The organism is Micromonospora sp. NPDC005203, assembly GCF_042872705.1.
Taxonomy (GTDB): Bacteria; Actinomycetota; Actinomycetes; order Mycobacteriales; family Micromonosporaceae; genus Micromonospora.
Map to the genome: position 1 here is coordinate 99413 of NZ_JBIAKV010000013.1, position 55845 is coordinate 155257.

The following is a 55845-nucleotide window of genomic DNA, read 5'->3' on the forward strand; positions in this document are numbered from 1 at the left end:
TGCCGCCCGCCGACGAGCGCCCGCGCGGCGTGCGGGGCGACCAGGCCGACGAAGCCGATGACCCCGACGGCCGAGACCGCGGTGGAGGTGAGTAGCGCCGCCGCGCCGAGCGCGACCAGCCGGGTGCGTTCCAGCCGGACCCCCAGCACCCGGGGGGTGTCGTCGTCCAGCGCCAGCAGGTCGAGTTCGCGACGAGCAGCGACCACGGCCGGGGTGAGTACCAGCAGGGCGATCAGCACCGGCAGCACCTGGGTGGGCATCCGGCCGTAGGTGGAGCCGGACAGCCAGGTCAACGCCTTGCCGGTGTTCCACGGGTCGAAGGCGACGACCAGATAGGTGATGACCGCCATCCCGCCCTGCCAGGCGCCGAACCCGATCAGCACCAGCCGGTCGGAGCTCAGCCCGCCGCGCCAGGCCAGGCCGTAGACCAGGGCGAACGCCAGCATCGCGCCGAGCCCGGCGACGCCGGAGACGGCCCACACCCCGGCCAGCGGCGCGAAGGTGAGCAGGGAGATGGCCCCCAGGCCGGCGCCGGCGGTGATGCCGAGGATGCCCGGTTCGGCCAGCGGGTTGCGGCAGACCGCCTGCACGGTGGTGCCGGCCACCGCGAGCGCCGCGCCGGCCAGGACCGCCGCGGCGACGCGCGGCCACCGCTGGTCCAGCACGAAGGTGTACGCCGGCCCGGTGCTGTCGTTGACCCAGTTGACGACGTCACCCAGCAGTACCCAGGTGTCACCGGCCAGCATGCCGACCGCCACGGCGGAGCCGGTCACCACGACGGCGACGGCGACGACGCCGCGGTGGAAGGCGGCGGAGCGGACGGCCGCATGCCCGCCGGGTGGGCGGCGGGTGGGGCCCGCGTCGCGGTGCCGGCGGGCCAGCCAGATGAGGATCGCCGCGCCGAACAGGGTGGTGACGACACCGGTGGGGATGTCCACTCCGGCCTGCCCGCCCATGACGGCGCGCAGCACTACGTCGGAGCCGAGCACGATGATGACGCCGGCAATGCCGGACAGCGGCAGCAGGATGCGGTGCCGGTGCACCCCCGGCACCACGGGAGCGAGCAGCCGGACGATCACCGGGGCGCACAGGCCGACGAAGCCGACCGGACCGGTGAGGGTGACGGCCGCGGCGGACAGCAGCACAGCGAAGACCATGACGGTGAGCCGGGTACGCCGCACGTCGAGCCCGAGCACGGTGGCGGTGTCGTCGCCGAGGGCGAGGATGTCGAGGCGGTGCCCGAGCAGCATCAGCACGACGATGGCGCCGACGATCACCGGCGCCAGTTGGGTCAGCGCGGTCAGGTCGCTCTGCACCAGCGAGCCGTTGCCCCACGCGAACAGGCCGATGGTGGCCTGCTCGAACAGCAGCAGCAGCAGGGTGGTCACCGACCCGAGCGCCAGGGCGGTCGCCGAGCCGGCGAGGATCAGCCGGGTGGTGCCGGCCTGCCCGCCGGAGGACATCGCCATCACCAGGCCGGCGGCGGCCAACCCTCCGCAGAAGGCGAGGCCGCCGGCGGGCAGCGCGGGCAGCGAGACGCCAAACGCGGCCACCGACACGATCGCCAGGTGTGCGCCCGCGTTGACCGCGAGGGTGTCGGGCGAGGCGAGTGGATTGCGGGCGATCGACTGCAACGCGGCACCGGCGAAGCCGAGCGCGACGCCGATGGCCAGCCCCGCGAGCAGTCGGGGCAGCCGGGCGGCGATCAGGACGCGGGCCGTCTCGTCGTCGGCGCCGGTCGCGAGCCGCAGCAGATCCAGGGCGCCGACGTTCGAGGTGCCCTGGGTGAGGTGCACCGCGCCGACCACGAGCAGCAGCAGGGTCGCGGCGACGAAGACGACGGCGACGCGGGGCGCGGCCGGGCGGCCGTCCGGAGCCGGCCGGGTGGCCGGCTCCGGACGTGGAGGTGCGCTGAGCACGCTCACACCGCGTACGTCTTGACGAGTTCGTCGATGTACTGCTTGCCGGACAGCGGTCCGCCGAAGGTCCAGATGCCGTTGGGCATCTTGTGCAGGTTGCCCTGCCGGACGAAGGGCAGCGCCTTCCAGATGGCGTTACCGGCGAGACCGTTGGCGAACACGTCGTCGCCGTCGGATGCGCTGTAGAAGAAGCGCAGGTTGGGGTCCTTGAGCACCGTCATGCCCTCGACGTCGGTCTGGCCGAGGCCCCACACCTCGTCGGTCTTGCCGGTCCACGCGTTGGTGAGACCGAGCTGGATGCCGATCTGGGAGACGAGCGCGCCCTTGCCGAACATCCGGATGCTGACGGTGCTGCCCTCCTTCCAGCCGTCGGCGATGGCGAACGGCCGGCCGGCGGCGCCCGCGTCGGCGATCTTCTTCTTGCCGTCGGCGATGGCCGCGTCGAAGTCGGTGAGCAGCTTCTCCGCCGCGGTGGTCCTGCCGACGGCCTTGGCGATCATGGTGAGGTCGGTGCGCATCCGGCCGAGGTTGTCGGCGGCGTCACTGCCCTTGGCGACCACGACGGGGGCGTACTTCTCCAGCTGACTGATCAGGTTGGCGCCCCGGTCGTCCTCCATCACGATGAGGTCGGGTTGGAGGGCGACGATCGAGTCGACGCTGGGCTCACCGCGAGTGCCGACGTCCTTGACGCTCGGGTCGAGCTTCGCGGCGGTGACCCAGGTGCCGTACCCCTTCGGGTCGGCGACGCCGACGGGCATGACGCCGAGGCTGACCAGCATCTCGACCTCGCCCCACTCCAGCCCGACGACCTTGGTCGCCGGGGCCTTGAGGGTGATCTCCTTGCCGCGGCTGTCGGTGAGGGTGACCGGGCCGCCGGCCGCCGATGAGGAGGTCTCGGGGGCCGCAGCCTTCTCGGTGGTGCCGCAGGCGCCGAGCGTCAGCGCGGTCACGACGGCGAGGAGGGCGGTGAAACGGGTACGGGTCATGACGGTCTTTCTCTGCTGGGGATGAGGGGTGTTCAGACCAGGGCGCGGATCGGGTGCCGCCCGACCGGGCGGGTGGTGACCAGTCCGCTGACCGGATCGGTGCTCACCTCGATGCGGATCCCGTAGGTCTCGGTGAGGGCGTCCTCGGTGAAGACCGTGGCCGGGGTGCCGGTGGCGCGCACCCGGCCCTGGTGCAACAGGACGATCTCGTCCGCCACGGCGGCTGCCTGGTTGAGGTCGTGCAGCACGACGCCGACTGCGACGTCGTGGTCGTTCGCGAGGTCCCGGACCAGGTCGAGGATCTCCACCTGGTAACGCAGGTCGAGGAACGTGGTGGGCTCGTCGAGAAGCAGCACCGGGGTGTCCTGGGCCAGGCAGGTGGCCAGCCACACGCGCTGCAACTCGCCTCCGGAGAGTTCGTCCACCGGGCGATCGGCCATCGTCGCGACGCCGGTGACGTCCATGGCGCGGGCGATCGCGGCGGGACCGAGCGGGTCCTCCGCCCGCCAGCGCCCCCGGTAGGGGTGGCGGCCGTAGCCAACGACGTCGCGGACGGTGACACCGCTGGGCACCGGCCTGCTCTGGGCCAGCAGGGTGACCCGACGAGCGAACTCGCGGGCCGGGAGGCTGACGGCCGTGACGCCGTCGGCGAGGTGCACGACTCCGGCCTCGATCGGGTGCAGCCGGGCCAGCGCCCGAAGCAGCGTGGACTTGCCGCTGCCGTTGGGCCCCACCAGTGCGGTCACGGCGCCCGCGCGAAGGTTGATCACGGCACCGTGCACCACCGGCACACCGTGGTAGCCCAGCCGGAGGTCGACGCCGGACAGGCTGCGATCCCCGTTGGCCGACGCCAACTCGTTCTGCATGAGGTTAGGCTAACCTAACCTCATGGTGGCCTGTCAAGCCGGTCGCGCTCGCGTCGACAGCCGGGCGGACCGGTGGTCGTCGGTCCCGTGGGCGCGTGAGGGATGCTGGATCCGTGCACATCGCGACCCTCGGCCCACTCGCCGTCGACGGCCGACCCGTTCGGGGTGAACGGCTCGTGGCGGTGCTTCGCGCGCTCGTCGACGCGCGTGGGCGGGCGGTCTCCGTGAACCTGCTCGTGGACGCCGTCTGGGACGGCACGCCACCCGACGACGCGACAGGCGCCGTCCAGGCGCTCGTGTCCCGGGTTCGTCGTCTCGGGCTGCCCGTGGTCGCGGTGCCGGGCGGATACCGGCTGCCCGCCGAGGAGATCAGCGTCGACGCGGTCGAGGCCCGCGCGCTCGTCGACCGGGCGCGGACCGTGTTCCACTGTGGCGACGCCCGGTCCGCCCGCGGCCTGGCCGATCAGGCGCGTGCCCTGTTCCCCGAGGTCCCGGAGCTGGTCACCAGCGAGGACACGCGCCTGTTCGCGGATGTCACGGCGCTGCGCGCGCAGGCGGCACTCGCCGGTGTGGGTTCGTTCGACGAGGTCGACCTGGGCCGGCTCGTCGCGCGTACGCCCCCGGACGAGCCGTCGGCAGCCCTGCTCGTCCGGGTGCTCGCCGCCCAGGGGCGGGAGGCGGAGGCGCTAAAGGTGGTCGAGCGGCTGCGCGCCGAGCTGGCCGACCGGTACGGCACCGACCCGTCGCCCGTGATCACGAGCGTCCACCTGGCGTTGTTGCGCGGTGAACTCACCGCAGCGCCCGTCGCGGCGCCGCCCCGGCAACCGGCGCGGATCACGCTGCCCACCGCGTGGCGCCGTCCCATGGCCGCCCTGGTCGGGCGGGAGCGGGACCTGAAGGCTGTCACCGACGCGCTCGCCGAGACACCTGTCGTGACGATCGTGGCGACCGGCGGGGCGGGCAAGACCCGGCTCGCCGCCGAGGTGGCGAGACGCGCCGCCGCGGCCGGGCGCTCGGTGCGCGTCATTGAACTCGCTGGCCTGCGCTCACCCGACGAGGTGCTGCCCACGGTGCTCGCCGCGCTCGGCGGTGCGGACACCACGGCGACCGGCGGCAATCTGGGTCTGGAGCGGCGGGTCCTCAGCCCCGAGGAGCGGCTGCGCGCGGTGGCGCCGGACCTGGACGGGCTGGTGGTGCTGGACAACTGCGAGCACGTGCTCGACGCGGTCGCTGTCGCCGTCGCGGACCTGGTCGCGGCGGCCTCACCGGAGGTCGCGGTGCTCGCGACGAGCCGCGCCCCACTGGGCCTGGTCGGCGAGGTGGTGCACCGGCTGACCGCGTTGCCGGACAGCGACGCGCTCGCGCTTGTCGAGTCCCGGGCCCGGGCCGGTGGCGCCGTGCCGACCTGGGACACCGAGCGGGTGCTGGCCCTGTGCCACCGCCTCGACAACCTGCCGCTGGCACTCGAGTTGGCCGCCGCGCGACTGCGGCACATGCCGATCGACGACGTGCTCGCCGGCCTGACCGACCGGTTCGCGCTGCTCGACGACGCCCTGCGCGGCCTGCCCGAGCGGCACGCGAGCCTGTGGGCCCTGGTCGACTGGAGCAGGGAACTGCTCGCCGCGGACGACCGCCACCTGCTCCAACGGGTCGCGGTCATCCCCGCGCCGTTCACCGCAGACCTCGCCGCCGCCGTCGCGCAGACCCCGGACGTCCGGCGCGGCCTGGCGACCCTCGTCGAACAGTCCCTGCTGACCCTGGTCGAGGGGGACGGTCCGCCGCGCTACCGGATGCTCGAAACGGTCCGTGAGTACGGCGAGGCCCGACTGGACGCGGCCGGTGACCGGGACCAGGCCATGGCCGGCCTGATCAGCTGGGCACGGGAGCAGGCCGTCGCACTGGCCGGCCACTTCATCGGCCCCGGCCAGGTCGAGGCGCTGCACCGGTGCGCCGCCGAGCAGGACAACCTGGTCGCGGGCCTGCGGTGGGCACTGGGAGCGGACGACGAGCCCGCCGCCGTCGACGTCGCCACCGCGCTGTTTCACCTCTGGTCGGTGCGGGGCCTGCACCTGGAGGTGCTGTCCTGGGCGCGCGGGCTGCTGCACATCGACGACCCACAGCGACGGCTGCGGTCGGCGATCCTGCGCGGCGCGGCCAGCGGCCGACCACTGCCCAACGCCGATCGGCTGGCCTGGACGTGCGTGGTCATCAGCGTGAACGCCGGCGTCAGCGCCGACCTGCGACCCGCCGTCCTTGCCCGGCGGGCGCTGCGGACGTTGCTGGCCGAACGTCCCGCCGAGGTGTCGTCCCGGCTGACCGCTCTCGCGTCGGCGCTGCCCGGCTTCGACGCGTCCGATCTGGAGCAGAGCCTGAAGAGCGCGACCGAGATGGTCGCGCACCCGGACCCGTACGTGCAGGGGCTCGGGTTGTTCGCGCGTGCGGCGGTACGGGAGAACGGCGGACTGCCGGAGGCGTCGATCGGCGACGCCGAGCAGGCGTACCACCGCTTCGAGGCCGCCGGCGACCACTGGGGCATGGCGATGGCGGCGGGTGCCGTCGGGCAGTTCCTGGTCCCCGGCGGGGACGCCCGATCGGCCGAGTGGCTGACCCGCAGCGTGCAGCACATGGAGTTGGTCGGCGCCGCGCAGGACGCGCGGTCGATCCGGGTCCGGCTGGACGCGCAACTCGCCCTCGCCGGCGACGCGGAGGCGGAGCGGCGACTGGGCGAAACGGCCACACTGGGCCAGTCCGAGCAGATCGACGCCGCGCAGGCGTTGCTCGGCCTGGCCCGCCTCGCCTGGCAGCGCGAGCGGTACGAGGACGTGCTCGCCCACGCTGACGAGGTGTCCCGCATCCTCGCCGGCTGGACCGGGCCGCTGCCCCAGCCGCGCGTGATGCTGCGGACCACGGCGGCGGTCCTCTACCTGCGGGTCGCCGAGGCTCGGCGGGTGTCGGGGAACGACGCCGCCGCCCAGGCGACCGCGATGCTGGCGCTTGTCCGCGACGACGCGCTGACCTCACGGGACCTGCCGGTGATCGGGGCGTGGGCGTCGGGCGGCGCGGAACTCGCGGCGTACCGGGATGACATCGACACCGCCCGCGAACTGTCCGCACTCGCGAAGCGGATCGGCAGCCAGATCGAGATGTTCTTCCCGTCCGAGAACGGCGAACGGCTCAACGCCATCCTCGGGAACGAGGAGCAGCGTGAGCCGTTGCTGGCCGCGTGGCGCGAGCGGCCACCCGCCGCGGTCGTCAGCCGGATCCGCGAGCTGATGGACGACCTGCTCGCGTAGGTCAGATCTTCTTGCGGTACGCGCGCAGCGCCAGCGGCATGAACACCGCCACGAAGCCGGCGCACCAGGCGAGCGTCCACCAGACGTGGTTGCCGAGTGGGGTGCCGAGGAACAAGCCGCGCACCGACGCCACCAGGTGGGTCATCGGGTTGACGTCCACGAACGCCCGCATCCAGCCGGGCAGGGTGTCGGCGCCGACGAACACGTTCGACGCGAAGCTCAGCGGCATGATCAGCGCGAACATCACGCCCTGCACGGCACCCGCGGTCCGTACCTTCATCGACACCAGCACCGGCAACCAGCTCAGGCAGAGCGCGAACAGCACCGCGAGCAGACACCCGGCGATCGCCCGAAACAGGTCGGTCTCGATCCGGAAACCCATCACGTAGCCGATCGCGAGGGTCGACACCGTGACGATGACGTACCGGACGACGTCGCCGAGAACCGCTCCGACAAGTGGTGCGGAGCGGGGGATCGGCAGCGACCGGAACCTGTCGAAGATGCCCTTGGCGATGTCGGTGTTCAGATTGACGCCGATCGCGATGGCACCGGTGGCGATGGTCTGCGCCAGGATGCCGGGCAGCAGGAACTGCAGGTAGTCGTGGGTCGATCCGGCGACCGCGCCACCGAAGACGTACACGAAGATGATGAGGAACAGCACCGGTTGCAGCGTGACGTCGATGAGCGCCTCGGGCGTACGCCAGGTCTTGATCAGGCTGCGCTTGGCGAGCGCCAACGAGTGCCGGACCAGCCGGAACGGCCGCGGGTTCGGGGCCGTCGTCGACAGTGCGCGGCTCTTCGTGGGTGCCGTGTCGATCAGAGTGCTCATGCCGCGACCTCCGTGGGGCGGGTGGTGTCGTCGTCGGATGCCGTACGCCCGGTGAGGGTGAAGAACACCTCGTCGAGGCTCGGCAGGTGCAGGGAGAGTTCGGTGACCGCGATGCCGGCGGCGGCGAACCGCGCGACGCTCTCGGTCAGCGCCGCGTCGTCGGTGACCGGCACCGCGAGCACGCCCTTGCGGACCTCGTCGGCAGTCGCGCCGGAGCCGACCTGGGTCAGGATCTCCGCGGTACGGAGCAGGTGCGCCGCGTCGGTCGGCCGGACCTCGAGGGTCTGCCCGCCGACCACCCGCTTGAGCCCGTCCGGCGTGTCGTGGGCGATGACCCGGCCGTGGTCGATGACCGTGATCGCGTCGGCGAGCGCGTCGGCCTCCTCCAGGTACTGGGTGGTGAGCAGCACCGTCGAGCCGTTGCTGACAAGCGAGCGGACCACGTTCCACATGTCCTCGCGCTTGGCCGGGTCGAGTCCGGTAGTCGGCTCGTCCAGGAAGATCACGTCGGGGGAGCCGACGAGGCTGGCGGCCAGGTCCAGCCGCCGCCGCATGCCGCCGGAGTAGGTCTTGGCCGGGCGGTTCGCGGCGTCGGTCAGGTCGAACCAGTCGAGCAGTTCGGCGGCCCGTCGCCGGGCACCGGTGCGCCCCAGTTCCAGCAGGGTGCCGAACAGCTCCAGGTTCTGCCGCCCGGTCAGGTCCTCGTCGACCGAGGCGTACTGGCCGGTGAGGCCGATGCTCTGCCGAACGCGCTCGGCGTCCCGTACCACGTCGAAACCGCCGATCCGGGCGGTTCCGCCGTCCGGGGCCAGCAGGGTGGAGAGGATGCGTACGGCGGTGGTCTTACCGGCGCCGTTGGGGCCGAGCACCCCGAGCACCGTCCCGCGGGGAACCGCGAGGTCCACGCCCTGAAGCGCCCTCGTCTTCCCGAACGTCTTCACGAGGCCCTCGGCCTCGATCACCAGGTCAACTGTCATGCGCCCAGCCTGCACGGTTCGGCTGACACCGCCCCGACACGCCACCGACACCGGCTGACACGCACCGCGACACCGCGACACCGCGACACCGCGACACCAAGAAAACCGAGTCGATCAAGGCGCGTACGCACGGACCAGGTCAGGTCGCCGGACCGTCCGTGTTCCGGATCATCTGGCGGAGCACCTTCAGGGCCGTCACGTAGTCGGCGTCGTCGATCCCCTGGTGGATGCGAGCACGGATCGCCGGAGCGTGCTGCTTGATGGTGAGGCGAGCCGCCTCGCCCGCCTCGGTGATCCAGAGTCGCTGCTGGTCGTCGCGCGAGAGCCAACCCCGAACCAGCAGAACGCCGGCCTCGGCCTCCAGATCGTCCTCGGACCTCAGGTAGGTGCCCATCGCCATCGCGAGCTCCGGAATGGTCATGCCGTGACCGTCCGGTGAGATGTCGTTGCCCGACAGGTTGCGGAGCAACCAGAACTGGGGCTGGGTAAAGCCGAAATCGGCGTACCGGGCCCGCGTGAAGGCGATGAGTGCCTCATAGGCCACGCCGGTCCAGTACGCGGCGGGCTGGGTCGCGAGTTCGACATCGGACAGGCGCTGGGTTGCCACGGGTGCCTCCTGGGAGTGCTCGACTGAGCGCGACCCTAAAACCTCAAGTCAAGGTGAGGTCAATGAGGTGACCAGGCTGTCCCCACGAGCCGCGACGGCGTAGGTTGCGCGAGTGAGGAGAAGCGAGCGAATCGCGGACCAGTTGGACCGGCACTGGCAGAAGAACCTGCGGCCCCGGCTGGACGGTCTTGCTGATGGGGAGTACTTCTGGGAGCCGGTGCGCGGTTGCTGGAGCATTCGTCCACGTGGCACGTCGGCCGCACCGATGTCGGCCGGTCGGGGGGAATGGACGATGGACTCCGCGTCCCCCGATCCGGTGCCCGCGCCGGTGACCACGATCGCCTGGCGGCTGGCGCACATCATCGTCTCCTGCCTGGGCTATCGGGTCGAATGGCACTTCGGCGGCCAGGAGGCCGACTCTCTCGCCTACGCGGGGACCGCCGAGGAGGCGCTGAAACAGCTCGACGAGATGTACGGGAGATGGAACGCGGGGGTCCGCGAGCTCTCGGACGTTGACCTGGAGAACCCGCCCGCTGTGGGTCCCGAACGGTTTCCCATGCAGGGCATCGTCCTGCACGTCAACAGGGAACTGATCCATCACGGCGCCGAGATTTCCCTGCTACGCGACCTCTACCGCTGGCAGGACGTGTAAAGGAGGCCCGATGGGCCGCACGGTGTTGAGCATGAGCGTGTCGTTGGACGGCTTCGCCGCCGGCCCGGACGTCACCCGCGAACAACCGATGGGCAGGGGCGGCGAGCGGCTGCACGAATGGCTGTTCCAGGCTGACGGGGATCGCGGTGTGGCGGCAGACGGCGTCACCCCGGTCGGGGTCGACGCCGCGCAGGTACGAGAGCGTCAGGACACGACCGGCGCCGTGGTGATCGGCAAACGGACGTTCGACGTCGGCGTGGACCTGTGGCAGGACACCCCGTTCCCGGTGCCGTCCTTCGTGGTCACTCGCGAGCCGCGCGACCCGTTGCGGATGAGGAGCGACGTCTTCACGTTCGTCGACGACGGACTCCACAGCACGCTGCGCCAGGCGCGACAGGCAGCGGGCGACCGGAACGTCCTCATCATGGGTGGACCCACCACCGGACGAGAGTTCGTCAAGGCCGGGCTGGTGGACGAGATCCACCTCCAACTCGTACCGGTGTTCCTCGGCACCGGCACGCGCCTGTTCGACCACCTCGGCACCGACCACATCGACCTCGAACGCACCGCGGTGATCGAATCACCACACGTCACGCACCTGCGCTTCCGCGTCCCGAGGTGACCGCTCGGCGTCGGCCGGCCGCAGTGCGGACTCGACGTCCGCCGTGCAGACCGGCCGGCGCCTGCACGGCAGCGCCGATTGTCGAAGTCGCGATATGCTGGCGGCGGCAGAGCGCCTGCCCGTGCCCGATGTGGTGGCCCACGCCCGACCGCATGCTGGGGGCCAAGAGTCTCCGACTCCGCGCCGCTGTGTCGACTCCCGGCGTGCCAGCCACGCCGCCTGCTCGGTGGAGTGCGTGGGGCTGCACCGGAGGCGTCATGTCTGATCAGCAACCACGGCGGACCCCAACCCCGGGCCGTGCCCGCAAGCGCGCCATCCGGGAACACGCCGCCCAGGCCGGTGTCGCCTACTCGGTGGCTGCCCGTCACCTTGCGTCGGTGGGCCTGCGACCCGGCGAAACCCTCGCCACGTACGGGCGGACGATCTATCCGATCGGGTTCGACCCGCATCGCCAACTGCTCGTCGAACGCCGCGATCGGCGGTCGTTCGAGGAGCGGGTGTCGGATACCAGGCGGGCCGTGGTCCTGCCGCATGGTCGCGCGCGGCACCTGGCCGAGCGCTTCCCGCCCAGCCGTGGGCGTACCGGCAGTGGGGTGGGAATGCTCTACCACGGCGAGGGCCGGGTGGAACTGCTCGCCATGCTGTACGTGGTGATCGCGGCGGAATCGCCGGGGCTGCTGCCCGAGGTGGGGGACCTCGCCTGGGTCGCGGAGCTGGGCGAGGACACCGCTCTCGACACGGCCTGCGCCGAGGTGGATCGCGAGGCCCGCCGGCTGCTCGATCGCGAGTCCCTGGCGCTCTGGTCGGTCATCGAGGAGGCGGTGACCGTCGCCGAGCACACCGCGGACTGGCAGATCCGCCAGGAGGCGATCCGGCAGGGCGCGCTCCTCCGCACGATGATGACGCCGCGGGTCGGGTACGCCGGTGAGCCGTACGTGCCGGGGCTGCCCGTCGCCGGTGTCCGGCAGATCCTCGACGCGCTGCTCATCGTTGCCGACGACGGACACGCGCCGGGCACCCGGGTACGCCTGCGCAGGTCGCCGGACGACGCGGGGTTGGCCACGATCATCGGGGCCACGTGGGGGTCGTCCGGTCCGCCGGTGGGCTACCTCGTGTGGCCCGACGCGGCGTCGGCGCCACTGTCGACCCGCCCGGACGACCTGATTGTCCTGGGCGAGCAGGAGTCGCTGCCTCGGTGAGCTGGTGATCGACTCGACTTCCGCGAAACACGCGGTATCCAGATGCCTGCGACACCGCGACATCAAGGAAACCGAGTCGATCAAGCGCATCCGAGGCGGCCCGCTGCCGCGGTCTCGGCACAGGCCGGCCGGGCTCCCACTCGGGGAGCCCGGCCGGTGCGGTCGCTGCCTCCGTAGCGCTGTCCGCAGCGCGGCGGGGGGAGGTGCTGCGGCGCAACAGCGACGGATGACGCGACCGCTCTCCGCGCGGTGGTCCGCCTGCTCAGCTCGGCAGACGACCCCGCGTGGAGACGAAGTGGTACGACATGACGGCGAACCCGGGGTCACTCAGCAGCCGCCGGAAGGCGTTCAGTTGCGGGGGCGACAGCCCCGCCGCCAGCAGATCCGGCTCCAGTTGGCGGGAGTTGGTCTCGTAGAGCGACGTGCCGGTCGACCCGCCGGCCCAGCTCTGCGAGTGGGTGATGGTGTCCACGTCGGTCAGCCCGGCGAGGGCCACCTCGGTGTGCACGTCCTGCGCCCAACCCAGGTCGGCGCCGTGGTCCTCCAGGACACCCATCATGGCGTCCATCACCTGCGCGAAGAGCTTCGCGGCGTCGTCACTGGGCGCGGTCAGCACCCGTTGTGGCGCGGTGCAGTCGAACTCCTCGACCACCAGCCACCCGCCGGGCGCGAGCGCGCCGGTGAGCGTGCGCAGGACCCGTCGTCGATCGGGGAGGTGCAGCAGCACCAGCCGGGCGTGGATCAGGTCGAACGCGTCCCCGGGTGGCGGTTCGGTGCGCACGTCGTGCCGGCGTACGTGCAGGTTGCCCTCCGCCGTGAGGTGCGTGGGGTCGATGTCGGTGGCCAGCACGTGGCCCTCTTCGCCGGTCGCGCGGGCGATCCGTCGGGCCATCGAGCCGCCACCCGCCCCGACCTCCCAGCAGGTCGCGCCCGGTCGCAGCACCGGGCTGGCCAGTCGACGTGTCGTGATCGGGTCCAGGAAGGACTCCAGCGCGTGCAGCTGGGGAACGGCCTCAGGTGCGCCGTTGTCGAACGTGTACGCGCCATCGCTCGTAGCGGTTGTCATCGGTGTCCACCTCTGCGAGAAGGGTCGGGTGACTCGAGCGGGACCGGGTGACTACGGGGTGTCGGCCCAGAGCCGAGGGGCCGCTCGGTTGGGTGGGGGTGCCGGGGCGGCGGCGACGCTCAACATCGCCGCGAGCGGCGTCGGGTCGGCGCGGGCCTCGGCCGTCGGCCGGTCGTAGACCACCCGGCCGTACTCCAGCACCGCCACCCGGTCGGCGAGCTCGATCGCGTGCCGGAGTTGCTGCTCCACGACCAGCACGGTCAGGCCGTCGGCGGCGAGACCGTTGACGAGCTCGCGGACCCGCGCCGCCAGATCGGGCGAGAGACCCTCACACGGTTCGTCGAGCAGCAGCACCCGTGGTTGTCCGAGGAGAGCCCGGGCTATCGCCAGCATCTGCTGTTCGCCGCCGGAGAGTTCGCAGCCGCGGTGTCGCAGCCGCACCGCCAACCTTGGCAACAGTTCGAGGGTGCGGGCCACCGTCCAGCCCTCGCCACCGGGGGCGGCGGCCCGCCACGGCGCGGCCGCCAGGTGCAGGTGCTCGGCCACGGTCAACCGGGAGAAGACCCGTCGGCCCTGCGGGACGAGACCGACGCCGGACTGGGCGATGCGATGCGGTTGTCGGCCGGCGACGTGCACGCCGCCGATCTCGACGCGACCGCTGGAGGCGCGTACCAGCCCGGCGATGGTGTGCACGAGCGTGCTCTTGCCCGCACCGTTGCGGCCCACCACGGCCTGGATGCTGCCCGGGCGCACCCGCAGGCTGACCTCGTGCAGCACCATCCCTCCGGCGTAGCCGGCGCACAGCCGATCCACCGACAACATCAGGCCACCCCGTCGGCGTAGGCCTGCCGCACCAGCGGCGAGGTACGGATCTCGTCCGGCGTCCCGGCGGCCAACGTGCGACCGTCGCGCAGCACGGTCACCGTGTCGGACAGGGCGTACACCAGGTCGAGTCGATGTTCGACAAGTAACACGGCGACCGCGCGGGGCAGTGCCTGGAGCAGCTCGACAAGCCGGCCGACCTCGACGGCGGACAGCCCGGCCGCCGGTTCGTCCAGCAGCAGCAGGCGGGGACGACCGGCAAGGGCCATCGCGATCTCCAACTGGCGTCGTTGCCCGTGGGCGAGGTGCCCGGCAGGCACCGCCGCGACGTCGGCGAGGCCCATCTGGTCCAGCAGTGGACCGGCCCGGTGTTCTGCGTCGCGCCGGCGGCCACCCGGCCACCACCTGCGCTGTGGGATGACCCGCGGGAGCGCGGCCACCACCACGTTCTCCGTCGCGGTGAGCGTCGCGAAGACCGCGGGGCGTTGGTGGATGCGGTTGATGCCCCGCCGCGCCCGGGCCGCCGAGCCGAGCCGGCCGATGTCCCGCCCGTCGAACCGCACGGTGCCGCGCTGCGGTTTCGTGGACCCGCCGATCACGTTGAGCAGGGTCGTCTTACCGGCGCCGTTCGGGCCGATCAGCGCGTGTCGGTGCCCGTCGTGCACGCACAGGTCCACGCCGTCGAGCGCGGCGAGCGAGCCGTACCGCACACTGACCTCCTGGGCGTCGAGCAGGCCGGTCATCGGCGCAGCTCCCCGACGGTGGCCTGCTCCTGGCCGACGGACGGGTCCGGCTGTGGTGCCGGGGCGGCCCCCGGGCGCAGCCTGCCCCGGGCCCGGATGACGCCGCTGGGCAGCAGGTAGACCGTCGCCACGAACAGCACCCCCAGCACCAGCGGCGCGTGGCCGGGCAGCACCCCGAACAACCAGTCCCGGACCGCGATGACCAGCGCCGCGCCGACCAGGGCGCCACCGACCGAGGCGGTGCCACCGATGACGACACCGAGCAGCAGCAGCGCGGACGTGTCGAAGCCGAAGTCGGCGGGGGAGATGTACTGCTGGGCGACGACCAGGAGCGAGCCGGCCGCACCGGCGAGCGCCCCGGCAGCGACGTGCGCGCCGGACACGTAGAGCGGCACCCGGTGCCCGCTGGCCCGCAGCCGGGTCTCGTCGTCCCGCGCGGCGCGCAGCAGCAACCCGGCGCGGGTCCGCAGCAGCACCAGCACCGCGCCGACGAGCGTGGCCACGACGACCAGCGCGTACAGGTAACGCGCCTGGTCGCTGGCGAGCGGCGGGAGCCCCCAGAACGGGCGGACCGCCGCGATGCCGGCCAGCCCGTCCGTGCCACCGGTCACCGACCGCCACCGGCCGAGGACGGTGACGCCGAGTTCACCGATGGCGAGCGTGATCATCAGGACGATCACCCCCCGGGCGTGCACGACGAGGGGCACGGTGAGCGCGGCCAGCACCGCGCCAGCGGCCGCCGCGACGGCGACCTGCACGACACCGACGTCGGAGATCCGGCTGCCGACCACGGCGCAGGCGTAGGCGCCCGCCGCGTACGGCGCGGTCTGGCCGAGGGTGGGCATGCCGGCGACGCCGGTGAGCAGGGCCACACTCACCCCGACCAGGGCCAACGCCAGCGTCCGGGCGAGGATCGCCGTGGTGTAGTCGTCGACCACCCAGGGCGCCACGACCAGGCCGACCAGGACGAGCGCCGCGACGGCGGCGCGCGCCCGCCGAACCACCGCGTCCCTCATGCCGCCCTCCAGTTGGCGGCCAGGCCTCGGGCCCGCACGGCCAGCACCGCCGCCATGGCGGTGAACAGCAGGAACGGCGCGGCGGACGGCAGCAGCGCCACTCCCAGCGTCTGGATCTCGCCGATCGCGAGCGCCGCCAGCAGGGTGCCGCCCATCGACCCGAGACCGCCGAGGACGACGACCACCAGGGACAGCAACAGGACGGTGTCGGCGGTGTCCGTGCCGGGACCGATGATCGGCGCGCCCAGGACCCCGGCCGCGCCGGCCAGCGCGCCGGCAGCGGCGAGCACACCGGTGCGGATCCGCGCGGGACTCACGCCCAGGCAGGCGACCATCTCCGGGTCGTCGACGGCCGCGCGGACCAGCATCCCGGCCCGGGTGCGCCGGACCACCAGGTAGAGCACGGCGGCGAGCACCGCCGCGACGACGATGAAGACCAGGCGGTACGCGGCGTAGCGGTGCCCGGCGACCACCACCGACCCCTCCAGGACGGCGGGCACCCGGACCTGCGGATCGTCGGGCCCGAAGCCGGCGACGAGCAGGCTGCCGCCGGCCAGTGCCACCCCGAACGTCAACAGCGCCTGACCGAGGTGGTTGCCGGTGGCGACCGGGGTGAGCAGGCCGGCCAGGAGCGCACCGGCGGCGGCGGCGGCCAGCACGCCGACGAGCAGCGCCAACGCCAGGCTGGCCCAGCCGCCGTCGAGCACCGCCGCGGCGGTGTAGCCGCCGATCGCGTAGAGCAGGCCGTGCGCCAGGTTGAGGATGTTGGCGACGCCGAAGCAGAAGACCAGGCCCGACGCGGCGACGAACACGAGCAGCCCGTAGGCGACCCCGTCCAGCGCCGGGATCAGGTACGGGTCGATCCGGTTCAGGCCGGCCGCCACCGCGGTCACCGGCCGACGGTCGCGAGGTCACCCACGACGGTGTTGGACAGCGCCCGGCCGTCCTGGCGGACCTGTCGCAGGTACCACTTCTGCACCGGCGAGTGCGTGGCGGTGGAGAACTGCCAGGTGCCACGCGGGCTGGCGATCTGGCCGAGCTGGCCGATGGCCGTGTTGATGGCCTCCGGAGTCGGGTTGCTCCCGGCGGCGCCGATCGCCCGGTCCAGCACCGCCGCCGCGTCGTACGAGGCGAGCGCGTAGGTGGTCGGTGAGCCGTCGTGCTTGGCCTTCCACGCCGCCACGAAGGCGCGGTTCTCCGCGTTGTCCAGGTCGGGCGAGTAGTTGAGCACCGAGAAGATGTCCCGGGCGGCCTCGCCCTGCGCGTTGAGCACGCCGCCCTCGGTGAGGAACCCGGCCGCGTACAACGGGACGTCCTTGATCTCGGACTGCGCGTACTGCTTGACGAAGTCGACGGCGGCGCTGCCGGCGTAGAACGTGTAGACGGCCGCCGCGCCGGAGGCCTTGATGCGGGCGAAGTACGGGGTGAAGTTGGTGGTGGCCGGGAACGGGGTGAAGGTGGTCTTGCCGTCGTCGTTGGCGAGCTTCCCGCCGATCTTTGCGAACGCGTCGGTGAACCCGCGCAGCTCGTCCCAGCCGCCCTGGTAGTCGGGGCCGATCGCGTAAACGGAGCCCTGCACGTTGTCGCGGACGTGCTGGGCGATCGCGGCCCCGGGCTCGTCGGAGAGGTACGAGGTGTGCCAGACCCGGGAGACGTCCTTGAGTTCCGGTCGCCCGTTGGAGCCGACGAGCGGCACCTTGGTCTCGTCGAGTAGCGGGGTGACCCCGGCGACCGAGCCGCCACCGACGATGCCGGTGAGCACTGACACCCGGTCCTGCTTGAGCAGCTTGGTCGCCGCCGGCACCGCGGTCTGGGCGCCGTTGCCCTCGTCGGCGACGACGAGGTCGACCCGTCGACCGCCGAGTTTGCCGTCGTGGGCGTCCAGGTAGAGCTGGAAGCCGTCGCGGATCTCCGTACCGACCGCCTGGTACGTCCCGGACAGCGACGCGAGCAGGCCGATCTTTATCGAGCCGCTGGCGCTCGTGCCCGGCGCGTCGTCGCCGCAGGCCGTGCTGGCGGTCAGGACGACCGCGAGCAGCGTTGCGGCCAGGGCATCGCTGCGCCGAAAGGTGGTGTGAGGCATGTCTTCTCCAGGGGAAGTGGGTCTCCGGCGTGGGGGCGCCGGGGCTGTCAGCGACTGCGGGCGAGTGCCGCCCGGGCCGCGGGGGTCAGGGCGTCCCCGATCCGGTTGGCCAGCTCGGTCATCTCGTAGGAGACCTTGCCCACGTCGCACTCGGGTGCGGCGAGCACCAGCAGCGAGGCGCCGTCGTTGAAGGCCATCGAGAACATGAACCCGCCTTCGAGCTGCGTGACGTTGGAGATCACGGCGCCGGCGTCGAAGAAGGCCGCCGCCCCGCGGAGCAGGCTGACCAGTCCGCTGCCCGTCGCGGCCAACTGGTCGGCCCGGTCCGGGGGCAGGTCACGGGTGGCGGCCACCATCAGGCCGTCGCTGGAGATGGCGATCGCATGGCTGACCTCGCTCGCCCGCGCGGCGAAGCTGTCCAGCAGCCAGCCGAGATCCTGTTGGTCGCTCACGTGCTCTCCTGTCGCGTCATGAGTTGCCGAGGTTGATCGGGGTGCGCCTCCGGTTCGCCACACCCCGCGCGTACGCGGCCATCGCCGAGGCCACCTGGGCCGGATCGCGGTACTCGGATCGTTGTTGCTGCTGCGGCACGGTCACACCGCCAGGCACGAGGTGCCGTTGCGGCTCCCGTTTGGGCAGGCCGGACGTGGTGGTCGTGGCGACCTCGGGGGTGTGCGCCCGGGCGGCGGTGTGCCAGGCGTCGTCGGCGGGGCTGGACCACTCTCGGCCGTCGGTGCCGTCGGCGGCATCCGTCTGGAACCAGTTGTTGACCTGTTCGAAGATGAGCAACTCCTCGGTGGGCGCGTCACCCCGGTCCGGGCGTGGGGGAGTCGGTCGGAACACCGGCGCCGCAGGCAGGGACCGCTCGGCCGGTGGGCGTCCGGCGGTGGGCTCGGGACGCGGCTGGTACGGCGGCGGCGGGCTGGCCGTGCGCGCCGCCCGCCGCGAGAGGCGGCCGGGCGCGAGCAGGTACTCCTCCGGTGGCAGTGACCGGATGATCGCCGCGGGCAGCGTCGCCTCGGCGAGGGTGCCGCGTCGGGGGCCGCGTCGCAGTTGGACGGTGGCGCCGAGCCGGGACGCGAGCTGGCCCACGACGACCAGTCCCATCGCCCGTACGGCCGCCACGTCGATGGCCGGCGGGCTGGCCAGGAGTTCGTTGAGCTGCTGCATCCGCTGCGCGGACAATCCCATGCCCTCGTCGCTGATCTGGACGATGACGCGGTCACCCAGGCTTCGACCGCTCACCCAGGTCTCGCTGCCGGTTGGCGAGTACGTCGTGGCGTTGTCCATGAGTTCGGCGAGCAGGTGCACGACCTCGTCGACGCTCTTGGCCGCCACGGCGACGTCTGCGTCGATCATGCCGAGTCGGATCCGCGCGTAGTGCTCGATCTGGGACAGCGCCGCCTGGAGCACCTGTTGCAGCGGGATGTCGCGCTGGCGTACGCGACCGACACCGACGCCGCCGAGCACGAGCAGGCTGGCGTTGATGCGTCCCATCCGGGTCGCCAGATTGTCCAACGTGTAGAGCTGGTGGAGCCGGTCGGGATCGGTCTCGTCCCGTTCCACCAGGTCGACCTGGGCCAGTACGGCGTCGACGAGTCGCTGTTCGCGGCGGCTGAGGTGGATGAAGATGTCGGCGGTGTTGGCGCGCATGACGGCCTGCTCGGCGGCGGTCCGCACGGCGGCCTGGTGCACCGCGCTGAACGCCTGGCCCAGCTCGCCGATCTCGTCGTCGCTGGACGGTTCGAGGGCGGCGGAGGCCTGTTGGCGGGCGAGCCTGTGCGGGTCGACGGCGGCGCTGCCCGGTTGCTGGAGCTGGGCCACCACGGCGGGGAGCTGTTCGAACGCCACGGCGTTCGCCGCGTCCCGTAGTCGCCGCAGCCGCCGGGTGATCTGCCGGGCGACGGCCCAGGTCACCAGGGCGGTGAGGACCAGTGCCAGCAGGACACCGACCGCCTCGGCCACGGCCCGGCGGCGCTGGTCGCCGTGCGCGGCCCGAACGTCGGCGCCGACCGCGGCGTCGACCCGTGCGCGCAGGTCGGCCAGGCGGGCGGCACGCGCCTGGGTGGTGGACACCCAGCCGGCGGTCTCCAGTTGCAGTCGTGACCCCGGCTGCGCCCGCGACACCTCGTCCTGCATCCGTTGCAGGGCGAGCGCCTCCTTGCCGGTCCCGGCCTGCTCCCACCAGACGCTCCACTCGGGCGGGGCGAGGGCCAGGAAGGACAGGCTCGACTCGGTGTAGCTGGTCCGGGCCGCGGTGATGTCCTGCTGCATGGCGGGGGTGAGGTCGCCGCCCACCGCCGCGCGCAGCACGGCAACCTGCTGTTGACCGATCGCCTCGGCCGTCTTCGACAGGGCTGCCGAGGCGCGGATCCCGTCGGCGAGGGTGGCGTCGACCACGCCGTGCGAGATGTTCTCCCGGAAGCTGATCAGGTCGGCGATCGCGATCCGATAGCTGAAGGTCATCGCGGACACCGAGGCGTGCGCCGCGGTGCGTACCTGGGTGCGCAGCGGCGCGAGACTGTCCAGGGCCGCGTCGACGCGGCGCAGGAGGGCGCGGTTGGCGCCGACGTCGGCGGGCAGCCGGTCGCGCTGTGCGCGGTAGCGGGCGACGGCGTCGTCGGTGGCGGCCAACTCCACGCCGAAGGTGTCCTGCTGCTCCGGCGTGGGGTAGGTGAGCAGGGCGGCGGCGGCGATGCGTTCGCGTTGCAGCCGGTAGGCCAGGTCACCGGCCTCCGCGCCGACCTGTGCCAGGATCCGCAGGTCGCTGGCGCGCATGGTCTGGCGTGCGCTCTCGGTCAGCGCGAGACCGGCGAAGCCGATCACGGCGACGAGTGGTGCCGCGACGATGAGGCGCATCCGCCCGGCAATCTTCCAGCCGCGACGGCGGGTCGGGTAGGGTCTGGCCGCGTGGGACCGGGTGCTCGACGCCAAGATTGACTCCCACGACTCGTCGATGACGGTCTATCCGCACGTTGCCGAATGCAAGTCCCATTCGGCCGGAAGCCGCGCTCGTAGACCAGACCTGGCCGTGGTACAAACTGCCCGTACCAGCATCTGTACCCAACGTCAGCGGCCGATGACACCGCGAGACCGAGCCGGACGGTGCGGTCAGCGCTGGTCGTCGAGGGGGTCCACCCGCTGCTGTCGCCGCTGCGCGTCGTCCGGGTCGGGTGGGCCGTTGAGTACCTGACCGATCAGTTCACGCAGCTCGTCGATCGCGTCCACCACGGCGCCCGGGTCGCGTGCGTCGCGTCGAGCCCGCTGGCGCGGCACCGGCGGATCCCGCCGAAGTGGTTGCGGCGCGCGGGGGCCGCGGCGGCCGTCGGCCGCCAACTGCTCGGCGGCCACCTGTGGCCACAGCGCCGCGAGCCGGCCGCCGGTGCCGAGCACGTCGTCGCAGCGCAGCGCGAACTCGTGACTGCCGAACCGGCGACCCGACTCGACAGCTGCCACCGTCTCCCGGCTGAACCGCACCCGATCCGCCAGGGCCCGTTGGGTCAGGCCCCGCCGAACGCGACAGTCGCGCAGCTCCCAGCGGAACCGCTCGCTGGCCGCAGAGGGAGCAGCGCTCGACGGGGACGTGTGCTCCATGCGCTCACCTTCGTGGCTACGGGGAATCAGCAGCGGACACCAGATCGAGATTCGCCGATGAGCTGAACATTCATAGGTGGCAATTCTTAACCCAGGATGCGATGGGTGTGAAGACGTTCACCGTCCGGAATCGTCGGGCAGAGCGGAAAGGTGCGTGGCGGGGCCGGGCTGCGCCGGGTGCGGTGGGCGACGCCGCCCGGCCCGCACTCGACCGGGGCGCGGGCGAGCCTGCCGGTGCACGCCCACGTCACGCGGCGGCCGCTTCCGGGGTTGCCGCATCGCGCGTCGCCGGAACGTCGGCGGGTGCCACGACATCGATTACCGCGAGCAGCGTGTGGTGGGCGCGAAACGCGACATTGGGCTTGTACGAGCGCTGTTGCGCGGTCGCCAGGCGGAGTCCGGGAATGGCTTCGGTGAGTCTGGTGATGGCGATCTGGGCCTCCAGCCGCGCCAATCCCGCGCCAATGCAGAAATGCGGGCCGTGGCCGAACGACAGGTGATTGCCCACGTCCGTCCGGTCTGGAGCGAACTGGTCCGGGTGGGCGAAAACCGCGGGGTCACGGTTGGCCGCCCCGATCAGCAACAGGCAGCGTGCCCCGGCGGGAATCGTCACCGTCCCCAGGGTGACGTCGCGGCTTGTCACCCGCAGCCAGCCGTCGATGGCGGGCGCGAACCGCAGGGTCTCGGCCACGAACGCGGGAACACCCCCCGGGTCGGCGGTGAGGTCCGTCCAGTGCCGAGGACTCGACAGGGCCTGGTCGAGGGCGTGCGCGAGCAGGCCGGCGGTGGTCTCGTGGCCGGCGACCAGGAGGTTGAAGGCCAGGCTCGCCACCTCCGGCACGGTCAGCACGGCGTCGTCGCCGTCCCGGTAGGCCAGAGCCCGGCCGATGAAGTCGTTACCCGGGTGCCCATCGTCAACGCGCTGGCGGACCAGCTTCTCGCAGTAGTGCCAGAAGTCCAGCAGGCCCTGCGCCAGGCGTACCTGCTCGGCCGGGTCCGGTTGCCCCCAGACGAGCGCGATCTGACCGTCCGCCCAGCTCCGGATCCGTGCGACGTCCCCGTCGGGCACCCCGAGGATGTCCAGGACCACCAGCAGCGGAAGCTCGGTGGCGAGCTCCGTGATCAGGTCGACCCGCTCGCCCTGGCGGGCGGCGAGCCGGGAGACCAGCTGGTCGACCCTCCGTCGGACGATCGCGCCGTACTCGGCCTCGACCCGTTCGGCGGTGTTCGCGAAGGTCGCCCGCAGGGCCCGGCGGGTGCGGGGGTGCACCGGTGGGTCCGCGGCGGCCGTGGTGGGTGGCGCGTCGAGCTGGATGAGCACGTTCATCGCCTCGGGGCACACCTGGTAGACCGGGGCGAGGGTGCGGGCGTTGGTGAACGTCGTGGTGTCGGCGAGGGCTCGTCGGACGTCGGCGTGCCTGCTGATCAACCACAGGTCGAGGTCCTCGGCGTGGTGCACCTCGCCGGGGTCGTCGAGGATCCGCCGCCACATGCTTGCCGGATCGGTGAGATAAACGCCGGCGAACGGATTCAGCCGCATGGAACGCCTCCTGGTGAACGCGGCGATAAAACCGGCAGCGCCTCCATGTGGTGATCCGTGTCAGTCGGGCCGATAATGGCGCGCATCTGCCTCTGGCTCTTTACGGTGCGCTGAGCGACGGCGCAAGTCAAGATTGGCAGACATCTATTTATTGTCGGTCTGATTGCGTATTGCAATGGACGGCTGAGGTCGGCCGGATGCAAGTTGCGGCCCGGCCCTTGCCGCCGGTCCGCCGTTCTCCCTCATGACCGGAGAAACGACCTCCGCGACGGCAGGTGACGCTCGCGTCCGGTCGCTGCCCGCCCGGGAAGGCCCGGACCCGCCACGGCGGCCCGCGCGTCGCGGGAGTCCCTCGGCCGTACCGGAGCCTCCCGCGACGTCCTACTGCGACGTGGTGGCCGCGGGCGCGGTCAGGGTGCCCACGGGGTGGTGATGGCCCAGGTGCTGTCGGCGGCCCACCGCGTCAGTGTGTAGCGACACGCCCGTGCCGGTCAGTCCGACGCGTGCGCACCAGGTGGCGTCGGCCGGTAGGAGCGCCGAGCCGTCGTCGGCTGAGTTGTGGACCCGGGAGTTCTGGTGGCGCAGGTACTGCCCGGGGACGTTGACCGACTCGAGCGAGTAGCAACCGGTGCCGGCCAACCCGACCCGGATCGTGTACGTGGCGTCGGCCCTGAGGATGCTGGAGGTCGCGGCGTCGACCACCTCGGTGTAGGCCAGGCTGTCCCGGTGCCGCGGGTAGCGGTTGGTGAAGCCGGGCGTGGTCACCTGCAACGACCGCCGGGTGTTGCCGACATGCGCATCGACATCTGCCATTGCTTGTGTCACGTTACCGGGCCACGGCGGGTCGGCCGTCAACGCTTCCGCGCCAATATGAGATCCATAGCCTTCGTGGTACGACCCAGAGAGGATGACCCTCTAGATCCATAGTTCTCAATATGATGACCGCTATCGCGAATAGGGTGCGCTCACGAGGCGTGCCATCCTGATGCGGAGGACTGCATGGTTCGCTGGCGTACCCTCACTGGCCTCTTGGCCACCGCGCTGGCCGCGGTGACCGCGGCCAGCCTCACTCTCACCGCGCCGGCCGCGGCGGCCGACAACCCCATGACGCCGAACGTCGTCGGTGGCACCCGCGCCGCTGCGGGTGAGTTCCCCTTCATGGTGCGGCTCTCGATGGGTTGCGGCGGGGCGCTGTACAGCCCCCGGCTGGTGCTCACCGCGGCGCACTGCGTGGGGTCGACCGGCACCACCACCAGCATCACCGCGACGCTCGGGACGGTCGACCTCCAGTCGTCCAGCCGGATCACCGTCCGGTCCAACTACGTCTACCGTGCTCCCGGCTACAACGGCGCCGGCCGCGACTGGGCGCTGATCCGGCTGGCCACCCCGGTCACCGGGCTGAGCACGCTGCCGATCGCCACCACGACCGCGTACGACAGCGGCACCTTCACCGTCGCCGGGTGGGGCGCCGCGCGGGAGGGCGGTGGCCAGCAGCGGTACCTGCTGAAGGCGAACGTGCCATTTGTCAGCGACTCCACCTGCAACGCCAACTACGGCGGCGACCTCATCCCCGCCCAGGAGATCTGCGCCGGGTACGCCAGCGGCGGCACGGACACCTGCCAGGGTGACTCGGGCGGCCCGATGTTCCGCCGCGACGCCGGCAACGCCTGGATCCAGGTTGGCATCGTCAGCTGGGGCAACGGCTGTGCCCGACCCAACTACCCGGGCGTCTACACCCAGGTGAGCTACTTCGCCTCGTCGATCGCCTCCGCCGCGGCGAGCCTCGGCGGCTGACCGTACGACCGCTCGGGCGACCCGGACGACGATGTCTGGGTCGCCCGTCGTGCCGTCACCGAGGGGCCGGCGGCGAGTGGGCCACCCGACAGATTCGGCGGGCCGGGTGTGCGACACCGGCCGCGACGACGATGATGGGCCGGTGAAGATCCTGTCCATCCAGTCGTCGGTCGCCTACGGTCACGTCGGCAACTCGGCTGCGGCCTTTCCCCTGCAGCGCCTCGGGCACGAGGTCTGGCCCGTCCTGACCGTGCACTTCTCCAACCACACCGGGTACGGCGCGTGGCGTGGGCCGATGCTGCCGGCGGCCGACGTGGCCGAGGTGATCGAGGGCATCGCGGACCGTGGGGTCCTCGGCACCGCCGACGCGGTGCTGTCCGGCTACCAGGGCGACCCGGCCATGGGCGCGGTGATCCTGGACGCGGTCGAGAAGGTCAAGGCCGCCAACCCGGCCGCGGTGTACTGCTGCGACCCGGTCATGGGCGACGTCGGACGGGGGATGTTCGTCCGGCCGGGCATTCCGGAGTACCTGCGGGACACCGTCGTGCCGCGCGCGGACATCATCACCCCGAACCAGTTCGAGTTGGACTTCCTCGCCGGCCGGACGACGACCTCGCTGGCGGAGGTGCTCGACGCGGTCGACGTCGTGCGCGCGACCGGCCCCCGCCACGTCCTGGTGACCAGCGTGTTGCACAGCGACCTGCCACCGGGCTTGCTGGAGGTGGTGGCCGTCTCGGACGAGGGCGCCTGGGCGGTGACCACCCCGCTGCTGCCGATCAACCCGAACGGCGGGGGCGACGTCACCGCGGCTCTGTACCTCGCGCACCTGTGCACGACCGGCTCGCCGGCGACGGCGCTGGAACGCACCATCGCCTCCGTCTACGCCGTGCTGGAGGAGACCCTCGCGGCGGGCACCCGGGAGATCCAGCTGATCGCCGCGCAGGACGTGATCGCCGATCCGCCGGCCCGGTTCACCGCCCGCCGGCTGCGCTGAGGCGGCGGGTCGGGAGACACCAGCGGCGGCCCCGGACCGCGACGATGGTCAGCGGGCCGGGACCGCGTCCCGAGCGACGTTCAGCGGCCGTCGGGTACGGCCATCTCGCCGAGCAGCGACCAGTCCTCCTGCGCCACGGTGGCGTTGACGATGCGCGGCGTCTCGGCCAGGTGCGGCGGCAGGGTCTCCTGCGCCGCGCGGAAGTGAGCGGACTGCACGTGGGCGGCGCCGGCCTGGTCATCGCGGAACGCCTCGACCAGCACGTACTCCGCGGGGTCGTCCACGCTGCGGGACCAGTCGAACCACAGACAGCCCGGCTCGGCGCGCGTCGCCTCGGTGAAATCGGCGGCGATCTGCGGCCACCGGTCGGCGTGCTCGGCCAGGACCCGGAACTTGGCGGTAATGAAGATCATGGGCTCAGGCTACCCAGCCGGATGGGCGCGGGCGACGACCTCCTCGGGAGTCAACGGCGCCTTCGGATGGTGGGTCAGGCACAGCGGGGTACGGACCTTGACGAACGAGAATCCCTCCCCGGCGGCGTAGAACTCGCCGCTGTTCAGCAGGCCGATGTCCGGAAGCCGCCCGCCCTTGGCCTCGGCGAGCTGCCGGGCCGCGTCGATCTGCGCGGGCGCGTTGAGCAGCCCGAAGAACTGCGTCGTCGCGTTGCCGGAGATCTGGTTGTGCAAACCCTTGGGCGCCTGGGTGGCGAAGACCAACCCGAGCCCGTACTTGCGGGCCTGCGAGGCCAGCGCGATCGTGCTGGCGGTGCAGGCCGTGGTGCCGGCCGACGGGGCGAGCGTCTGCGCCTCGTCCATCACGAACAGCCCACCCAACGGTCGGTCCCCGGCGGGATGCCGTTTGATCCACGCGAAGAGCGCCATCTGCAACTGGTTGACGAAGCTCTGCCGCTCCTGGTCGGAGGTGAGGCCGACGAAGCTGATCACCGACACCCGGGCCCGCCGCCCCGGCGACGGCGTCAGCAGCAGCCCCGGATCGGCCGGTGCGCCGACCCCACCGAACAGCGGATCGGTCACCATCGCCGCCTTGAGCGCCTCGGCCAACTCCTCGGCGAGCTTTGCGGCGCGGGCCAACCGACTGACCCCCTCGGGCAGGTCGGTGAGGAACTCGGTGAAGCCGGGCAGACCCACCAACCCGCTTCGCGCGTACGCCTGGAGGGCCTCGGTGAGGACCGCCTTGCCCTGCTGGGCGAGCCTGCTCGACCGATCGACGCCGGCGCGGGGCGCGAGCGCCTCCACGGCCGAGCGGACCGCCTGGTCGAACTCGTCGGGCCAGTCCCGCAGTGAGGTGAAGTCGGGCAGTGGTTGGAAGCTCAACGGCCGACCGGCGGTGACTCGGGGCGTCCACACCACCACCTCTGTGTGTGCCAGGTAGTCGGTGGCGCGTTCGGCGTCGCCGGTGCCCCAGCCGCTCGGTGCTGCGGGCCACGCGTCACCGAGCCGGGCGAGGTCGTTGTTGGGGTCGAGCACGATCGCGGAGACCCCCTCGCGGGCGCACTCCTCGACCAGTCGACGGATGAGCACCGTCTTGCCCGAACCGGACCCGGCGAACACGACGGTGTGACGGCGCAACGATTCCAGGGCCACCATGAACGGTTGGCCGCCGTCGACCGTCCGCCCGAGCCCGATGGTCGCACCGTTGGCGTCGACCGCGAGGTCGCCGGAGTCAGCGGGTCCGGCCGCGGCGGTCGGGCCGGTCGACCGCCCGCCGGTCCCGTCGTCGACCGGCGCGCTGGTCGGGCTGGCCTCGCCGCCCGACGCAAGCACGGTGCCACCCGCCGGAGGCGCGTCGCCAGCCGTCCGAGGCTCGGCACCAACCGACGGAGGCTCGGCACCTCGCGGCGGCGGCCCGTCGTCGGGAGCTGCCGGCGGCGTGTCGTCGCGGGGCTGCTCGGGGCCGGGCAGGACCGCCCGGAACAGTTCGGTGCCGCTGGCCGGACGACGCGACACCAGCCACTCCTGCAGGGCCGTGGACGGCTCGTTCGCCAGCACCCGCAGCGCCGCGAAGACCCGCAGGTCCGCCTCCAGCACCCCGCGCCGCACGCCGCCGGCCGCGTCGAAGCCGGTCAACACCTCGGTGGTACGCCTGCCGGTCGGCCACCCGCCGTTGCGCAGCAGGATCAGTCGCCGTTGGGGCAGGTCCCGGTCCAGTCCGGCGAGCGTGCAGGCGGCCTTGACCCGGGCGGTCACCGCGATGGCGTTCGGGTGCGCGACGGCTCGGAAGCACCAGTGCGCCTCGTTCTCGGTGGCCTCGTCGAGCACCTCGATCAACCGGCCGTGCAGCGCGGGCTTGCGCCCCGGCGGCGGGTCGTACTTGTAGGTGGCACCGGTCGGCGCCTGCTCGGCGATCCAGGCGGCCAGGCCGGCGGCGAGCAGCGGCGGCATGTGCTCGTCCTCGCCGGCCGGGTCGACGGCGGCCGACACATCCGCGGCCTCGACCAGTTCGGCGAACCGTTCGTCCAACTCGCGCAGGCGGCGTTCGACGGTCGTTGGATCCGCCGTCGCACCGCGCCCGGTGCTCGCCGTCGGCGTCGAGTCGGTGCCGTCGATGAGGCGGTCGAGTTCGACCATCTCGTCGTGGTCGCGGCACCAGGCCACATGCCGGTCCACCCGGCGCAGCAGGGCGCGTGGCGTCAGGGTGGGCGCGTCGGCGAAGGCGGCGGGGGCGATCGGCCAGGTGGGATGGGGTGGCACGAAGCGCGGACCCCCGAACGCGGCGGCGAGGCGCTTCGCCACGATGGCCTGCCCGATCTCCGGGGTGGGGATCCGGTCGGGCAGGGTCGCCGTCCGGAACCGGTCACCGACCGGCGTGGGCACCGTACGTGTCATCAGCACCCAGGTGTCCGGCAGACACGAGACGACGACAAGCGTACGACGGGTGATGTCGCGGAGCTTGAGGAGGCCGTCGGCGATCGGACCGAGCACCCTGGCCTGCCCGTCCTCCAGCCCCTGATGGTGGTTGAGCAGTGAGGTGCTGGTTTGCGCGAACAGCGTGTCGAGCTGGTCCACGGCGATCACCGTGGGGTCCAGGGTCAGGGCCATCAGCCGGGAGATGTCCTGCACGATCTGCTGCGGGGGTCGGATGGCGCCGCTCAACCCCCACGCCGCCCGCGCGGCCGGGTCGCCCGGTTCGGAGATCAGGTGGGCGTACCCCACGTCCTGTGCCTCGAAGTCGATGGCACCGTGCAGGACGAGCGCCCGAGCGGTGTCCTGGGCGTCCCGCCCGACCTCCCGGTCCCGGGCGCGCAGTGCCCGGATGAAGGCGTCGAGCTGCGCGCGGGTGACCGGTCGGGCACCGGCGACCGCGTCGCGGACCTCCACCGGCAGGCCGAGCTGAGGGGTGAGTCGGCGCAGGAACGTCTTCAGCTGGGTGCCCCAGCCGACGTGGGTGCGGCCCATGCCCTCCACCAGGGCCAGGGCGACGCTTTCCCAGAACGTCTTGCCGCTGACCATGTCGACGAGGAAGAAGTAGCCGCCGTCTCGCTGGATCCGCTCGCGCACCGCCCCGAGCAGGTGCGTCTTTCCCGCGCCCGCGCGGCCCTGCATGGCCACGCCGAGCGGCATGCTCGTGTCGTCGGTGCGGGCCCGCGCCACCCCGCGCAGGATCTCCGCGGCCACCTTCTCGTGCAGCTCCGGCACGTTGTGCGGGCTGGGTCGCCAGACGTCGTCCGGGGTGACCGCCGGGTTGAGGCTCACCGCTTCCAGCGCGGCCCGCTGGTCGTCCGAGATCATGCCGGGCCGATCGCCAGGGCGTGGTTGTCCTCGTTCCCGATGCGAACGGCCGCAGCCCGGTCCCGTGCGGTCAGGGACTTGGTGTTCGCCACGGGGATGATGCGGACGTCGTCTCGGCCGACCATCGCCCGCAACGCCGCGTCCAGGGCGGCCCGGTCGGTGTCGGTGAGCCGGTCACGGACGTCGGCGAGGCCGACCCAGTCGCCCGGCGCGGTGGCGAGATCCCGGTACGCCGAACGAACCAGCGCCTCCACCTCCGCTCCTGCGGGTGCTGCCGCCGCTGCGGGTGCTGCCGCCGTCGCCGCCGTCGTTGCCGCCTTGGGTGCCGTCATCGTTGCCGCCGTCGGCGCCGGGGCCGTTGCCTCGGTGTGCTTGAAGAAGTCGCCGTGGCTGACCCGGAGCCGGTCCAGCGAGCGGTGCAGGTTGGACAGGACGACGAACAGCGACCGGGTCGTCGAACCGCCCTGCTTCGGCGGCGCGGCGGTGTGCAGCTGACGTGCCACCCGCCAGCCCTCGTCGGTCAGCTCGTGCGCGAACGGCCGGTGCGTCCGATCGGTGTCGACCAACCCCAGGTCGACGAGCTTCTTGTTGTCCTGGCCGGTCAGCGTGAAACCGGCCAGCTCCCTCAGCTCGACATTGGTGACTCGGCGCGCCTCGACCATCAGCACCACGAGGGCGTTGATCTGGTTCGGCGTCAGGTGCGGGACGTTCGCCGGGCTGGTCATGATCTCTCATCTCCATCGGTGTGCGTGCCGCCCGCGCGTCGCCGGGCCAGTAGCTGACGGATCCCGTCAACCACCGCCGGCGCGTCGGTGAGCACCTGCTCGTTGGTGAAGCGGAGCACGTCCAGCCCGAGCAGTTGCAGCTGCACGTCTCTCCGCCGATCGTTGGCGAAAGCGATTCGCCCACGATGCTCCGGGCCGTCCACCTCGACCGCAAGACCCTCGACGGGCCAAAAGAGATCCAGCCGGTACGACGCACCCAGCACGTGCCACTCGTAGGTGTGGTTCCACCGCCGGCCCCGCGCCCACTCGTGCGGTGCGAGCGCGCGTTCCAGTGCCTGCTCGGCCGCGCTGTCAGCACGCGGCACGCCCGCGATCGGCGGCCAGGCCAGCACCGTCGGGCCCGATCGTGCCGACGTGGCCGCCGGCGGGTCGGTCGAACTGGCCAGCTCGGCGAACCGTCTGGGCACCCGCATCGGCACCGACCGCACCCGGTCGGCATGGCGCAGGACCCCGCCGGCCAACCACACGGTGAAGCCGCCGTGCCGCACGAGCCACTCGGCGGCGGCCACGAGCGTCCGCTCGGCATCCGCGCCCAGGTCAGGCAGAGCGATGACAAGGAGACAGCCCTCCCTGTCGTACGCCTCGGCGAGCACCCGGGCGAGACCGGCGGCGCGTACCCCCGGGGCGAAGCGGGACCGGCCGGCGCGGCGGCGCGGACCGCGCAGCCCACGCTCGGCGAGGTCGGCGAGAAACGGCCCGAAGTGCCGGGAGTGGGCTGCGGCACGGGAGGCGAGGGCGCGTACCGCCGCCACACCGAGTGTGCCGTCGCTGTCGAAACGGTCCGCGCCGGCCAGCCAACTGGGGAACAGGGCGAGCGCCGCGGTGTCCAACTGGTCGAGGAGGTCGTCCACCAGGTCGCCGAGCGGACCCACCACCGTGGGCCGGTAGTGCACGACCGCCGGCGCCTCCGGCGGCAACGGGTCGAGTGCCACCCGCAGCACCTCAGGGTCGACGGCCGGCAGGTGACTCACCCGCCGCACGGGCGGGGCCGCCCACCAGACCCCGTTGGCCCCGCCGCCGGCCCGGACGGGTTGCACCATGCCGGCACCCTATGACACCGGAGAGGCCGACCGGTGTCCCGTCGGTGTGCCGGCTCGACGGCCGCGACCGACAGTCAGCGCAGTCGGCGGATGTCGCCGAACGCCCGGTAGTACCCGCCGCGGCTGGACTCGCGGACCTCGGTCACCAGGTAGCGGGCGCCCGGCTCGCGGATTCCCTTGGGGAACTGCACCGACCAGTCGCGCCGGTAGCCGTCGGACAGCACCTGGACCCGCAGCCGCCCCCGATCGTCGAGGCACTGCACGACCACGCCTGCGCCCGCGTCGCTCGTCACCTCGACGATCGTCGGCTCGACGGGCCGTGGCGCCTGGCGGGGGGCCTTGATGTCGCGTACCTCGGGCACGTCCCCGGCCTGGGCCGACCGGATCGCCGGCTCGCTCGCGTCGATGCAGGCGAGATGGCCGCCCGTGGTGACGACGTAGAGCCGATCGTCGTGATACTGCATCGAATACGCCGAGCCGCAGCCGGTGCCGAGCTTCCACAGCCGCGTGCCGGCGGCGTCGAAGCAGTAGATCGAGGACTGGCTGTCACCGGCGAAGACGTACCTGCCGCCCTCGGCCGTGGCGCAGGAGAACACCGGGGCGTCGCACCGGTAGCTGCCTTCGAATCGACCGGCCTTGGACAGCCGCACCACCTCGCTGCTGCTGGTCCCGGCGAACACGCTGCCGTGCTCCTGCCAGCCGAAGAGCACCGAGCCGGTGCTGGTGTGCCACAGTTCCTGGCCGGTACGCCACTCGTAGCCGGTCACGCCCCGCGAGTGGCCGTGGTAGATGGCGTCGTCGTCGCACCGCACCATCCAGGCCGCACGCCCCCGCCCGGGCCTGCGCCACAGGAACTCGTCCTCGTGGTCGACAGCGGTGATCCCGCCGTCGGCATCCGAGACACCCAGGACGCCGTCGTGGATGTCCAGCCAGTAGATGTCGATCTCCGGGGCGATCGCGTACGCCACCCGGGGCACCTTGCCGGAGAGGTCGTAGACGTTGCCGTCGTCGCAGCCGGCGTAGACCCAGGCGTCGTCGGCGACGATGCACTTCACCCCGTCGGGGAGCCGGACCTGGCCGCGCACCTGGGCGTTGTGGTCGAGCGTGGTGATCACACCGTGCTCGTTGCCGACCATGCAGTGCTGCCCGTCGACGAAGATGCCGAATGCGGGGGCGCCGGAGTCGTAGCGCCAGAGCACCGGGGCGGTCTGGGCGGTGGAGCGGGTGCTGACGATCTGCCGCCGGGAGACGGTGCGCTTCTGTCGGACACCGGGGACCGCCGGCGAGTAACCCTTGCGGACCTTCTCCCCGATCTTCTTCGCCGCGGCCGCTCGGGCACGGGTGTTGTCCGGGTAGGCGCTGGCCTTGACCTGCCCCTGGTCGCCGATCCGGCCGTAGCGCACGGTCAGCGTGGCGTCGTCGACGATGACCTCGTAGAACTTGTGCGCACCGTCCACTTCGGACAGTTCGAGGTAGGTCGTCTCCTGGGACATGGGGGCCTCCGAGGGGGTCAGCGACCGGCCTGAGCGGGCCGGCGCGGCGACAGTGCCCATACGCTAACGGCTGCCCCCGACAGAATCGGCGCCCGGCCAGCGCAGCGCGTCGTCCCGCAGCACGGCGTGCGCACCGACGGTCTGGTTGACGATCTGCGTCACCCGTACGTCGACAGCGACGCTGGCCAGCGCCACAGCATCCGGGCGGCTGAGCCCGTGCAACCGCCGCATGAGGGTCAGCATCGAGTCCAGAGCCATGAACGTGGCGTCGTCGAGGGACGTGCCGACACCCAGGGTCAGCCAGGCGTCTGCGATCCGGGCCACCGGCCCGGTGACCGGGAAGTCGTGGCGGACGTCGAAGGTCAGCGTCACCTCGTCCATCGGACATTCGATGGCGGTGCCGCCCACCTCGCCGTCGCCCTGTGCGGCGTGTCCGTCCCCGACGAAGAACAGCGCGCCGTCGACCGGGATCGGCAGCAGCAGGGTGCTGCCGGCGGTGAGGTCCTTGCAGTCCAGGTTGCCACCACAGGCGCGCGGCGGGATCGTCGAATGACGCCCCGACTCGGCGGGTGGCATGCCCAGCACACCCAGGAAGGGCTGCAGCGTGACGGTGTGGCCGTGCTGGTTGCGGCCGGTCATCGTCACCGGGTCCAGATCCCAGGAATGCACCACACCTTCCTGCTCGATGCCGTACCGCCGGTTGAAGTCGCTGGGCCAGCCGCCGGCCACGGTGGTGCCCCACGTGGCCGGGACGACCGCGTCGATGCGTACCGCAAGGGTCTGACCGGCGCGGGCGCCGCGGACGGCGACCGGACCGATCAGCGCGTGCCCGTGGTCGGCCCGGTGCTGCGGCGCCCGGGGTCGGTCCCGGTTGTTCCCACCGGGATACGGGCCGGCCGACCACCAGCAGTCCAGGGTGCGGTAGGTGACGGTGTCGCCGGGGTCGATGGTGAGCACGGGGGCGAAATCGCAGGAGAAGTGGCCGTGCAGGGTGTCGTCCCCGGGCGTGAGGGTGTGTCGCATCAATGCAGGCTAGTGACACCTGACCCGCGCTGCGCGTTGCGCCGGGGGGGGGGGGGGGGGGGGGCCCCCCCCCCCCCCCCGGGGGGGGGGGGGGGGGGGGGGCCCCGGGGGGGGGGGGGGGGGGGGGGGGGGGGGGGGGGGCGGCGCCCCCCCCCCCCCGGCCCCCCCCCGCCGGGGGGGGGGGGGCGCCGCCCGCCCGCCCCCCCCCCCCCCCCCCCCCCCCCACGGCGAGGCGGTCCGGGTGGGGTCAGCCCCCGGTGCAGGAGCGGATCTGGGGACGGGCGCTGCTGTTGCCGTTGGTCATCGTGGTGAAGCCGAAGGTGTTGCCGCTGCCATTGGACCGCATGGTCATGACGGTGCCGCTGCTGTCCCAGGTGGCGGTGCCGTTCCAGGTGGTGGAGACGCGCTGCGGTGCGGTGATGGCCACCACCACGGTCCACGTGCTGGCGCCGCTGACCGTCACCGACGTGTTGTACCGGTCGCCCCAGACGTTGGGGGTCGTCGCCGTCGCGGTGCAGCTGCCATTGCCGGGCGGTGGAGTCCCCGTGCCGGGCGGCGGGGTGCCGGTGCCGGGCGGCGGGGTCGTGCCGTCGGGCGCGACCGCCCGACCGGTGGACGGCGAGATCGTGCCGGGGCACAGGTTGCGGCTGGTCAGATTGGCCATGATCTGGGGAATCGCGTCGCGGGTGTTCTGGATGCCGTCGTGCATGAGGATGACCTGACCCGCCTGGAGGCGGCTCGCGTTGGACACGATCTGGCTGACGCTCGCGCCGTTCCAGTCCTGTGAGTCCACGTCCCAGATCACCTGGCGCATGCCGAGCGACGACGCGACCGACTGGAGGGTCGAGTTGGTCTCCCCGTACGGAGGCCGGAACAACTGCGGTCGGACGCCGGTGGCCGACTGGATCGCCGAGCTCGTCTGGGACAGGTCGGACTGCATCTGGGACTGGCTCATCGAGGTCATGTGGGCGTGGTTCCAGCTGTGGTTGGCGACCCACATGCCGGCGGACACCTGCGCCTGCGCTGCCGACCGGTTGTTTTGGACGTTCTGCCCGATGTTGAACATGGTGGCCCGTACGCCGTTGCTGCGCAGCACGTTGAGCAGCGCGCCGGTGCTGCCGGTCGGTCCGTCGTCGAAGGTGAGGCCGACGTAGCCGTTGCAGGTGGCGGCACTCGACGGGGCCGAGGTGGCGGCGAGGACGACGCCGCACATCGCGGCGGCGGTGGTGAGGGCGGCAAGTGCCGCGCGCAACCGCCTCGACCGCGGGGCCGTGCTGGGGGAGACCTTGCTCATCTGATGCCCCTTCTCGCCGGCCGGACGCACCCGGAGCGCGGGCGGCACGGTCCGGTCAGGTGTGGATGAGTGGGGAGGTCAAACCGCATTCGTCACGACGCCGATTGCATTGACCTCGATGGATCGGAGTATTACAGCGGGATTTCCGATGCGTCAACAAGTTCCGGAAATGCTCCGGAACCGATCAACGGCAGCGTTCGGGATCGATCCCATGTTCATCGGCCGGGAGCGACCGGGGCGCATCGTGCGTAGCCACAATGGATCAATCCGACGGATGCATTGCCACCCGGAATGGTCCGGAAGGGAAGCCGGAAGTATCGGTGGCCCCTGGTCGGTCTCGCCCCGCCGTGATCGACTCGGTTTCCTGAACATCGGTGTGTCGCGCCAGCCCGGACACCGCGACTTTCTGAAGACCGAGTTGATCGCGGCGCGGCACGTCGATCACGGTCGACGGCTCCGGGTTCGCACCGAACGAGGACGTCGGGGCCGTCGGCGTTCGGACGTTGATCGACTCGGTCCGACGGAAGTCGGGGCATCGAGAGGACTTCGATGCCCCGACTTCGCTGACGCGAGGCGGATCATGCAGAGGAGTGGGCGCGCGGCGCGCCCAGTCGGAGCTGCCAGCGTGCCCCCCGACCGGTGAGCCGGACGATCGCCAGCGGCTCCACGTCCACCTGCCGGTAGGTCGCCAACGGCAGGTCGAGGGCGTGCACGACCGCGATTCGGATCACCAGCGGGTGGGTGATCGCGGTGATCCGCCGACCGACACCCCGTTGCCCGTCCAGCCAGTGACCGACCCGGTCCCGTACCGCGGTGACGGACTCGCCGCCGTGCGGCGCGGAGTCCGGTGCGGTCAGCCACTCGTGCAGCGCCTGCGGCTGCTCGACGGCGATCTCCTCGAATGCCCGCCCGGTCCAGTCGCCGTAGTCACAGTCGGCCAACGCCGGTTCGATGGTGGGGTGCAGGCCGAGGGCGTCGGCGGTCTGGGTGGCCGCCGCCGCCGGACTCGACAGGCAGGCGTCGCCGGCACTCAGGTGCCCGCGCCGGTCCTGACCGGCGTCGGCCAGGGCGCGGACGGCACGCAGGCCGCCCTCGTCCAGGCTGTCGTCGGGCCCACCGAAGCGGGCTCGACGCAGGGCGACGGTGTGACCGTGGGCGACCAGCCGGAGGCTGGTGGCGGTCACCTGCTCGGCAGCGCCGTGGCGGTCCGGCGGCGCAGCTCGTGGTGCATCAGGGCCGCGAACAACAGGCCGATCCCGGTCCACAGCACCACCTGCGTGCCGAGCGAGGCCAGCCGGAAGTCCCACAGCAGGGCCGCCGGGAAGTCCGCCGGGACCTCCTGGAAGGAGGGCATCACCACGTAGGACACCACGGCGACCAGCAGGAAGCCGCCAGCGGCCGCGGCCGCGCGCTGCCACAGCGGTGCCGCGCTGCCGACCGCGCGATAACCGAGGGAGCCGGCCCACACCGCCACCAGACCGAGCACCACCATCAACAGATAGGTGACGGTGCGCTGGTTGATGGTGGCCGGGTCGCCGACGGCCGGCGGGTTCGCCGGATATTTTACAAACGGCACGATCACCGCGCCGAGCAGCGCCGCCCCGGCCAGCAGCAGTCCCGAGCGGCCGTCGTCGTAGGTCCGTCGCCGGCGGGACAGCAGGACGTACGCGGTGGCCAGCAGGCCACCCATCGCGGCGCCGAACAGGCTGGTGGCCAGGAACAGGCCTCCGCGCTGACCGGTGCGGCTGACCAGGGCGTCCTCGTGGTCGTGCCCGCCGGCCGCGGGCTCGGCGTGCGTCGCCGCCTCCTCGATCGCGATGGCCGCCTCGACGCGCGGTTCGCCGGCAACGTAGGCGAACGCCCCGGCGAGCAGGCCGGCGATCAGGCCGGCGAGCAGGCCGCGGACGAGGACGGTGACGAACTGAGGAGCGGTGGCGGACGTCAGTGGCACGGGACACCCAGCAGGTGCCGGCCGTCGTGCATCAGCTCGTGCAGGTACATCCCGCTGCGCGAGACTGCTCCCTGATCGAAGGCGACGAGGTAGGCCAGCAGGCTGAGCATCACGACGGTGGCCAGCACCGTCCACAACAGACGTGAGTCGCCAGCGGGACGGACCAACGGCTGGCTGGACGTGGAAGCAGACATAAGATCACGAACCTCCCCAGGGATGACGCGTCCCCATCGCAAGGCTGCGGACGACCGAGCGTCCTGGCTCGCGGCCCCGTTGGGGCGGGACCGCTTACAGTGGCGCGACCGCGCCGGAATCACACCGGCTTCCCTCGCGTCTCCGCAGATAGTGGGTCGACGGTATCGGTGTCGCCGCAGGCGGTCAACCCGCGACCGGGGGCGTGCCAGCAAACCGCAACGAGCGACGGTATCGACAGGCTTGGATTCTAAAGATATGATGCTTGGTTGCGCCGCAGCGCGTGCTCGGCGACCCCGTCGGCGTGCTGTTACCGCTAACATGGTCAAACTGCCGGATCGGTTCCGTAACACCGGGTCGAGCCGGACGTCAGACCAATGACTGGGCGGGGTGGGGGAGAGCACGTGAGCACGCCAGGACATGTCCGATGACGAGCACCGGGGCCGCGTCGGGCCAGGGCATCGTCGACGCGCACCACCATCTCTGGGTCCGGGCACGGCACCCGCAGCCCTGGATCGATCCGCACACCATGGCCGAGATCGACCACGACTTCACCCCGCTCGATCTCGCCCCGGTGGCCCGAGCCGCCGGAGTCACCCAGACCGTCGTGGTGCAGTCCATCGCGGTCCGGACGGAGACGCCCGAGCTGCTGGGCATCGCGGCTGACGATCCCCTCATCGCCGGGGTCGTCGGCTGGGTCGACCTCGCTGCCGACAACGTGGGCGATCGCCTCGAGCGGCTGCGGGCGGCGCGCGGCGGAGAGCGACTGGTGAGCATCCGTGACCTCGTCCAGTCCGAGCCCGACCCGGCGTACCTCGACCGCCCGGACATCCGGCGGGGCATCGCCGCGGTGGGCGCCGCCGGCCTGGCCTTCGATCTGCTGGTACGCGACCACCAGTTGCCGGCGGCCACCCGGCTCGTCCGCGACCTGCCCGAGATGCGGTTCGTCCTGGACCACCTCGGCAAGCCCTCGCTCGGGCACGCCAGTCTCGGCGACTGGCCGCGCGACCTGCAAGCGCTTGCGGCCGAACCCAACACGACCGCGAAGCTCTCCGGTCTGGTGACCGAGGTGGACGGTCCCTCGTGGACGACGGCCGACCTCCGGCCCGCCGTCGAGCACGCGCTCGACGCGTTCGGCCCGGACCGGCTGATGTTCGGCTCGGACTGGCCGGTGTGCCTGCTCGCCTCCCCGTACGCACGCTGGGTCGAGGCCCTCACCGAACTGCTGGACCCGCTGGGCGACGACGAGCGGGCGGCCATCTGGGGTCGGACGGCCCGGCGGGCGTACCGGCTGGACCCGGCGTGACGCCGCGGCGGCCCGCCGACTGACGGGCCGCACCTCGGGGCGGGCCTGTCGTTGAGCCGCAGGTTGTGCCAGTTTGATCAGACGTATGCCGTGCCTGTGCCGGGTCACCCCGACAACATGCCCGTAAGACCTTGGCAACATGAGTCAATGCGTGGCAAGGTAACGCCTGATCGAGGGAAACATCCGACCTATCTCGGCGGGTGCGCGGGGCACGAGCCCGCGCACCCCGCCGAGGAGGCGCGGAGGCTCAGAGGTCGCCGGCTCGCCGAGGATTCCCCCGTCGCGCGCCGGCGCCACGCTTGGGGAGGTCAGATCCGACGATGAGCACCGTCGAGGCATCCGTTGGCAGCCGCCGCGGCGAACTCAGCGACTGGTTCCGCGAACGGATCTCCCACGCCGTCTCCGAGCTGACCGCCGCGACCGCGCTCGTCGTCCTGTTCGTCGCGCTGACCGTCGCCAGTCCCTACTTCCTGACGGCGGACAACCTCTTCAACATCGGAGCGCAGACGGCGGTGATCGCCATCATCGCCACGGCGCAGACGATGGTCATCATCACGAAGGGCATCGACCTGTCCGTCGGGTCGGTCGCCGCGCTCGCCGGCGTCGTGGGAGCGATGGTCGTCCGCGACCTCGGCTTCTCGCTCTGGGCGGCGACGGTGGTCGCGATCGGCGTCGGCGCGCTGGCCGGCCTGTTGAACGGGCTGCTGGTGACCGCGGCCCGGATTCCGCCGTTCATCGCGACGCTGGGCACGATGTCCGTGGGCCGCGGCCTCGTCTTCATCATCACCGGCGCGGTCGGCGTCTACGGGCTGCCCCGATCCTTCCAGCTGCTCGGAAACGGGGAGATCCTCGGCATTCCGTTCGCCGTGGTGATCACCGTCCTGGTCGCGGTGGGGGTCGCCTTCCTGCTCTCCCAGACGCGCTTCGGCCAGTACACCTACGCGATGGGCTCCAATCTGGAGGCGGCCCGCCGCTCCGGCATCCGGGTGGGGCGTCACCTAACCGGCGTGTACGTGCTGGCGGGCGTCCTGGTCGGGCTGGGCGGCATGATCGCCGCGTCCCGGGTCAACTCCGGCCAGCCGAACTACGGGATCTCCCTGGAGCTCGACGTCATCGCCGCCGCGGTCATCGGCGGCGCCAGCCTGTTCGGTGGCCAGGGCCGGATCGTCGGGACCATCATCGGCGCGTTCCTCATCGCCCTGGTGCGCAACGGCGCTGTCCTGCTCGACATCAGCATCCACTACCAGCAGGTGATCGTCGGCCTGATCATCTGGGCCGCCGTCTACTTCGACCAGTACCGCCGCCGGCGGCTGGAATCACGGGGTTGACATGCCATTCCGAGACTCCGAACGAGGAAGGACACACACCATGGCGCACACCACCACCAGCCGGCGGACGCGACGGTCGATCCTGGGTGTACGAGCGGTTCTGGCCGCAGCCGCGGCGACCGCCCTGCTCAGCGCCTGCGGCGGGGTCGAGGTCCGCGACGGCGGCGGCGACGGCGCGACGAAGGACGCCAGCGGCCCGTTGAAGCTCGCCGTCGTGCCCAAGGCCGTCGGTGCCGACTACTGGAACACCGTGAAGGCGGGCGCGGAGTGCGCCGCGCAGCGCGCGGGGGACGTCACCGTCCAGTGGGACGGGGTGACCACCGAGACCGACGTCGAGGGTCAGGTCAACCTGATCCAGAACTTCGTCACCAAGAAGGTCGACGGCATCGTGTACGCGGCGACGGACTCCAGCGCGCTGGCGCCCGCGACCGACCAGGCGCTCGCCGCGAAGATCCCGGTCGCGATGATCGACTCTGGCACCAGCCCACAGCCGTCGAGCGTGCCGCTGTTCGCCACCGACAACCGCGCGTCGGCCACCGAGGCGGCGAAGCTGCTCGCCACCGAACTCGGCCCCGGCAACCACCAGGTGGCGCTCGTCGAGTTCCAGCCGGGATCGCAGACCAACACCGAGCGGGTGGACGGCTTCAAGGCCGGCCTCGCCCAGTATCCCAACCTCAAGCTGGTCGGCCAGCAGCCCAGCCGCAGCGACGTCAACGAGGCGCGACGCGTCACCGAGAACATTCTCACCGCCAACCCCAACCTCGCCGGCATCTTCGCGGCCAACGAGCCGAGCGTGCTCGGCGCCGCGCAGGCCATCCAGGCGGCCGGCAAGTCCGGCAAGGTGGTCATCATCGGCTGGGACGCCGCCCCGGACGAGATCGCCGGGGTGCGCAGCGGCCAGATCTCGGCGTTGGTCGTGCAGAACCCGTTCAAGATGGGCTACTTCGGCGTCGACAAGATGGTCAAGCACCTGCGGGACAAGGCGCCGCTGGCGTCGGCCGACACCGGCGTCACGTTCGTCACCAAGGAGAACATCGACTCCGCGGAGATCAAGGCGGTGCTCGAGCCCAGCTGTGCCAACCCGCCGGTGCAGTGATGGGCGCGACCCCGACGGCTACCGCCGACAGCGACACGCAACCGACCGCCGAGCAACCACCGGTCCTCGAAGCCCGTGGCATCGTCAAGCGGTTCGGGCACGTCGAGGCGTTACGCGGCGCCGACTTCACGGTCCACCGGGGTGAGGTCGTCGCGCTGATCGGCGACAACGGCGCCGGAAAGAGCACGCTGATCAAGACACTGTCCGGTGTGCACCCGCCCGACGAGGGCGAGATCCGGGTGGATGGCCGTCCCGTCCAGTTCTCCACGCCCGTCGACGCCCGACGCGCGGGGGTGGAGACCGTCTACCAGGACCTCGCCGTCGCCGACGATCTCAGCGTTGCCGCCAACCTGTACCTCGGTCGGGAGATCCTGCGCTCCGGGCCGCTCGGCCGGCTCGGACTGCTCGACAAGCGCGCCATGCGGCAGGGTGCCGCCGCGGCCCTCGACGAACTGGGCGTGCGGATCCCCCGGGTCACCACCCCGATCGCGATGTTGTCCGGTGGGCAGCGACAGTGCGTAGCGGTGGCGCGCGCGATCATCTGGGCGACGAACGTGGTCATCCTCGACGAGCCGACCGCGGCGCTCGGTGTCGTCCAGACCGGGCGGGTGCTCGACGTCGTCCGACGGGCTCGTGACGCCGGCATGTCGGTGGTGTTGGTGAGCCACAACATGCCGCAGGTGCTCGAGATCGCCGACCGCGTCGAGGTGCTGCGGCTCGGCCGGCGGGCGGCCCGGCTGCGCGCGGACGAGGTCACCACCGACGACCTGGTCGCGGCGATGACCGGGAGCACCGGCGGAGAGCGGGACGAGCGCTGACCTCGTCGGCCGGGGCGCGCGCGATCACGTGATCGAGGGCGCGCCCCGGAGCCGTCGGGCCGTGGGTGGCCGCGCGGCGCGCCGCCGTACGCCGAGGTGGTTGCTCAGAACCGGGTCGGCTCGACGTTGGCATCACCGTCGGCGGGTTGCCCGTACAGCGATTCCTCCACCCCGATCAGGTGGTTGGCCATCCGGATCCGGGCACGCTCCGGGTCCCGGGCCACCAGGGCTTTCAGGATCGCGACGTGCTCGTCGTGGGTACGCCGGTCCGCGCCCTCCTCGTGCAGGCTCCGCCAGAGCCGCCCGCGCAGGGTGCGCCCGGCGAACGCCTCGATGAGGCCGACGAGCACCGGATTGTCGGCGTGCACCGCGATGATCCGGTGGAAGGCGATGTCGATCTCCATGATCCGTTCGTGCTCCTGCGGCGACCGACCGGCGATCCGCGCCGCCTCGTCGAGCAGTTCGCCCGCCTGGGCGAGGGCCTCGTCGGTGATCCTGGTCGCCGCCAGCCGGGCGGCCTCGCACTCCAACAGCCGCCGGACGATGTGCACGTGCCGTGGGTCGCCCTGGCCCTGGAAGTCGACCACGAAGCCCATCGGGGCCAACAGTTGCGGCGCGTCGAGGTTGGTGACGTAGGTGCCGTCACCCTGGCGGATGTTGACGATGCCGAGGATCGACAGAGCCGACATCCCCTCGCGCAGCGAGCCCCGCGAGACACCGAGCGACTCGGCGAGGTCCTTCTCGATGGGCAGCCGGTCCCCGGGCTTGAAACGCCCTTCGAGGATCATCCGTTTGATGCCGTTCACCACCTCGTCGGTGCGCGACATGACATCCCCCTAGCGGCCGGCGGGGGTGGCCGTCCCACCCGCGATCACGTACGGCTCCGAAGATGACACCGTAGTCGGGTCCGTCGCCGCCCAGTAGCCGCCGTCGGGGAACCGGTAGAGCTCGACCGACTCCTGGCGCATCCGGGTGGAGTAACCGGGCTGACGGGGCAGGACGTAACCGCTGCCCGAGCCGGTGTCCGCGATGATGCACGGGTCGGTGAAGTGCTCGTGCAGGTGGTCGACGAACTCGGTGACCCGGTTGGTGAGATCTCCCGAGATCGCGACGTAGTCGAGCACCGACACGTGCTGGACCATCTCGCACAGCCCGACACCGCCGGCGTGGGGGCACACGGGGATGTCGAACTTCGCAGCGAGCAGCAGCACGGCGACGATCTCGTTGATGCTGGCCAACCTGCCGGTGTCCAGTTGACAGAAGTCGATGGCCTCGGCCTGGAACAACTGCTTGAACATCACCCGGTTGTGGCAGTGCTCGCCGGTGGCGACTCCGATCGGAGCGACGGCGCGGCGCACGGCGGCGTGGCCCAGAATGTCGTCGGGGCTGGTCGGCTCCTCGATCCACAGTGGCTCGAACTGCGCCAGGGCCTTGACCCACTCGATGGCCTGACCGACGTCCCACACCTGGTTGGCGTCGATCATCAGGTTGCGGTCCGGACCGAGGATCTCCCGGGCGATGCCGCACCGGCGGATGTCGTCGTCGAGGTTGGCACCCACCTTCAGCTTGACGTAGCCGTAGCCGGTGTCCACCGCCTCCTGGCACAGCCGGCGCAGCTTGTCGTCGCCGTAGCCGAGCCAGCCTGCCGAGGTGGTGTAGGCGGGGTAGCCGGTCCGGTCGAGCTCGGCGAGACGGGCCGCCTTCGTGCTCTCCTTGGCGCGCAGGATGGCCAGTGCCTCGTCCCGGGTCAGCGCGTCGGACAGGTAGCGCAGGTCCGCGATGTCGACGAGTTGCTCGGGGGACATGTCGACGAGCAGCCGCCACAGCGGTTTGTCGGCGACCCGGGCGACCAGATCCCACGACGCGTTGAGGACGGCGGCCAGCGACAGGTGCACGACACCCTTCTCCGGGCCGAGCCAGCGCAGTTGGGAGTCGGAGGTGAGCAGACGGTAGACCGCGCCCATGTCCGCCGCCATCGTCGCAACGTCGACGCCGACGAGGCGCTGTGCCTGGTGGACGGCCGCCGCGACGACGATGTCGTTGCCCCGGCCGATGGTGAAGGTCAGGCCGTGGCCCGCGAGTGGCGCACCGCTGCTGTCGACGCCGTCGGTGTGCAGGACGACGTAGGCCGCCGAGTAGTCGCCGTCCTTGTTCATGGCGTCGGAGCCGTCAGCGGTCAGGGAGGTGGGGAAGCGGACGTCCTCGACGGTGACGGCGGTGATCTGCGGCATGCGCTCCTCGCCCGGTTAGGCTAAAGATCAGATGATCTCTGGGAGTATACGGAGGGTCGATCCGACGCGTCAACGACGTCGATCCGTCGGGAATCGAAGACATCCAATGTTTCTTCGTGCTGGAGATTCGTCGGTGTGCGGTCCCCGTGATCGCAGTACCCGGTCCGCGAGCGCTGAATGCGGTGGTGGCGACATTCGCCGCGCTGGTAGGCACCTTCGACGGGTGGCACCTCGTCCTCGACCCGGGCACTGCTGCGGCACCGCCGGCCCGATGAGGACGGTGGTGCGGGATATGAGGAGTGGCCCAGAAGATTAGATGTCCACTCCGGATAGCTGCATTGACGCCTAATTATGGGTAGGGATCTTTACATCTAAAGACTTAATACATCACACCTTTCCGGATGTCGACACCTGTTCGTGTGCCGCGCCGCGCGGGTGTCGGTCCACCGCGCCCCGGCGTGGTCGGCGTGGTGGGTGACGACCGTCACGGAGGCCGCCGTCAACACGCCCGAGACCGACATGTGGGGTGTGACAACCGCAGCGTCCCTATATATGGTGTCGAACGCAGCTGGTTCGGCCGCTCATCCGGAGTGGTCGAGGTAAGAGGGAACCCGGTGGAAATCCGGGACTGTCCCGCAGCGGTGAGTGGGAACGACAGCCGTCAGAAGCACTGGGCCACGAAGCGGCCTGGGAAGCGACAGCCAGTAGGAGACCGGCCAACCCGGTCGTGCCCACGAGTCCGAAGACCTGCCAGCGCGCCGCGTACCCGCACCCGGGTGGGCGGCGGTCCGAGGCCGCGTGGGACGGCCGACGCCACCTGACCCACGCCGTGCCGGCGTGGCGTCCGTCGGTGTCTGTCTCCACGCGTTCGAGGGGCCATCAGGTCTCGAACTCGCGAGGAGTGAGTGGTGACAGTCACCGAGGTAGTCCCGGTCCGCGGCGACGCGGCCGTGCGGCGCACGCCGATGCAGGTGCGCAAGCGCAACGGCACCACCGAGTCCGTGGACGTCAACAAGATCGTCCGTGCGGTCGAGCGGTGGGCCGACGACCTGGCCGACGTCGACCCGATGCGGGTCGCCACCCGCACGATCAGCGGCCTGTACGACGGCGCGACGACGGCCGAACTGGACCGGCTCTCCATCCAGACCGCCGCCGAGATGATCGGTGAGGAACCGCAGTACTCGCGCCTCGCCGCCCGGCTGCTGTCCGGCTACGTCGACAAGGAGGTGCGTCGACAGGGCGTCACCTCGTTCAGCGCGGCGATCCGGATCGGCCACGCCGAGGGCCTGATCGGCGACGACACCGCCGTGTTCGTCGCCGCCCACGCCCCGATGCTCGATCACGCTGTCGATCCCGACGGCGACCGACGATTCGAGTACTTCGGCCTACGCACGGTGTACGACAGGTACCTGCTGCGTCACCCCACCAGCCGGCTGGTGCTGGAGACCCCGCAGTACTGGCTGCTCCGGGTGGCCTGCGGGCTGTCCCAGACGCCGGACGAGGCGGTCGGCTTCTACCGACTGATGTCGAGCCTGGCCTATCTGCCCAGCTCGCCGACACTGTTCAACTCCGGCACCCGACACACCCAGATGTCCTCCTGCTATCTGGTCGACTCTCCGCGCGACGAGTTGGACTCCATCTACCAGCGGTACGCCCAGGTCGCCAACCTGTCCAAGTTCGCCGGCGGCATCGGCATCGCGTACTCCCGGGTCCGGTCCAGGGGTGCACTGATCCGCGGCACCAACGGGCAGTCCAACGGGATCGTGCCGTGGCTGCGCACGCTGGACGCGAGCGTCGCCGCGGTCAACCAGGGCGGCCGGCGCAAGGGCGCGGCCTGCGTCTATCTGGAACCGTGGCACCCGGACATCGAGGAGTTCCTGCAACTGCGGGACAACACCGGTGAGGACGCCCGCCGCACCCACAACCTCAACCTGGCCAACTGGATCCCGGACGAGTTCATGCGCCGGGTCGAGGCCGACGAGGTGTGGTCACTGTTCGACCCGCACGAGGTACCCGAGCTGCCCGACCTGTGGGGGGAGCGGTTCGACGCCGCGTACCGGCAGGCCGAGGCGCAGGGCCGCCACGTGCGGCAGGTCCCGGCGCGAGAGCTGTACGGCAAGATGATGCGCACCCTCGCCCAGACCGGCAACGGGTGGATGACCTTCAAGGACGCCGCGAACCGACTGTGCAACCAGACCGCCGAGGACGGCAACGTGGTGCACCTGTCCAACCTGTGCACCGAGATCATCGAGGTGTCCAGCGACGCCGAGACCGCCGTGTGCAACCTCGGCTCGGTGAACCTCGCCGCGCACCTAACCGACGGCGGCATCGACTGGGAGCGGCTGCGCGCCACCGTCCGTACCGCCGTGACCTTCCTGGACCGGGTCATCGACATCAACTACTACCCCACCGAGCAGGCGGCGGCGAGCAACCCCCGCTGGCGGCCGGTCGGGCTCGGGCTGATGGGCCTGCAGGACGTCTTCTTCGCGCTGCGGCTGCCGTTCGACTCCCCGGCCGCACGGGAGCTGTCCACCCGGATCAGCGAGGAGCTGTACCTGACCGCGCTGGAGACCTCCGCCGACCTGGCGCGTCGCTTCGGCGCGCACCCGGCGTACCCGCAGACCCGCGCCGCGCGGGGCCACCTCCAGCCGGACCTGTGGGGTGTCGAGGGTACGCAGACCGCGCGCTGGGACGCGCTGCGCCAGCGGGTTGCGACGGACGGGCTGCGCAACTCGCTGCTCGTGGCGGTCGCGCCGACCGCGACCATCGCCTCGATCGCCGGGTGCTACGAGTGCATCGAGCCGCAGGTGTCCAACCTGTTCAAGCGCGAGACCCTGTCGGGGGAGTTCCTCCAGGTCAACACCGCTCTGGTCCGCGAGTTGAAGGCCCGCGGTCTGTGGACCAAGCGGATCCGCTCGGCGATCAAGCGGGCGGAGGGATCGGTGCAGGACATCGCCGAGCTGCCGGCCGGCGTCCGGGAGTTGTTCCGCACCGCCTGGGAACTGCCGCAGCGGGCGCTGATCGACCTGGCCGCCGCCCGCGCCCCGTTCATCGACCAGTCCCAGTCGCTGAACCTGTTTCTGGCCGCGCCGACCATCGGCAAGCTCTCCTCGATGTACCTGTACGCCTGGAAGGTCGGGCTGAAGTCCACGTACTACCTGCGCTCGCGGCCCGCCACCCGGATCCAACAGGCCACCGTCAGTGCTGTCGCACCCGTCGCCGTCGCCGTCGACGCGGAGGCGCTGGCCTGCTCGCTGGAGAACCCCGAGTCGTGCGAGGCCTGCCAGTGACCGCCACCGACGCCCGTACCGCCGCCGCCACCACCGACACGAGGACCACGCACATGCTGCTCGACCCCGGGATGGACCTCACCCTGCGCCCGATGCGCTACCCGCACTTCTTCGACAGGTTTCGCGACGCCATCCGCAACACCTGGACGGTCGAGGAGGTCGACCTGCACGCTGACCTCGCCGACCTGGACAAGCTGTCGCCGGCCGAGCGGCACCTGGTCAGCCGGCTGGTGGCGTTCTTCGCCACCGGCGACACGATCGTCGCCAACAACCTGGTGCTCAACCTCTACCAGCACGTCAACAGCCCCGAGGGTCGCCTCTACCTGTCCCGGCAGCTGTTCGAGGAGGCCGTGCACGTCCAGTTCTACCTCAACCTGCTCGACACGTACGTGCCCGACGAGACCGAGCGCTTCGAGGCCTTCGCCGCCATCGAGAACATCCCCTCGATCCGTCGCAAGGCCGAGTTCTGCTTCCGCTGGATCGACTCCCTGAACGACCTGCGGGAGCTGCGGACCCGGAACGACCGCCGGACGTTCCTGCTCAACCTGATCTGCTTCGCCGCGTGCATCGAGGGGCTGTTCTTCTACGGCGCCTTCGCGTACGTCTACTTCCTGCGCTCCCGGGGCCTGCTGCACGGCCTGGCCTCCGGCACCAACTGGGTGTTCCGCGACGAGTCGATGCACATGGCGTTCGCGTTCGACGTCGTCGACACCGTCCGCGCCGAGGAACCGGACCTGTTCGACGACGACCTCGCCGACCAGGTGCGGCAGATGCTCGTCGAGGCCGTCGAGTGCGAGGTGCAGTTCGCCGAGGACCTGGTGGGCCACGGGGTGCCCGGCCTGACGCTGGCCGACATGCGGGAGTATCTCCAGCACGTCGCCGACCGCCGCCTGGTCCAGCTCGGCATCGCCCCGCACTACGGGTCGAGCAACCCGTTCGGCTTCATGGAGTTGCAGGACGTGCAGGAGCTGTCCAACTTCTTCGAGCGGCGGGTGTCGGCGTACCAGGTCGGGGTGGAAGGCACCGTCGCCTTCGACGACGACTTCTAACGACGGCGGCCCCGTGTCTCCCGCGCGGAACGCCCCGCCCCCCGTCCCCGCGATCTTGCACTTTCTGTCGCGACATAAGAGGGCATTGCGCGCAAATCGGCGACTGAAACTGCAAGATCGGCGCGGACGGGGGGCGGTCCGGTCTCTTCGAGCACGGGGTTGTGGCGAGTTCGACGACGACTTCTAGGCGGCGACCGATCCGGGGGCCTCGCGTCGCTTGGTGAGCCACCGCATCACGTGCAGCGGGTGCGACGCCGGGTCCGGAATCGGATGGAAGACGTGTTCGACCTCGCCGTCGGCGATGATCAGCGTCAACCGCTCGTAGAGCGTCATGTCGCCGGCGGTGCGGGTGGGCAGCCGCAGTGCGGCGGCCAGGGTCAGCCGCGGGTCGGGAATCAGCGGGTACGGCAGCCGCAGCCGGTGTGCGAGTTCCCGCTGGTACCCGGTCGACTGCGCGGACAGGCCGTACACCCGGGCCGCGCCGGCCGCGCGGAGCTCCGCGTGGTGGTCGCGGAACCAGGCGGCCTGCTCGGTGCTGCCCCGGGCGCCGTGGACCTCCAGCAGCCCGTTGGGCAGGTCGACACCCGGCCGCCCGGTCAGGGGGTACACGAAGATGACGGTGCGCCCGACGCCGAGCGCGCCGAGGTCGACCGGGCGGCCGTCGGTGCCGTAGAAGGACAGGGGCGGCAGGCGGGTGCCGACCAGCGCGGCGGGGTCGGTGCCGACCGCCGCGCTGCCGGGCACGACCTGGGTCGCGGCCGCGTCGAGGCGGGCGTCCAGCGCGTCCCGCTGGGCGGTCAGTTTGCCGATCCGCTCCTGTAGGCCGGTGATGGTGCTGCGGTACGTCGCCACCGCCGCCGCGCACACGTCGGCGTCGTCGGCGCCACCGGCGATCGACTCGACGAACGGGCGGGTCTCCTCCACGGTGAGGCCGAGCGCCATCAACTCGCGGATCTGGGCCACCAGCCGCACCGCGATCGGGTCGTACTCCCGGTAGCCGTTGCCCAGCCTCCGGGGCACGACCAGGCCGGCCGACTCGTAGTACCGCAAGGCCCGGACCGTGGTCCCGGTCCGTCGTGCCAGCTCACCCACCCGCATCCCGCGACCCTAAACCCGCACCCCGGGGTACGGGTCAACGTGTCGATCGTCGCGGTGCCAGGGCCGCCGTTTCCTGCCAGTCTGGCGGCGAAAAGGCAGCTTGAACAGGGAGTGTGTGATGACGGCAATCAGTCGGGTGTGGGCTCGGCAGATCCTCGACAGCAGGGGCAACCCGACCGTGGAGGCCGACGTGGTCCTCGCCGACGGGTCGACCGGCCGGGCGGCCGTGCCCTCCGGTGCGTCGACGGGAGCGAACGAGGCGGTCGAGCTGCGCGACGGCGACGACACGCGTTTTCACGGCAAGGGCGTCACGACGGCCGTCGCCGCGGTGACCGGCGAGATCGCCGACGCGGTGCTCGGACTCGACGCGGAGGACCAGGCGCTGATCGACGAGACGATGATCGCTCTCGACGGGTCGAAGGACAAGGGCCGGCTGGGTGCCAACGCGATCCTGGCGGTCTCCCTGGCGACCGCGAAGGCGGCGGCATCGGCACACCGGCAGCCGCTGTACCGCTACGTGGGTGGCGTCGGCGCCCGCCTGCTGCCGGTGCCGATGATGAACATCATCAACGGCGGCGCGCACGCCGACAACCCGCTCGACTTCCAGGAGTTCATGATCGCCCCGGTCGGGGCGCGGACGTTCGCCGAGGCGGTCCGGATGGGCGCCGAGGTCTTCCACACCCTCCGGAGGTCCCTCGCGGCGGCCGGGCACAGCACCAACGTCGGTGACGAGGGCGGCTTCGCGCCGAACGTCACGGACGCCGACGAGGCGCTGCGTTTCGTGCTGCGCGCCATCGAGGACGCCGGGTACGAGCCCGGCACCGACCTGACGATCTGTCTCGATCCGGCCAGCTCGGAGTTCTTCCGCGACGGCGTCTACGACTACGTCGGTGCGGGGCGTCAGCGCACGGTCGAGGAGCACATCGACTACCTGGTGGACCTGCTCGCCCGGTACCCGATCAGTTCGATCGAGGACCCGATGGCCGAGGACGACTTCGCCGGGTGGCAGCGGCTGACCGCGGTGGCGGGGGAGCGGGTGCAGTTGGTCGGCGACGACGTCTTCTGCACCGACGTCGACCGGCTGCGCGACGGGATCGAGGGCGGTTACGCCAACGCGATCCTTGTCAAGGTCAACCAGATCGGCACGCTCACCGAGACCCTCGCGACGGTGGACGCCGCCCACAAGGCGGGCTACCGGGTGGTGCTGTCACACCGCTCCGGGGAGACCGAGGACACCACAATCGCCGACCTGGCGGTGGGCGTCGGCTGCGGGCAGATCAAGACCGGCTCGCTGTCGCGCTCGGACCGCACAGCCAAGTACAACCAGCTCATCCGCATCGAGGAGGAGCTGGGCGACCGCGCCGTCTACGCGGGAAGTCGCTGAGAGCACGACCTCGGCATCCTCGTTGCTCTGCGTCGATTGCCTGGCAGCGCCCCGGCCTCTATAACTGGAGGTTCACTTCCGTCGATTCGACGGGCTTCCAACGGGGGTTCCATGAAGAGAACGTCAATTCTCGCTGCCAGTCTGCTCGGCGCGGCGCTGGTCGTCAGCGCCGCGCCGGCACCTGCCCAGGCCGCCGACCTCCTGCGGGTCAACAGCGCCTACGGTTCGTCGGGGAGTGATCGGGGCAGGTTGTTCGTCTCCATCACCTCGACGCAGCCGGTTGCCGAGATTCGCGCGGAGATCGTCACCGATTACGGCGTCCCCATCGCCCAGACCTCGGATTTCGTCGTCGACTCGGAGACACCGGAGGCCACCATCTGGGCGACGCCGACGCCGTTGATCTTCGACGAACTCGGCGACCACTGGGTCCACGTCGAGGTCACCGACACCGCGGGCAACCACGTACGGAAGGACCTGGCCGGTTGGCTCAACTACCGGGTTGCCACCTTCCTGGAGGACGTCACCATCGACCGCAGCACCATCGACTACGACCACCGTGAGGTGACCGCACGGGGTGTCCTCAAGGGACGCTGGCCGGGCACCGGCGAGATCCGGCCGCTCGCCGACGTCCCTGTCGACATCAACGCGGGCGTCGGCTCTCCGCCGGTGCGTACGGCGGCCGACGGTTCGTTCACCGGGACCGTCACCCTGTACGCCTACAACTCGGAAGTGATGGTGCAGTACGCGGGTTCCTACGGCGAACTCGGCTTCGAGCAGTCTGAACCGGTCTACTTCCAGTTGCCGATCGTGCCTCGCAAGACGCGCGTCACCGCGACGGTGGACCGCACCCGCATCGTCGCCGGCGAGACCGTCCGGGCCAGCGGCCGGCTGTCCTGGCTCACCCCGTCCGGTTGGGCCCCGCTCCCCAACCAGGCCTTCGCGATCCTGTTCGTGCTGTGCGACGACAACGGCTGCTACAACCAGTACGGGTTTGTGAACACAAATGCCAAGGGGCGGTTCGCACTCGACCTGGCCCCCTCCCAGACGGGATACCTCCACACCAGTTTCTGGTCGAGCGACCCGTTCATCGCCGAGAGCTCGACCCGCACGCAGGTCGTCACGGTGGTGCCCGCGCGGGCGCGGCGGTAGCGCGGCGAGGGCTTCGTCGGCGGTTGCGGTGATCGGAGGGCCGTCGAGGTGTCGCTCCCCGATCACCGCTGGCGCGGTCAGGCGGTGGGGCGCAGTTCGGCGAGGAGCTTCTCCACCCGCCGCTTCCAGCGCGCTGTCCAGGCCGGCCACCGACGGCGCTCTCGGCGGGGTCGTGCCGAATTGTCGCTGTCATGTCGCCGGTGTCACGGTGAGCAGCGCGGCGAGCTGGCGCAGGAGGGCCGGCCGGGCGCGGTAGTAGACCCAGGTGCCTCGGCGTTCGGCGTCGACCAGCCCCGCCTCGCGCAGCGTCCTGAGGTGGTGCGAGATGGTCGGGCCGGTCAGGTCGAACGCGGGGGTCAGATCGCAGACGCAGATCTCCCCGCTCCCGGCGGAGGCGATCATCGACAGCAGTTGCAGCCGCACCGGGTCGCCGAGAGCCTTGAACGCGGGCGCGAGCACCGCGGCGGCCTCGGCGGGTACGCGCCGCTCGGTCAGCGAGGGGCAGCAGTCCGGCGCTGCTTGATTCGACATTCCTCTAGGTTGACACTTATCTAATCAGTGGGCAACTGTCTGATTCGATGAACGTCAAGACAGTCTTCTTGATCTCCTCGAAGGGAATCTGCCGATGGTCGACATCACCGCCCGACCCATGACCGACACCGATGCCGACCGGGTCCTGGCGATCTACCAGGCCGGTCTGGACGCAGGCAACGCCAGCTTCGAAATCACGGCGCCGACGTGGGCGGCCTTCGACGCGGCACGGTTGGCCGAGCACCGCTTCGTGGCCCTCGGCCACGACGGCGGCATCGTCGGCTGGATCGCCGTCTCGCCGACCTCGACCCGCGCGGTCTACGCCGGCGTGGTCGAACACTCCGTCTACGTGGACCCGGCCGCCCAGGGCCGTGGCGTCGCCCGCCTGCTGCTGGACGCACTGATCTCCTCCACCGAGGCCGCCGGCATCTGGACGATCCAGTCCGGGATCTTCCCGGAGAACGTCGCCAGCCTCAGGCTGCACCAGCGGGCCGGGTTCCGGGTCATCGGCGTACGCGAGCGGGTCGGCCGCCACCACGACCGCTGGCGTGACGTCGTCCTCCTCGAACGCCGCAGCCCTGTCATCACCTGATGAGCCCACGCCGCTCCGACCCGACCACCACCACGAGGAGTTACCTGATGAACGCCCTGGACGGCCTTCCCGTCGTCGTCATGGGCGCCGGCCCGACCGGCCTCGCCGCCGCCGCGCACCTGCACGAGCGGGGCCTGACCTTCGTCGTCCTCGAAGCCGGCGACGCCCCCGGTGCCGCCGTCGCGCAGTGGGGGCACGTAGGCGTCTTCTCACCCTGGCGGTACAACATCGATCCGGCCGCCCGTCGGCTCCTCGACGCGGCCGGTTGGGTCGCCCCCGGCCTGGATGACCTGCCCACCGGCGCGGAGCTGGTCGGCGACTACCTACGACCCCTCGCGGAGCTGCCGCAGCTCAGGCCGCACGTGCGCTACGGGGCACACGTCGAGGCGATCAGCCGGCTCGGCCTCGACCGGCTGCGCACCGCCGGCCGCGACACCACACCGTTGCTGCTCCGCCCCGCCGACGGCGAGGAACTGTGCGCCCGCGCCCGACGTGGTGAACGGCGACAACTGCTGCGGGCCGGACCCGACGGGGCGTGGAGGGTCCACCGGCATCTCCGCAGGGCTGCGGTCCGCACCGATCAGCCTCATCGCCCTCGCCGCCGTGCCCGCAGGAGGCTGTTGCAGCTGGTCACCGGGTACGACGGTGCCCGGCGCGGGCGCGGCTCCCGGAGTCATCAGGGCGAGGCGCCGGGCAGCCGGGGCAGAACGTCCCCGGAAGTGCGCCTCGCGCCGGCCGGGCGTGGTGGGGCGGACCACCGCCCCGGCCGGCAGGCATCCGTCACCGCCGGCTGGCGCAGGCGACACACGTTCGCGCCGACGGGCGGGCGACGAGTCGTTCGGCGGGAATCGGTCGGGAGCATCGTTCGCAAATACCGTAGCTGCCGTCGTCGATCCCCCGGAGCGCGACGTCCAACTCGGCCAGCCGTCGGCGGGTGCCGTCCAGGACGGCGGTGAGCTGCGCGCGTTCGAAGGCGATAGTGCTGCCCTCGGGGTCGTGTTCGTCGTCGGCGTTCGACGACCGGGACGCCTCGAAGAGGCTGCGTAGGTCGCCCTCCAGGGTGGCGGCCTGGGCATCGGTCTGCTCACGCAGCCGCAGCAGAGCCTCGCGGGTCGTGCTGGGGTCGCTGGTCATGGCCCTCCACGGTACTGCGGGGATGACCGTGGTCACATCACTGGCAATCTGAGACGACCGGTCATATTGTAATTGATGTCAGCCAGCACCCGAGCGAAGGAGCGTCCCGACATGCCACGACCCACGTCGCCAGCCTCCGCCGGGACCAGGCAGCGGTTGTCCGACGCCGCGCTGGATCTGTTCCATCTGCGTGGCTACAACGGGACGAGCGTTCAGGACATCGTCGCCGCCGCCGGAGCGCCCAAGGGCACCTTCTACAACCATTTCGCCAGCAAGGAGGATCTCGCCCTCAACTCGGTGGCGAGATACTCGGCGGCGATGGGGCTGGAGATGCTGGACGAGAAGCGGGGCGGCACGCCGCGCGAGCGGATCGTCAACCACCTCCGTTACATCACCGGCCTCGGCGACACCATGGGGGATCGCGGCTGTCTGCTCGGCAACTTCGCCAGTGAGATCCCGGCGCACAGCGACGTCCTGCGCACCGCCGTCGATGCCGGCTTCGGCCGCTGGGTCGCCGCGCTCGCCGTGACGATCGAGCAGGCACGTGCCGCCGGTGAGCTGCACGGTGACGAGCCTGCCGGTGACCTGGCCGGCTTCATCGTCTCCAGCTACGAGGGTGCGGCAGCACGGGCGAAGGCTTCCGGTGACCTGACCGCCCTCCACGAGTTTCTCACCATCACCCTGACGCGGATCCTCGCCTGATCCGCGTCGGTCCCCACCGCACTGACGCGCGCGGCAGGCCAGCTACCGCAGCGTCTACCGGTTCCAAGACGACCGGTCGTACTTTTCGACCGGCAAACCAACACCCACGTTGAGGAGTGCGACATGAGCACCTATCTGATCAACCACCTGCGTATCCCCGGCGGTGTGCCGACCGAGGAGTCCCTGCGTTACCTGGAGCAGGTGCAGGCCACCACCGAGCCGTACGGCGCCAAGTGGCTCGTCCTGGACGCCGAGGTGCAGGTCATTGAGGGCAGTTGGCCCGGCTCGGTCGTGCTGATCGAGTTCCCGGACGCGGACACCGCCAGGACCTGGTACAACTCGCCCGAATACCAGGCCATCCTGTCGCTGCGGGTCGCGCACACCATCAACGACCTGATCCTGGTGGACTCCGTCGGCCCGGACTTCACGGTGGCCGGCTACGCGGGTCAGATCCGGACCCTGCTCGGCCAGTGAGCAGCGCTGCCTGACCTGCCGTCCAGCGATCCCCGCGCATGCCGTGGCCGTGCGCGGGGATCGCCTACATGAAGTTGCGGGTGTGCAGGGCGGAGAGGGCGGCGGCCTCGTCTGGCCGGAAGCCCAGGCGTACCAAGCGGCGCTGGCGGCCCTGATCCATCGCGTGTTGCAGAGCCTGCACCCGGTCGTGGCCGGCGGACACGTCGTCCGGGTGCCAGCCACCCGAGGCGAGCACCACGAGCGCGTCGAAGACGTCCGCGTTGAGTCCGGCGGTGTCGACGAGCGCGTCGTGGCGGCGGTGGATGGCCGCCCGCAGCCGATCCCGCAGCAGCGGGTCCAGTTGTGCCTGATGCTCCAGGTGCGCCATGCCGAACAGCACGTGCCGGCGCTCGTCCTGCCTGGCGAGCCAGCAGATCCGACGTGTCACCGGGTCCGGGGCGTTCTCGTGCAGAAACGAGAGCAGATCGACGAAGCTGCCCTCGCCGAGCACGGAGAGCAGGAACGACGCCAGGGCGAAGTCCGACTCCGCGACGA

At 71.4% G+C, this 55845-nt stretch carries 50 protein-coding genes, 1 pseudogene and 2 riboswitches (2 of these 53 only partly in view); of the genes and pseudogenes, 18 read left to right on the forward strand and 33 right to left on the reverse strand.

Annotated elements, in window-relative coordinates:
• The 3 genes in view from ACFYPM_RS25235 to ACFYPM_RS25245 are tightly spaced (at most 32 nt apart) and all read right to left on the reverse strand, a layout consistent with a single transcriptional unit that may run on beyond the window.
• Positions 1-1925, reverse strand: partial view of an iron ABC transporter permease gene (locus tag ACFYPM_RS25235; protein ID WP_387201557.1) — the 5' portion only. It extends 184 nt beyond the left edge of the window; 1925 of the gene's 2109 nt are visible here — the first part of the coding sequence; its start codon is at positions 1923-1925; the stop codon falls past the left edge of the window.
• A complete protein-coding gene (locus ACFYPM_RS25240; protein WP_387201559.1) occupies positions 1922-2905 on the reverse strand; it encodes an ABC transporter substrate-binding protein in 984 nt (327 codons plus the stop codon). The genes ACFYPM_RS25235 and ACFYPM_RS25240 overlap by 4 nt, the downstream gene beginning before the upstream one ends.
• A gap of 32 nt (positions 2906-2937) precedes the next feature.
• The gene (locus ACFYPM_RS25245) at positions 2938-3771 is read right to left on the reverse strand and encodes an ABC transporter ATP-binding protein (RefSeq protein WP_387201561.1); all 834 of its coding nucleotides are present in this window, start codon (positions 3769-3771) and stop codon (positions 2938-2940) included.
• Positions 3772-3884: 113 nt separating this feature from the next.
• On the opposite strand from ACFYPM_RS25245, the gene ACFYPM_RS25250 reads away from it, so the two are divergent.
• Positions 3885-7064 (forward strand): BTAD domain-containing putative transcriptional regulator, encoded by a 3180-nt coding sequence (locus ACFYPM_RS25250; protein ID WP_387201564.1) that lies wholly within the window; start codon positions 3885-3887, stop codon positions 7062-7064.
• A gap of 1 nt (position 7065) precedes the next feature.
• On the opposite strand, the gene ACFYPM_RS25255 is transcribed toward ACFYPM_RS25250, so the two are convergent.
• From ACFYPM_RS25255 to ACFYPM_RS25265, 3 genes are all read right to left on the reverse strand, one after another.
• A complete protein-coding gene (locus ACFYPM_RS25255; RefSeq protein WP_387201567.1) occupies positions 7066-7893 on the reverse strand; it encodes an ABC transporter permease in 828 nt (275 codons plus the stop codon).
• Positions 7890-8870, reverse strand: a complete 981-nt coding sequence (locus tag ACFYPM_RS25260) for an ATP-binding cassette domain-containing protein (RefSeq protein ID WP_387201570.1) — start codon at positions 8868-8870, stop codon at positions 7890-7892. Before ACFYPM_RS25260 ends, ACFYPM_RS25255 begins: the two co-directional genes overlap by 4 nt.
• A 139-nt stretch (positions 8871-9009) precedes the next feature.
• Positions 9010-9477: a MarR family transcriptional regulator gene (locus ACFYPM_RS25265; protein WP_387201573.1), complete on the reverse strand. Its 468-nt coding sequence runs from the start codon at positions 9475-9477 to the stop codon at positions 9010-9012.
• Positions 9478-9589: 112 nt separating this feature from the next.
• On the opposite strand from ACFYPM_RS25265, the gene ACFYPM_RS25270 reads away from it, so the two are divergent.
• From ACFYPM_RS25270 to ACFYPM_RS25280, 3 genes are all read left to right on the forward strand, one after another.
• The gene (locus ACFYPM_RS25270) at positions 9590-10129 is read left to right on the forward strand and encodes a DinB family protein (protein ID WP_387201576.1); all 540 of its coding nucleotides are present in this window, start codon (positions 9590-9592) and stop codon (positions 10127-10129) included.
• Positions 10130-10139: 10 nt separating this feature from the next.
• Positions 10140-10751, forward strand: coding sequence for a dihydrofolate reductase family protein (locus tag ACFYPM_RS25275; RefSeq protein WP_387201579.1), 612 nt, complete (start codon positions 10140-10142; stop codon positions 10749-10751).
• A gap of 257 nt (positions 10752-11008) precedes the next feature.
• A complete protein-coding gene (locus tag ACFYPM_RS25280; protein WP_387201581.1) occupies positions 11009-11950 on the forward strand; it encodes a hypothetical protein in 942 nt (313 codons plus the stop codon).
• A 262-nt stretch (positions 11951-12212) separates the two neighbouring features.
• On the opposite strand, the gene ACFYPM_RS25285 is transcribed toward ACFYPM_RS25280, so the two are convergent.
• The 11 genes from ACFYPM_RS25285 to ACFYPM_RS25335 all read right to left on the reverse strand — a co-directional run bounded on the left by ACFYPM_RS25285 (position 12213) and on the right by ACFYPM_RS25335 (position 23627).
• The gene (locus ACFYPM_RS25285) at positions 12213-13016 is read right to left on the reverse strand and encodes a class I SAM-dependent methyltransferase (RefSeq protein WP_387201583.1); all 804 of its coding nucleotides are present in this window, start codon (positions 13014-13016) and stop codon (positions 12213-12215) included.
• 51 nt (positions 13017-13067) lie between these two features.
• Complete coding sequence (locus ACFYPM_RS25290) at positions 13068-13838, reverse strand: ABC transporter ATP-binding protein (protein WP_387201586.1); 771 nt, start codon at positions 13836-13838, stop codon at positions 13068-13070.
• Entirely contained in the window at positions 13838-14581 is a 744-nt protein-coding gene (locus ACFYPM_RS25295) for an ABC transporter ATP-binding protein (RefSeq protein WP_387201589.1), read from the reverse strand. Before ACFYPM_RS25295 ends, ACFYPM_RS25290 begins: the two co-directional genes overlap by 1 nt.
• Positions 14578-15597, reverse strand: a complete 1020-nt coding sequence (locus tag ACFYPM_RS25300) for a branched-chain amino acid ABC transporter permease (RefSeq protein ID WP_387201591.1) — start codon at positions 15595-15597, stop codon at positions 14578-14580. The genes ACFYPM_RS25295 and ACFYPM_RS25300 overlap by 4 nt, the downstream gene beginning before the upstream one ends.
• Complete coding sequence (locus tag ACFYPM_RS25305; RefSeq protein WP_387201594.1) at positions 15594-16490, reverse strand: branched-chain amino acid ABC transporter permease; 897 nt, start codon at positions 16488-16490, stop codon at positions 15594-15596. Before ACFYPM_RS25305 ends, ACFYPM_RS25300 begins: the two co-directional genes overlap by 4 nt.
• Positions 16487-17680, reverse strand: coding sequence for an ABC transporter substrate-binding protein (locus ACFYPM_RS25310; RefSeq protein ID WP_387201597.1), 1194 nt, complete (start codon positions 17678-17680; stop codon positions 16487-16489). Before ACFYPM_RS25310 ends, ACFYPM_RS25305 begins: the two co-directional genes overlap by 4 nt.
• Before the next feature lie 47 nt (positions 17681-17727).
• Entirely contained in the window at positions 17728-18132 is a 405-nt protein-coding gene (locus tag ACFYPM_RS25315) for a roadblock/LC7 domain-containing protein (protein ID WP_184185936.1), read from the reverse strand.
• A 16-nt stretch (positions 18133-18148) separates the two neighbouring features.
• Entirely contained in the window at positions 18149-20539 is a 2391-nt protein-coding gene (locus ACFYPM_RS25320; RefSeq protein WP_387201600.1) for a nitrate- and nitrite sensing domain-containing protein, read from the reverse strand.
• A gap of 252 nt (positions 20540-20791) precedes the next feature.
• Positions 20792-21274 carry a helix-turn-helix transcriptional regulator gene (locus ACFYPM_RS25325; RefSeq protein ID WP_387201603.1) on the reverse strand — a complete coding sequence of 161 codons (483 nt, stop codon included), beginning with the start codon at positions 21272-21274 and terminating at the stop codon, positions 20792-20794.
• A 247-nt stretch (positions 21275-21521) separates the two neighbouring features.
• Entirely contained in the window at positions 21522-22814 is a 1293-nt protein-coding gene (locus ACFYPM_RS25330) for a cytochrome P450 (RefSeq protein WP_387201606.1), read from the reverse strand.
• Positions 22815-23195: 381 nt separating this feature from the next.
• Positions 23196-23627 carry an AbfB domain-containing protein gene (locus ACFYPM_RS25335; RefSeq protein ID WP_387201609.1) on the reverse strand — a complete coding sequence of 144 codons (432 nt, stop codon included), beginning with the start codon at positions 23625-23627 and terminating at the stop codon, positions 23196-23198.
• 186 nt (positions 23628-23813) lie between these two features.
• Between ACFYPM_RS25335 and ACFYPM_RS25340 the strand changes: the two genes are divergently transcribed.
• Both ACFYPM_RS25340 and pdxY read left to right on the forward strand, forming a co-directional pair.
• Positions 23814-24608: a S1 family peptidase gene (locus tag ACFYPM_RS25340; protein ID WP_387201612.1), complete on the forward strand. Its 795-nt coding sequence runs from the start codon at positions 23814-23816 to the stop codon at positions 24606-24608.
• 142 nt (positions 24609-24750) lie between these two features.
• On the forward strand, positions 24751-25602 hold the full coding sequence (pdxY, locus tag ACFYPM_RS25345) for a pyridoxal kinase PdxY (protein ID WP_387201615.1): 852 nt from the start codon (positions 24751-24753) through the stop codon (positions 25600-25602).
• A gap of 80 nt (positions 25603-25682) precedes the next feature.
• Here the strand turns inward: pdxY and ACFYPM_RS25350 are convergent, their stop codons facing one another.
• The 10 genes from ACFYPM_RS25350 to ACFYPM_RS25395 form a co-directional block, all read right to left on the reverse strand.
• Positions 25683-26015: a putative quinol monooxygenase gene (locus ACFYPM_RS25350; RefSeq protein WP_387201618.1), complete on the reverse strand. Its 333-nt coding sequence runs from the start codon at positions 26013-26015 to the stop codon at positions 25683-25685.
• 9 nt (positions 26016-26024) lie between these two features.
• On the reverse strand, positions 26025-29351 hold the full coding sequence (locus ACFYPM_RS25355) for an ATP-binding protein (RefSeq protein ID WP_387201621.1): 3327 nt from the start codon (positions 29349-29351) through the stop codon (positions 26025-26027).
• Complete coding sequence (locus tag ACFYPM_RS25360) at positions 29348-30076, reverse strand: hypothetical protein (RefSeq protein WP_387201623.1); 729 nt, start codon at positions 30074-30076, stop codon at positions 29348-29350. The genes ACFYPM_RS25355 and ACFYPM_RS25360 overlap by 4 nt, the downstream gene beginning before the upstream one ends.
• Positions 30073-31176: an endonuclease domain-containing protein gene (locus ACFYPM_RS25365; protein WP_387201626.1), complete on the reverse strand. Its 1104-nt coding sequence runs from the start codon at positions 31174-31176 to the stop codon at positions 30073-30075. Before ACFYPM_RS25365 ends, ACFYPM_RS25360 begins: the two co-directional genes overlap by 4 nt.
• 74 nt (positions 31177-31250) lie before the next feature.
• Positions 31251-32669 (reverse strand): PQQ-binding-like beta-propeller repeat protein, encoded by a 1419-nt coding sequence (locus ACFYPM_RS25370; protein WP_387201629.1) that lies wholly within the window; start codon positions 32667-32669, stop codon positions 31251-31253.
• 63 nt (positions 32670-32732) lie between these two features.
• Positions 32733-33692: an acetamidase/formamidase family protein gene (locus ACFYPM_RS25375; protein WP_387201632.1), complete on the reverse strand. Its 960-nt coding sequence runs from the start codon at positions 33690-33692 to the stop codon at positions 32733-32735.
• A 247-nt stretch (positions 33693-33939) separates the two neighbouring features.
• Positions 33940-34986 carry a polysaccharide deacetylase family protein gene (locus ACFYPM_RS25380; RefSeq protein WP_387201636.1) on the reverse strand — a complete coding sequence of 349 codons (1047 nt, stop codon included), beginning with the start codon at positions 34984-34986 and terminating at the stop codon, positions 33940-33942.
• A 578-nt stretch (positions 34987-35564) separates the two neighbouring features.
• Positions 35565-36170, reverse strand: a complete 606-nt coding sequence (locus tag ACFYPM_RS25385) for a histidine phosphatase family protein (protein WP_387201639.1) — start codon at positions 36168-36170, stop codon at positions 35565-35567.
• Positions 36167-36937: a CbtA family protein gene (locus ACFYPM_RS25390; RefSeq protein ID WP_387201642.1), complete on the reverse strand. Its 771-nt coding sequence runs from the start codon at positions 36935-36937 to the stop codon at positions 36167-36169. The genes ACFYPM_RS25385 and ACFYPM_RS25390 overlap by 4 nt, the downstream gene beginning before the upstream one ends.
• Positions 36928-37131, reverse strand: coding sequence for a CbtB domain-containing protein (locus ACFYPM_RS25395; RefSeq protein WP_357371846.1), 204 nt, complete (start codon positions 37129-37131; stop codon positions 36928-36930). Before ACFYPM_RS25395 ends, ACFYPM_RS25390 begins: the two co-directional genes overlap by 10 nt.
• A 58-nt stretch (positions 37132-37189) precedes the next feature.
• Positions 37190-37264: riboswitch (cobalamin riboswitch) on the reverse strand.
• 292 nt (positions 37265-37556) lie between these two features.
• Here ACFYPM_RS25395 and ACFYPM_RS25400 point away from each other — a divergent pair.
• The 4 genes from ACFYPM_RS25400 (at position 37557) to ACFYPM_RS25415 (ending at position 41677) form a co-directional block, all read left to right on the forward strand.
• Positions 37557-38435, forward strand: a complete 879-nt coding sequence (locus ACFYPM_RS25400; protein WP_387201646.1) for an amidohydrolase family protein — start codon at positions 37557-37559, stop codon at positions 38433-38435.
• Positions 38436-38755: 320 nt separating this feature from the next.
• Positions 38756-39763, forward strand: a complete 1008-nt coding sequence (locus ACFYPM_RS25405) for an ABC transporter permease (protein ID WP_387201649.1) — start codon at positions 38756-38758, stop codon at positions 39761-39763.
• Positions 39764-39803: 40 nt separating this feature from the next.
• Entirely contained in the window at positions 39804-40859 is a 1056-nt protein-coding gene (locus ACFYPM_RS25410; RefSeq protein ID WP_387201652.1) for an ABC transporter substrate-binding protein, read from the forward strand.
• Positions 40859-41677: an ATP-binding cassette domain-containing protein gene (locus ACFYPM_RS25415; protein WP_387201655.1), complete on the forward strand. Its 819-nt coding sequence runs from the start codon at positions 40859-40861 to the stop codon at positions 41675-41677. The genes ACFYPM_RS25410 and ACFYPM_RS25415 overlap by 1 nt, the downstream gene beginning before the upstream one ends.
• A gap of 104 nt (positions 41678-41781) precedes the next feature.
• Here ACFYPM_RS25415 and ACFYPM_RS25420 read toward each other — a convergent pair whose 3' ends face one another.
• Positions 41782-42504: a FadR/GntR family transcriptional regulator gene (locus tag ACFYPM_RS25420; RefSeq protein ID WP_387201658.1), complete on the reverse strand. Its 723-nt coding sequence runs from the start codon at positions 42502-42504 to the stop codon at positions 41782-41784.
• Between the two features lie 9 nt (positions 42505-42513).
• On the reverse strand, positions 42514-43908 hold the full coding sequence (locus ACFYPM_RS25425) for an enolase C-terminal domain-like protein (RefSeq protein WP_387201660.1): 1395 nt from the start codon (positions 43906-43908) through the stop codon (positions 42514-42516).
• A gap of 552 nt (positions 43909-44460) precedes the next feature.
• Positions 44461-44678, forward strand: a riboswitch (cobalamin riboswitch).
• 195 nt (positions 44679-44873) lie between these two features.
• Here ACFYPM_RS25425 and ACFYPM_RS25430 point away from each other — a divergent pair.
• Positions 44874-47198 (forward strand): ribonucleoside-diphosphate reductase subunit alpha, encoded by a 2325-nt coding sequence (locus tag ACFYPM_RS25430; protein WP_387201829.1) that lies wholly within the window; start codon positions 44874-44876, stop codon positions 47196-47198.
• A 53-nt stretch (positions 47199-47251) separates the two neighbouring features.
• Entirely contained in the window at positions 47252-48247 is a 996-nt protein-coding gene (locus ACFYPM_RS25435; protein ID WP_387201832.1) for a ribonucleotide-diphosphate reductase subunit beta, read from the forward strand.
• A 183-nt stretch (positions 48248-48430) separates the two neighbouring features.
• Here the strand turns inward: ACFYPM_RS25435 and ACFYPM_RS25440 are convergent, their stop codons facing one another.
• A complete protein-coding gene (locus ACFYPM_RS25440; protein ID WP_387201663.1) occupies positions 48431-49345 on the reverse strand; it encodes a MerR family transcriptional regulator in 915 nt (304 codons plus the stop codon).
• 118 nt (positions 49346-49463) lie between these two features.
• On the opposite strand from ACFYPM_RS25440, the gene eno reads away from it, so the two are divergent.
• Both eno and ACFYPM_RS25450 read left to right on the forward strand, forming a co-directional pair.
• Positions 49464-50729 (forward strand): phosphopyruvate hydratase, encoded by a 1266-nt coding sequence (gene eno / locus ACFYPM_RS25445; protein ID WP_387201666.1) that lies wholly within the window; start codon positions 49464-49466, stop codon positions 50727-50729.
• Between the two features lie 111 nt (positions 50730-50840).
• The gene (locus ACFYPM_RS25450) at positions 50841-51878 is read left to right on the forward strand and encodes a hypothetical protein (RefSeq protein WP_387201669.1); all 1038 of its coding nucleotides are present in this window, start codon (positions 50841-50843) and stop codon (positions 51876-51878) included.
• Positions 51879-52067: 189 nt separating this feature from the next.
• Here ACFYPM_RS25450 and ACFYPM_RS25455 read toward each other — a convergent pair whose 3' ends face one another.
• Entirely contained in the window at positions 52068-52409 is a 342-nt protein-coding gene (locus tag ACFYPM_RS25455; protein WP_387201672.1) for an ArsR/SmtB family transcription factor, read from the reverse strand.
• 94 nt (positions 52410-52503) lie between these two features.
• Here ACFYPM_RS25455 and ACFYPM_RS25460 point away from each other — a divergent pair, with 94 nt between their 5' ends.
• A complete protein-coding gene (locus tag ACFYPM_RS25460) occupies positions 52504-53001 on the forward strand; it encodes a GNAT family N-acetyltransferase (protein ID WP_387201675.1) in 498 nt (165 codons plus the stop codon).
• An 80-nt stretch (positions 53002-53081) separates the two neighbouring features.
• Positions 53082-53507, forward strand: a pseudogene (locus ACFYPM_RS25465) (FAD-dependent oxidoreductase); the annotation flags it as partial.
• Between the two features lie 274 nt (positions 53508-53781).
• On the opposite strand, the gene ACFYPM_RS25470 reads toward ACFYPM_RS25465, so the two are convergent.
• Positions 53782-54135, reverse strand: coding sequence for a TraR/DksA family transcriptional regulator (locus ACFYPM_RS25470; protein ID WP_387201678.1), 354 nt, complete (start codon positions 54133-54135; stop codon positions 53782-53784).
• 111 nt (positions 54136-54246) lie between these two features.
• Between ACFYPM_RS25470 and ACFYPM_RS25475 the strand changes: the two genes are divergently transcribed.
• Positions 54247-54837 (forward strand): TetR/AcrR family transcriptional regulator, encoded by a 591-nt coding sequence (locus ACFYPM_RS25475; RefSeq protein WP_387201681.1) that lies wholly within the window; start codon positions 54247-54249, stop codon positions 54835-54837.
• Positions 54838-54960: 123 nt separating this feature from the next.
• Positions 54961-55311 carry a DUF1330 domain-containing protein gene (locus tag ACFYPM_RS25480; protein WP_357239622.1) on the forward strand — a complete coding sequence of 117 codons (351 nt, stop codon included), beginning with the start codon at positions 54961-54963 and terminating at the stop codon, positions 55309-55311.
• Between the two features lie 64 nt (positions 55312-55375).
• Here ACFYPM_RS25480 and ACFYPM_RS25485 read toward each other — a convergent pair whose 3' ends face one another.
• Positions 55376-55845: the end of a ferritin-like domain-containing protein gene (locus ACFYPM_RS25485; protein ID WP_387201685.1), read on the reverse strand. 748 nt of this gene lie beyond the right edge of the window; 470 of the gene's 1218 nt are visible here — the last part of the coding sequence; its start codon lies off the right edge, out of view; the stop codon is at positions 55376-55378.

Bases quoted from the DNA above. Each gene is read 5' to 3' on its own strand.
- ACFYPM_RS25240 (WP_387201559.1), bottom strand. From the start codon at position 2,905: ATGACCCGTACCCGTTTCACCGCCCTCCTCGCCGTCGTGACCGCGCTG.
- ACFYPM_RS25245 (WP_387201561.1), bottom strand. From the start codon at position 3,771: ATGCAGAACGAGTTGGCGTCGGCCAACGGGGATCGCAGCCTGTCCGGC.
- ACFYPM_RS25255 (WP_387201567.1), bottom strand. From the start codon at position 7,893: ATGAGCACTCTGATCGACACGGCACCCACGAAGAGCCGCGCACTGTCG.
- ACFYPM_RS25260 (WP_387201570.1), bottom strand. From the start codon at position 8,870: ATGACAGTTGACCTGGTGATCGAGGCCGAGGGCCTCGTGAAGACGTTC.
- ACFYPM_RS25275 (WP_387201579.1), top strand. From the start codon at position 10,140: ATGGGCCGCACGGTGTTGAGCATGAGCGTGTCGTTGGACGGCTTCGCC.
- ACFYPM_RS25280 (WP_387201581.1), top strand. From the start codon at position 11,009: ATGTCTGATCAGCAACCACGGCGGACCCCAACCCCGGGCCGTGCCCGC.
- ACFYPM_RS25285 (WP_387201583.1), bottom strand. From the start codon at position 13,016: ATGACAACCGCTACGAGCGATGGCGCGTACACGTTCGACAACGGCGCA.
- ACFYPM_RS25290 (WP_387201586.1), bottom strand. From the start codon at position 13,838: ATGTTGTCGGTGGATCGGCTGTGCGCCGGCTACGCCGGAGGGATGGTG.
- ACFYPM_RS25295 (WP_387201589.1), bottom strand. From the start codon at position 14,581: ATGACCGGCCTGCTCGACGCCCAGGAGGTCAGTGTGCGGTACGGCTCG.
- ACFYPM_RS25300 (WP_387201591.1), bottom strand. From the start codon at position 15,597: ATGAGGGACGCGGTGGTTCGGCGGGCGCGCGCCGCCGTCGCGGCGCTC.
- ACFYPM_RS25310 (WP_387201597.1), bottom strand. From the start codon at position 17,680: ATGCCTCACACCACCTTTCGGCGCAGCGATGCCCTGGCCGCAACGCTG.
- ACFYPM_RS25320 (WP_387201600.1), bottom strand. From the start codon at position 20,539: ATGCGCCTCATCGTCGCGGCACCACTCGTCGCCGTGATCGGCTTCGCC.
- ACFYPM_RS25325 (WP_387201603.1), bottom strand. From the start codon at position 21,274: ATGGAGCACACGTCCCCGTCGAGCGCTGCTCCCTCTGCGGCCAGCGAG.
- ACFYPM_RS25330 (WP_387201606.1), bottom strand. From the start codon at position 22,814: ATGCGGCTGAATCCGTTCGCCGGCGTTTATCTCACCGATCCGGCAAGC.
- ACFYPM_RS25335 (WP_387201609.1), bottom strand. From the start codon at position 23,627: ATGGCAGATGTCGATGCGCATGTCGGCAACACCCGGCGGTCGTTGCAG.
- ACFYPM_RS25340 (WP_387201612.1), top strand. From the start codon at position 23,814: ATGGTTCGCTGGCGTACCCTCACTGGCCTCTTGGCCACCGCGCTGGCC.
- ACFYPM_RS25350 (WP_387201618.1), bottom strand. From the start codon at position 26,015: ATGATCTTCATTACCGCCAAGTTCCGGGTCCTGGCCGAGCACGCCGAC.
- ACFYPM_RS25355 (WP_387201621.1), bottom strand. From the start codon at position 29,351: ATGATCTCGGACGACCAGCGGGCCGCGCTGGAAGCGGTGAGCCTCAAC.
- ACFYPM_RS25360 (WP_387201623.1), bottom strand. From the start codon at position 30,076: ATGACCAGCCCGGCGAACGTCCCGCACCTGACGCCGAACCAGATCAAC.
- ACFYPM_RS25365 (WP_387201626.1), bottom strand. From the start codon at position 31,176: ATGGTGCAACCCGTCCGGGCCGGCGGCGGGGCCAACGGGGTCTGGTGG.
- ACFYPM_RS25370 (WP_387201629.1), bottom strand. From the start codon at position 32,669: ATGTCCCAGGAGACGACCTACCTCGAACTGTCCGAAGTGGACGGTGCG.
- ACFYPM_RS25375 (WP_387201632.1), bottom strand. From the start codon at position 33,692: ATGCGACACACCCTCACGCCCGGGGACGACACCCTGCACGGCCACTTC.
- ACFYPM_RS25380 (WP_387201636.1), bottom strand. From the start codon at position 34,986: ATGAGCAAGGTCTCCCCCAGCACGGCCCCGCGGTCGAGGCGGTTGCGC.
- ACFYPM_RS25395 (WP_357371846.1), bottom strand. From the start codon at position 37,131: ATGTCTGCTTCCACGTCCAGCCAGCCGTTGGTCCGTCCCGCTGGCGAC.
- ACFYPM_RS25400 (WP_387201646.1), top strand. From the start codon at position 37,557: ATGACGAGCACCGGGGCCGCGTCGGGCCAGGGCATCGTCGACGCGCAC.
- ACFYPM_RS25405 (WP_387201649.1), top strand. From the start codon at position 38,756: ATGAGCACCGTCGAGGCATCCGTTGGCAGCCGCCGCGGCGAACTCAGC.
- ACFYPM_RS25410 (WP_387201652.1), top strand. From the start codon at position 39,804: ATGGCGCACACCACCACCAGCCGGCGGACGCGACGGTCGATCCTGGGT.
- ACFYPM_RS25415 (WP_387201655.1), top strand. From the start codon at position 40,859: ATGGGCGCGACCCCGACGGCTACCGCCGACAGCGACACGCAACCGACC.
- ACFYPM_RS25420 (WP_387201658.1), bottom strand. From the start codon at position 42,504: ATGTCGCGCACCGACGAGGTGGTGAACGGCATCAAACGGATGATCCTC.
- ACFYPM_RS25425 (WP_387201660.1), bottom strand. From the start codon at position 43,908: ATGCCGCAGATCACCGCCGTCACCGTCGAGGACGTCCGCTTCCCCACC.
- ACFYPM_RS25430 (WP_387201829.1), top strand. From the start codon at position 44,874: ATGCAGGTGCGCAAGCGCAACGGCACCACCGAGTCCGTGGACGTCAAC.
- ACFYPM_RS25435 (WP_387201832.1), top strand. From the start codon at position 47,252: ATGCTGCTCGACCCCGGGATGGACCTCACCCTGCGCCCGATGCGCTAC.
- ACFYPM_RS25440 (WP_387201663.1), bottom strand. From the start codon at position 49,345: ATGCGGGTGGGTGAGCTGGCACGACGGACCGGGACCACGGTCCGGGCC.
- eno (WP_387201666.1), top strand. From the start codon at position 49,464: ATGACGGCAATCAGTCGGGTGTGGGCTCGGCAGATCCTCGACAGCAGG.
- ACFYPM_RS25450 (WP_387201669.1), top strand. From the start codon at position 50,841: ATGAAGAGAACGTCAATTCTCGCTGCCAGTCTGCTCGGCGCGGCGCTG.
- ACFYPM_RS25455 (WP_387201672.1), bottom strand. From the start codon at position 52,409: ATGTCGAATCAAGCAGCGCCGGACTGCTGCCCCTCGCTGACCGAGCGG.
- ACFYPM_RS25460 (WP_387201675.1), top strand. From the start codon at position 52,504: ATGGTCGACATCACCGCCCGACCCATGACCGACACCGATGCCGACCGG.
- ACFYPM_RS25470 (WP_387201678.1), bottom strand. From the start codon at position 54,135: ATGACCAGCGACCCCAGCACGACCCGCGAGGCTCTGCTGCGGCTGCGT.
- ACFYPM_RS25475 (WP_387201681.1), top strand. From the start codon at position 54,247: ATGCCACGACCCACGTCGCCAGCCTCCGCCGGGACCAGGCAGCGGTTG.
- ACFYPM_RS25480 (WP_357239622.1), top strand. From the start codon at position 54,961: ATGAGCACCTATCTGATCAACCACCTGCGTATCCCCGGCGGTGTGCCG.